Source organism: Litorivita sp. NS0012-18, assembly GCF_040371945.1.
Lineage (GTDB): Bacteria > Pseudomonadota > Alphaproteobacteria > Rhodobacterales > Rhodobacteraceae > Litorivita.
The window spans coordinates 57,291-107,148 of the sequence record NZ_BAABWS010000004.1; the positions used below are offsets into that span (position 1 = coordinate 57,291).

Here is a 49,858-nt window from a genome sequence, read left to right on the forward strand (position 1 = left end):
TTCTTGGCAGCATTGACGGTCAGGAAATTCACCCCCATGCCCAGATCGGTCAGCGCCTTGGAGGGGCCGCCGTTGCGGGTCCAATCGCCCTCAAGGGGTTTTTCGATCTTGATGACCTCGGCCCCCATGAGCGCCAGTTGATAGGTCGCAAAGGGCCCTGCCAGAACTTGGCTCAGGTCGATCACGCGCATCCCCTCCAAAGGGCGAAAGCCGCCGTGCTGCGGCGCATCGGCGCTCTGCGATTGCGCCGCAGCTTTGGTGTCGAAACTGCGCTTCATGGCGCTGCCCTCCCTGATCCGGCCAGCGCCGGAAATCTCTTCTCCCTCCTTGCAATAGAGTGCGCTTCGCAATAAAAAAAATTCAAAAATTCTGCAATGTGATAGGAATAATTTATGGCTCACTCCCCGCAGCATCTGGATCGTCTTCGTTTGCGCCACCTGCGCCTGATGGAGTTGATCGAGGCGCATGGATCGCTGCGCGCCGTCGCCGAACAGCTCAGCCTGACGCAGCCCGCCGTCTCGCAGATGGTCAAGGATCTGGAGTTTGCCTTTGGCTCGGTTCTGGTCGAACGCTCGGTGCGCGGGGTGACATTGACCGCGACGGGGCGGCTTGCCTTGCAGCGCGCGCGTTCGGGTCTGGCGACCTTTCAAACCCTTGCGCAGGAGCTGGACGAAGGGCTGCCGCCGGTTTTGCGCATCGGGACCAATCCGGCGATGATGTTCAACGTGATCCCTGCCGCCTTGCGGATGACGCGCGATGATGCGGCGCCTGTGCGCTATGCACTGCGCTCGGGGTTGGCGATGGATATGACCCGCGCGCTTTGGGACGGGGAAATCAACGCCTATGTCGGGCGCATCGATTGGGAGGTCGTGCCGAGCGAAATGAAAAAGAGCCTGCGCCACGCGCATCTGTTCGAAACCGATCTGGTGGTGGCCTGCGCCCAAGACCACCCTTTGGCGCAAAAGGGGAAGGTGACGCCTGCCGATCTGGAGGCGGCGACATGGGCCTTGCCCCCCGAGAATTCCAAAAACCGCATGGGGCTTGCCGCCGCGTTTCGCAACGCTGGCCTCTCGGAGCCGCAGATCGCCGTCGAAGTTGCGGCCGATCCGCATGGGTTGATGACGATCTTGCGCGAAATGCCTCTGCTGGCGGTGGTGCCGCGTCTGGTTCTGGACGCGCCCGATGCGGGGCGGCCTTTGGTGACGCTTGATGCGGATTTTTTGCGCCTGCCGCCGATCGAGGTCGGGTTCTTGACCTTGGTCGAGCATGAGCATGTGATCGGCCTTGCCGCCTTCCGCGCCGCGCTTTCGGCGGCCTCGCGCCAGATGTCGGGGGCCGTTTAGGCCGTCATTTGCGTTTGAAAATCACGGGGCAATCGCCGATGCGGTCCTCGACCAGATCGAGCCAGTTGCGCGCGCTGGAGCGGCGGGTGACATAGGCGTCCAGAAAGGCCGTGGTGACCAGAGCCAAGGCCTCGGCCTGATGGGGCACGGTGTTGCCCTCGGGGGTCATCCCGCCAAGGTAATGGCCCGCATCATCAAGCACGGCGAGGCATTTGTCGCCCGCAGGGGCCAATTCGTAAGGCTCGCATTTCCAATGCCAATCCTGCCCCTTTGCGCCGCCGTCCTGTTTGCCGGTCACGGTCAGCACCGGCCCCGTCATCGTGTCCCATGATCCCTCGCGCAGGCCCTGCTGCCCGCGCCCCTGACCGCTCAGGATCAGGGCGGCGGAAAAGCGGTCGTCGCGAAAATGGCGCTGCCCGCCGTAAAGCTCGATCTGCACCCCCGCCAGAAGCTGCGCGGTATAGGCGCCAAAGGAATGGCCCGCGATGGCCATGGGCAGGCTCGCGCCCTGCACGCCCGCCGCCTCCAGCACCACAGGCAGATGCTGCATCACTTGCTGCACGATCCGCACGCGGTCGAGCCAATGCGCAGGGTCATGCAGGATTTCGAGCATCTGCGGGCGGATTTGCGGATAGCGGCGCACCCAGAGCGGCAGGTCTTCGTCCTCGGGGTCGATGCCCAATTCGGGATGGGCGCGAACGACGGACTGGATGCTGTCGGCAAAGGTCGGGTGGATCACCAGATAACCTTGCTTGACCCAAGCCTCCGTCATGCTGCCATAGGCTTGCCCGCTGGAGCCGAGCCCGTGGCAGAACACCACGATGCCCTTGGCCTGCGCGCCAGCGGGAAAGCGGCACAGCAAAGGCATATTGCCGCCTTTGCCGTCCGGCACCGAAACGGCGCGTACCGCCATTCTATAGGTGTCGCATTTTGCGCTCCAAGGCATATTCATGTGAGGGCCGCCTCCTGTGCGGAATGATCCCCGACGGGGGGTGTATCGACAAGAAAACACTGCGCCGTGCCACCGCCGGACACGGGCAGGGCAGGCGGCGCTTCGTGATGACAGCGCTGCATCGCAACGGGGCAGCGGTGCCGATAGGGGCATCCGGCCTCGGCGCTGCGGGGCAGATCTGCGGCGGGCGCAGCACGGCGCGCGGCGCGGCGCGCCCTTTGCCGCGCGGGATCAAGCAAGGGCACGGCTTCGAGCAGGGCCTTGGTATAGGGATGCGCGGGCGCGTGATACACGCGGTCCGCCGGTCCTTCCTCGACGATATGGCCCAGATACATCACCGCAATCCGGTCGGAGATATGATGCACCAAGGCAAGGTCATGGGCAATGAGCAGATAGGACATACCAAGCGCATCGCGCCGCTCGTAGAGCAGGTTGATGATCTGGTTTTGCGTCGAGACGTCCAAGGCGCTGACCGGCTCGTCCAGAACGATCAGTTTGGGTTGCAAGGCCAAAGCCGCCGCGATGGCGATGCGCTGGCGTTGCCCGCCCGAAAACTCCGAGGGATAGCGCGGCAAATGAGTGGCGGGCAGTTTGACCAGTTCCAGCAACTGGGCGGCTTTTGCGCGGCGCTCGGCGGCGCTCATGTCGGTGTGAAGCTTCAACGGTTCGGTGATGATCTGTTCGACCGTCATCGACGGGTTGAGCGAGGAATAGGGGTCTTGGAACACGGCTTGGATCTTGCGGCGCAATGCGGGGGGATAGCCGCTGGGCAGCGCGGCCAGATCGGTGCCGTCAAACTCCATCCTGCCATCTGAGGCGGGCACCAATCCCAACAACGTGTTGGCGATCGAGGATTTTCCCGACCCGCTTTCTCCGACCAGACCCAAAGTCTCGCCCGTGCGAATGGTCAAGTTCGCGCCTTTGACGGCGTCAAACCCTTTGGTTTTCAACCCCAGAAGCGAGCGCCCGCCGTAGCGCACATGCAGGTCTTTGATCGTCAGTAGGGCATCGCTCATTGTGCCGCCTCCAAGTTCAGTTCGGCGGCGCGCGCGCAGCGCACCAAGGGGCCATCGCCGGTGAGGGGGATCGGGCGGGCGCAGCTGTCGGCGGCATAGGCGCAGCGGGCGGCGAAACGGCAGCCTTCGGGCCAATGCCCCGGTGTCGGGACAGAGCCGCGGATCACCGGCAGCGGCGGTTTGCCCGACACGCCATGCGGCATGGCGCTGAGCAGACCCGCAGTATAGGGGTGCTTGGGGCGGGCGAACAAGCGGTCCACCGGCGCGGTTTCGACGATCTCGCCGCAATACATCACCGAGATGCGGTCGCAAATATCCGCCGCCACCGCCAGATCATGGGTCACAAAGAGCATCGCCATGCCCAGATCGTCCTGCAGATCGCGGAACAGATCGAGGATTTCTTGCTGGACCGTGACATCCAATGCGGTGGTCGGCTCATCCGCAATCAGAAGTTTGGGCGCGCAGGACAAGGCGCGGGCGATGGCAATCCGTTGCGCCATCCCGCCCGACAATTCATGCGGATAGGCGCGGGCGCGCTCGGCGGCGCGCGGGATGCCCACACGGTCGATCAATTCGATCGTGCGGTCCCATGCGGCGCGGCGCGGCAGGCCCTGTTTGACGCGCAGAACCTCGGCGATCTGGCTGCCGACGGTATAGCTGGGGTTGAGGCTGGTGGTCGGGTCCTGAAACACCATGGCGACATCATTGCCGCGCGCGGCCTCCAGACCCGCAGGCGACAGCGTCAAAAGATCAGTGCCGTCCAGATGCACCGCGCCTTGGCTGATCCGCCCGCCCGCACCGATCAGCCCCATCAGCGCCAATCCGGTCACGGTCTTGCCCGATCCACTTTCGCCGACCAGACCCAAAGTCTCGCCTTTCTTGATGCGCAAGGACATATCGGTGACCACGGGCACTTCGGCCCCGCCCTTGGGAGAGACCATCACCTCCAGCCCCGTGACCAAGAGCGCATCGTCCTCTTGCGCCGTCCATGCGCGGCCCTCGGCGGTTTTGACCTGTGCGGCGCGGCGCGGCTGGTCTTTGGGGCGGCCACTGGCGGGCACGCGGATACCGCGCCCGATGGAATCGCGCAGCACATCGCCCAGCAGGTTCACCGCCAGAACCGTCGCCACAATCGCCAATCCCGGAGGCACGGCAAGAAAGGCGTTCAATTCCATATAGGCCGAGGCGGTGTTCAGCATCGTGCCCCAACTGGCTTGCGGCGGCTGCACGCCGATGCCGATAAAGCTCAGCCCCGCTTCGGCCAAAAGCACCGCGCCGATGGTCAGTGTCACCTGCACGATCAGCGGCGGCGCGATGTTGAGAAAGATATGGCGCATCAGGATGCGGCGCGGCGAGGCGCCCATCACGCGGGCGGATTTGACGTAGACCTCCTCGCGTTCGGCCAGAACGACCGAACGGGCCAGCCGCAAGAAGGCGGTCGAATAAAGGATGCCAAGCGCGAACATGGCGCGGTGCAATCCGGTGCCCAGAATCGCGATGATGACGATGGCCACCATGATACCGGGGATCGAGACGATGGCCTCGACCACGCGCATGGTGATCCAGTCCCACCAGCCGCCATGATAGCCGATGAACAGCCCGATCGGCACGCCGATCAGCACCGCCAGAGCCGTGGCTTCGGCGGCGGCGATCACCGCGATGCGGCTGCCGTAGATCATCCGCGACAGAACATCACGGCCCAAATCATCGGTGCCCAGCCAATGCGCCGCCGATGGCCCTTGCAGCGATCCGATCAGGTCTTGCGTGAGCGGATCATAGGGCGCGATCCACGGCGCAAAGAGCGCACAGACCACGAGCGTCACCAGCACCAGCGCCGAGGGGATCACCACCGCCAGCGTGGCGGGGCGCATCCATTCGGGCCGTGTGCGCGGCGGCGCCTGCTTGGCGGCAGGGGCCGAAGGGGAAGCGGGCGAGGAGGGGGCGGAAATATCGGTCATGCGGGGCGCGCCTTTGGATTGATAAGGCCGTAAAGGATGTCGGTCACCAGTTGGACCGCCATCACGATCAGCACCAGCACCAGAACGATGCCTTGGATCATGGGAATGTCTTGTTGGCGCACGGCGGCAATGGCCAGCGATCCGATGCCATTGATGGCAAAGACCTGCTCGACGATCAGCGCGCCGCCCAACAGGACGGTGATTTGGAAAGACAGGACCGTGATCACCGGCACCAGCGCGTTTTTGAGCGCATGGCGAAAGATCACGCGGCGCGGCGACAGACCTTGGGCGCGGGCGGCGCGCACATAGTCCTGTTGCAACACCCCGACCATGGCCGAGCGCACCTGCCGCGCGATGGCGGCGCTGGTCGACAGGCCAAGCGCGAGGGCGGGCAGGGTGATGGATTGCAGCCAGCCCAGCGGCGAGGCCGACAGCGGCACATAGCCCGTCGCGGGGAACCACCGCAAAGTGACCGCAAAGACCGAAGCCAAGATGAGCCCGAACCAGAAATTCGGGATCGCCTGACCGATGGTGGCGCCAAAGGTGGCGAGACGGTCGATCCACGAGCGCGGCCGCAATGCCGCCGCGATCCCCGCGCCCAGCCCGACGACCACCGAAATCAGCACCGCCGCCAGCGTCAGCGACAAAGTGGCGGGCATCCGCAGCAGCACCGCGTCAGAGACCCGCACCGAATTGAAAAACGACGTGCCCAGATCGCCCTGCACGGCCTTGCCCAGCCACGTCAGGTAGCGGGCGACGAAAGGCTCGTTCAGCCCGAGCCTTTCGCGCACCAACTGGTATTGTTCCTCCGATCCGCGATCCCCGATGATCAGATCGACGGGGTCGCTGGGCAAGAGCGCGGTGAAGGAAAATGTCAGGATCGACACGATCAGGAGAAGCGGCAGCATCGCCATGAGACGCTGCGAGATGAGTTTCACCATGAGTTTGCTCCCGCTGCCGCTGTTACTGGCCGACCCGCAGACCGCGGAAATAGGGCGTGTCTGTGCCAGGGCGGAATTTGACCGTCGGATTGTCCGCCACCGCGTCGGAGGCGCCGAAGAGGATCGGCGTGGTGGTGATGAAGATCATGTAGCTTTCGAGCGCCAGCTTATCGAACATCTTGAAATAGATCGGCGCGCGTTCGGCCTCGCTGGTTTTGGCAAGGCCCGCGTCGCTGAGCGTGACCAATTCGGGATCGGGCTTGATCTTGAACGGATTGAACACCGCATCCTCGCCCACATAGTAGGTGGTCATGAATTTCGGATCGATGGCGTTGTTCCAGACCAGATTGGTGGCGGGGAAATCCGTGGTGCGGCTGCGCCGTGCCAAGGTGCCCGGTTCGACGGTCTGGATATTCATGGTGATGTTGATCGCATTGAGAAAGCCCGCCACCGCTTCGAGCCGCGAGGCAAAGATCGGGATCGACGGGATGGTGAAGCTGAAGCCGTCCTCGTATCCGGCCTCTTTCATCAAGGCTTTGGCCTTTTCCAGATCATAGGCATAACGGCCCTCTTGCGCGGGGTCGTGCATCCACAAACCTGCGGTGTAGGGCTGCGAAGCTGGTGTCGACAGGCCAAATTCCACCGCTTTGGAAAAGGCGGCGCGGTTGATCGCGTAATTCATCGCCATGCGCACGCGCGGATCGGCAAAGGCGGGCACCTGCGTGCCCTCGCGATCAAGGATCGACAGATGGTAGGTCGTCCCGCCCGGTTGCTTGAGCAAACGCAGACCCGCGGTGCGCTCGATGATGGCCGCCTGGGGCGAGGACAGGAAAATCGCCAGATCGACCTGTCCGGTCTTGAGCGCATTGAGCCGCGCGGTGTTGTCGGGAATTTCGGAAATCTCGATCCGCGCCAGCCCCTGATCGTCCGGCGTGCGGTAGGCAGGGGCGGGGGTATAGACCCGCAATTCGCCCTCGCGCGATTGATCTGCCGCATAAAGATAGGGGCCGGTGCCGACGGGATTACGGTCCAGCGCGGGATCGTTGAGCGCTGCGGGGCTGACCATCATACCTGCGGTTCCGGTCAGGGCTTCGACAATCGACGGATCGGGGCTTTTGAGGGTGATGGTGATCTCGTTCTCGCCCGTCGCTTCGGCCTTTTCGGCCAGTTTCATCGCGGCATTCACGCCCAGATCGATCACGCGGTTGAGGTTTTGCGCGGCGATTTCGGCGGTGAAAGGCGTGCCGTCGGAAAAGCGGATGCCGGATTTTAGTGTCACAACGATGCTCTTGTCCTGCGCGCGATAGCTTTGGGCGAGGACCGGAATGATTTCGCCTTCCACGCCGCGGTCGAAGAGCGCCTCATAGACAGGGCGCAAATAGGACGACCCGCCGCCGGTATGTTGGTGCGGATCCATGGTGATCAGCTTGGCTTGCTCTGCGAAACGGAACGTGCCGGTCGGCTCTGCCGCTGCGGGAACCGCCGCAAAGCTCGCCCCGATCACGGCAGAAATTGCAAATGTTTTGAATGTGATGGTCATATCAGGCCCTCCCCGCCTTTATGGTTGTGGGTCAGGCTTATCGCGGCGGATGCCATTAGAAATAGTAAAAACTTTCTGCATCATGATAGGTTTTGCTGATGTCTTGTCCGCGGCGGAGGGGAAAACGGCATGGTCAATTTCCTCGGGCCTTGGGGCGTGGCGCGGAGGTGACGGGCGAAATACCGCCCTTCATGGTGCGCCAAAGCGGTGAGCGGCGATGCTGTGCTGTGGACGAAGGTCCATTTTGGCGGCAAGGCCCCGTTTCCAATCTTATGTCGGACGCGCCTTATGAGGACCTGATCGCAGCGCCATGCGCGTAATCAGGGTAATGTCTTTTTTACAACGGCCCGATGATCGTCCGTAGATGCAACGGGTCCTTCGCTTGCTGTGATCGAGCCCAACAGCTGCCCCGCGATTAAACCAGAATATCAGATGCACCAGCCACAGTGACAAACAGGGCAAAGCGACCAAGAGAACGACCCGCAAAATATCCAAAATCACGAATGGCACCACGCCGAGAAATGTCTCGCCCAATGTGATTTCGCGCGACATGGATTTGATGACGAAGAGGGGCATTGCCAACTTAACGGCACCGACCTTTAACGGCCCCTAGGGGTGATTTTCTCAGGCGGTCATTCCGAGCGCATAGTCGTGCCACAGGTCGAAGGCATCGGATCTTGCGTGGCGGTAGGAGGCGGTGGAGATGCGGTAGCGGCGGGGGCGAAAATTGTGTTGATCTGATGGTGGACGCGAGGAATCTTCGCGCTTGCCGGACCGACTTGAACCGGCATGACCTTCTCTCGCTTTCGGGTTGGTCGGCGTGACCCCTCGATGCGGTTATTGAGACCTTTGTGCGTCCGATGATCAGCTTCAGGCGCAAGAGCCGGATCGGCTTGATGTAACTGCGCGATTTGTCCATTGCCCAGCAGGGTATTGCGCAGCAATGTTCCGAGAGGGGGTCACGACGACACGCGGTTTGCCAAAGCGGGCGATCAACCGCGCAAGGAAACGCTTGGCAGCTTTGGCATTTCGGCGCGGCTGCACAAGGATATCGAGCACATCGCCGTTTGCATCCGCCGCCCGCCATAACCCAACTTTGACGCCGTTGAGCGGCACCACAACTTGATCAAGATGCCATTTATCTGCAGCGGCGGGACGGCCACGCTTGATTCAATCGGCAAAATTCTGGCCAAACCGGTTCACCCGTTTGCGCAGGGTTTCGCGGCTGACGGTTACACCGCGTTCAGCCAGCAGATCCTCGACGTCCGCCGTGCTGAGCGCGAAGCGATGATAGGCCCTTACGGTATAGGCCACGACTTCACGGGGGAAACGATAGCCCTTCAGGCGCGGCATCTTGGTTGGAATTTTCATGACAAAACGCTAGACGCACCAAGATGCCTCAGCAAGTTGGCAATGCCTATTGAGGTTTTTCTTCTGCCTGATGATAATCAGCTGCATATTACCTTGAAATTTGAGGATCACGTTCACCGCCTGAAGGCCCGCAAGTTTGGAGCCGCTTTTGTCAATGTTGACCCGACCAGGTGGCCATTTGTAGCGATCGCTTGTTTGAAGAAGCGCCGTGCAGCGGCGGTATCGCGACGCTCTGAGAGCATGAAATCAGGGGTTTTGCCACGCCGGTCGGTAGCGCTGTACCGGCACGTCCACTTGCCGCGAACCTTGATATAGGTCTCATCAACGCGCCAAGTCCCTACCAACTTGCGCTTTCGGCGCTGCACGTTGGCAGCAATCTCGGGTGCGTAGTTTACAACCCAGCGGTTAAGGCTCGTGTGGTCAACTTTAATCCCACGCTCGGCAAGAGTTTCCTCAAGATCTCGATACGAGATAGCTTAGCGGACGTAGAAAAAGACGGCGTGTAAGATCACGGATTTCCGATAATGCGCGCCCTTAAAATCAACCGTCACCGAAACACCTTGCTGCTTGCTTGTACTGCCCATCCGTCGCAAATTCGGGTGCGAAGCGAGAGGTGGTAAGAACTTGTAACAGAACCCGGCAACGCCCTTTTTCGCCTTTAGGCGGCAGGTCAGTCCGGCCAATAGGGCGCGCGCAGATCCTTTTTCAACACCTTGCCGATCTCGCTGCGCGGGAGCGCGTCGCGCAAGACCACCTGTGACAGGCGCTGTGTCTTGCCCAGCCGCGCGTTGGCGGCGGCGAGAATATCGGCGGCGCTGCTGGTTGCGCCTGCGCGCAGGACGACAAAGCCGAGCGGGGTTTCGCCCCAATCAGCGCTAGGGATGGCGATGACGGCGGTGTCGGCGACATCGGGGTTTTGGCGCAGGGCGGCTTCGAGGTCGGCAGCATAGATGTTGAACCCGCCGGAGATGATCATATCCTTTTTGCGGTCCATCAGATGCACAAAGCCGTCTTCGTCGATGCGGCCCATATCGCCGGAGCGGATGAAATCACGGCCCTGCGCGTCGCGCCAGATCATCTCGGCGGTGGCGGCGGGCAGGTTATGATAGGCGCGCATCATCGAAGGGGCGCGGCCGACCAGCTCGCCATAGTCGCCTTGGGGCAATTCGCGCCCTTCGGCGTCGATCACCCGCATGTCCACCCCCTCTCCGGGGCGGCCGACGGTGTCCCATTTGGCGGGGAAGGCCTCGCAGTTGAGCGCGGTGGAGATGCCCCCTTCTGTCATGCCGTAAACCTCGATCAGATTGCCGGGCCAGCGCGCCATGATCTGTGCGATCAAGGGGGCGGGCAGGGGGGCGGAGGTCGAGAATTTGCACCGGTAGCTGCTCAGGTCGAAGTCGTCAAAACGCGGCTCGGCCATCAGGCGCATATATTGCACGGGCACCAGAACCGCTTGGGTCGGGCGCAGCGCGGCGCTGAGCCTCAGAAACTCCAGCGTGTCGAATTTGCCCATGACGATCAGCGTCGCACCCAAGGTCAGCGCTGGCAGCATCCCGAACAGCGTGGTGTTGGAATAGATCGGCGTCGAAATCACCAAACGGTCGTCGGCGCCGAGGCCAAAGCGGGTGATGCGTTGCAATTGCCGCGAGCGGAACCGGTGATCGTGCAAGATGCCTTTGGGCAATCCGGTGGTGCCGGATGAATAGATGATGTTGAACAGATCGTCGGGGCGCACCTTTGCGGGGGCGGCGGGGGCGCTGCTTGCGGCCCATGCGGCCAGATCGGCCAGATCGAGAACCTGCGGCGCGCCCAAGGATTTGGCCACTTCGGCCTGCGCGGGCGAGGCAAAAAGCAGGCGCGCGCCGCTGTCTTGGACCATGCGCGTCAAGGCGTCGGGCGTGGCCGAGAAGGGCAGGGGCACGATACAGGCCCCCGCCGCCACCACGGCGCAATAGAGCACTACATGTTCGACCGAGTTCTCGGCCAAGGAGGCGACGCAATCGCCCCGCCCGATACCGTCGTCGCGCAGCCGCCCCGCAACCTGCGCCACCATGGCGCCGAATTCGGCCCAGCTCAGGCTTTGATCGCCCATAATAACGGCGGGTTTATCGGGCACGGCGCGCGCATGGGCGACAATCGCCGCGCCAAGGCTCAAAAGCTGTTCATTCTCGACAGCGGGAGGAGTGAAAACGCTCATCTTCGGTCCTCAATTCATTGTTGCAGGCAGGACAAGCGAGATCCACGGGATCGTCACCAATAGCAGCAAAACCACCAGATCAATGCCGAGGAAACGCCACAGGCCGGAGAAGATTTTGCCGATCTCGACCTTGTCTTCGAGCACCGCAGCCAGAACAAAAACATTCAGCCCCACCGGCGGTGTGATCAATCCGATTTCAAGCAGTTTGACGATCACCACCCCGAACCAGATCAGGTTCATGTCATAGCTTTCGACCATCGGGATCATCAAAGGCAGGGTCAAAACCATGATGCCCACCGGATCAAGGAACATCCCCAGCACCAGATAGATGACGCAAACGATGAGGATAAACACCCAAGGCCCGATATTGGCCTCGCCCAAGGAGGCAACCAGATCGTTCGACAGGCCCGACAGGGCGATGAAGGCGACAAAGATTTTGGCGCAGGCCGCGATAAAGAAAATCGCCCCCGTGGTGGACATGGTTTCGCGCAAAAGCGGGATGATATCGCCGGTTTTGATGAACCCGCGCGCCATGCCCAAGAGCGTCGCAAAGAGCAAGGAAATCGCCGCCGCTTCGGTCGCGGTGAAAATCCCGCCGTAGATGCCGCCGATCACCATCAAGAAGAGCACCACCGCAGGCCATGCACCAAGCGCGGCGCGCAGCTTTTGCGAAGCGGTGAATTTCTGGTCCGGCACAGGGGCGATTTCGGGCGAACGGCGCACCCAAAGCACGATCACCAAAGCATAGCCGAGAAGCGACAGCAAACCCGGCAGGAAACCGGCCATGAACAGTTGGCTGATCGAGGTTTCGGTGAAAATCCCGTAGATGATAAACAGCACCGAGGGCGGGATCAGCGAGCCAAGCGTGCCGCCCGCCGCGACCGAGGCCGTAGCAAGACGCGGGTCATAATTGAGCCGCAGCATCTCGGGCGTGCAAATCCGTCCCATCGTCGAGGCACAGGCAATCGAGGAGCCGGAGATCGCCGAAAACCCGCCGCAGCCCGCGACAGAGGCAATCGCCACACCGCCCGGGATCCGCACCAGCCACACGCGCGCGGCCTCGTAAATCTCGGTGGTGATGCCGGCTTTATAGGCGATATGCCCCAGCGCGATGAACAGCGGGATCATCGACAGATCATAGCTGTGCACCAGATCGAAGCTGGACGAGAACGACAGTTTCAAGGTGGTCCAAAGCGCGCGTTCGGGCATGAATGTGCCGGTGCGCGTGGCAAAGACGATGAAAATCGCCACGACCGCCACGCCGCCGATTGCATAGGCAATCGGCACGCGGATGGCCAAGAGAAAGATAACAACCGCGCAAGCGATATAGCCAAGTGTCGCCGGATCCATAGGTTCGGGCTCCTTTAAAGTTCGGCAGGTGCGGGGATGCCCGTCACCGCAGCTTTGAGGTCGATCCACAAAATCTGGATCAGGCGCAGCCAGAACATCGCGATGGCGATGACAAAGAGCGCGCGGCTAGGCCATTTGGGCAGTTGGAAATCTCCGCCGTAATGGGCGCCGCGCTCGAAGTTTTTGGCAAACTCGATCCATCCCGACACCAAAAGCGTCGTCACCACGATCAACCCGATCAGGGCCGACAGCACCGCGATCCAGCGGTTCAGCCCGTCGGGAAAATGGCTGGCGATGAATTCGATCGCCACATGGGCGCGTTTGGCGGTGGCGGCGCTGAGCGGAAAGAGGATCGCGGGCACCATGAGTTCGCGCACCAAAATGATGCTGTCGGGAATGCCGACTTGCAAAAATTCGCGCGTGACGATGTTGGCCGTGATCAGCAGGCACAAGAGCACAACAGCCACAGCGCCAAGCGTGTCGAGCACATACTCGATCCGTTTGAACATGGGGGATCTCCCGCAATTGTCGGTGGGTGGGATGGGCTGCGCCCTGCCGCTGGCGGAGGGGGTGCCCCTTGGCGCGGCAGGGCGCGGATCAATCGCGCGGGGCCCGCGCCCGCTGCCCTAGCCGCGTTTCCACGGCAGGCCTTCGGTCTCCATGACCTTGGTCCATTTGTCGATCAGCCCGTAAAGCTCATCCAGCAAGGCCTCGCCGTCGGTGCCCACGGCCTTGGCATCGGCGTTCCATTTCTCGAACATCGGCGCGCCGGCCTTGTCCATGGCCGCATAGTCCTCATCGCTGAGCTTGACGAAATCGACCGCATTCTCGCCCTCGCTGAGGACCTTCATCGCGTCGATATCGGCCTGTTCGAGGTTCTGGCCGTAGTAGTTGATGACATCCGGCCCGATGCCCAGAATGATCTGTTGGTGCTCGGGCGAGAGGCTTTCGAATGTGTCCTTGTTGATCACCGTGCCAAGGCTGGTCACCGTCGAATAGCGCAGCTCGGTCATCGTATCGATTTCTTCGTTCAACTTGGAGGCCACGGCGTAATAGGCATAGGTCACCGAGCAATCGATCAATCCGGTTTCCATGCCCTGATAGACGTCATAGATCGGCATGCTGACCATATTGCCGCCAAGCGCGGCCAGAACATCGCCCGACGATCCGGTGCGGGCGATTTTCGCGCCTTTGATATCGGCGACAGAGCGGATGCCTTCGCCGCGGCAGGCAAGGATCGCGGGCGAGAGAGAGAAGGGCGCCAGATAGACGAGGTTGAGCTCTTCGAGGCGCTCTTGCAGACGCTCATTGGTGGTGAACATCTCATAGACCGCCTGCATCATCACCCACGGATGCGCGGGTTTGTTGAGCAACAGCCCCGCCATTTGCAATTCGGGAAATTCGGAGGCCGCATAGGCCCCGATGATCACGCCCATATCGGCCACGCCGGTGGAAAAGGAATCCAGAGCGGCAGAGGTTTTGAACAGCGCGCCGCCCCAGTTCTGATCGACCGTGACCTCGCCATTGGTGCGCTCGGCGATCTGTTTGGCGATGTAATTCACCGCATCGGCGCGCACGCCGCGGTTGGGTCCGGGTTCATTGGCAATCAATGTGGTTTCGGCCTGCGCGGCAAAAGCCATGGCCGAGACCGTTGCCGCCAGAACGGCGCTTTTCATACGAAATTTCATTGTAGTTCCTCCCTTATGGTCAGGATTTCAATGCTCCTGACTCTCCTCTGATATTTGCATAGCATGATAATTATTATCTAGCAATCTAATTAAGCGCGACCCTCCCGTGCCGCGCCCTGCGCGCACGGGGTCAGCCGCGCGCGGTCAGTTTGGCCAAACGCGCCTGCGCCGCTTTGAATTCACGCTCCAGACGGTCCACCAGATCGGCGGTCGGCACCACGCCGTGGACCGCGCCGATGCCTTGGCCCGACCCCCAGATCTCTTTCCAGCTTTTTGGTTTCTCACGGTTTTCCGCGAAACTCATTTTCGACGGGTCCGAGCGTTCCAGATGGTCGGGGTCCATGCCTGCGGCGGCAATCGAGGGTTTGAGGTAATTGCCCCAAACGCCGGTAAACAGGTCGGAATAAACGATGTCCTCGGCGCTGCTTTGCGCGATCATGCCTTTGTAGCCCTCGGCGGCATTGGCCTCGGTCGTGGCGATAAAGGCCGATCCGGCATAGCCCCCGTCCGCCCCCATCGCCAGCGCCGCAAGAATCGAATCGCCCTTGGCAATGGCACCGGACAAAAACAGCGGCCCGTCGAACCAGTCGCGGATTTCCTGCACCAAGGCAAAGGGCGATTGCGCCCCCGCATGACCGCCTGCACCGGCGGCCACGGCGACCAATCCATCCGCGCCTTTTTCGATCGCCTTATGGGCAAAGCGGTTGTTGATGACGTCGTGCAAAACGATCCCGCCGCCGGAATGGGCGGCCTCGTTGACCTCGGCGCGCGCGCCCAAAGAGGTGATCCAGACCGGCACCTCGTGTTTGGCGCAAATCTCGATATCGCGCTCCAGCCGCGCGTTCGAGCGGTGCACGATCTGGTTGACCGCATAGGGGGCGGCGGGGCGGTCGGGGTTGGCTTGGTTGTGGCGGTCCAGCTCTTCGCGGATACGGGTCAGCCATTCCTCAAGGCTATGGCCGTCTTTCTCGCGCGCGTTCAGGGCGGGAAAGGAGCCGACAATGCCCGCCTTGCATTGGGCGATCACCAGATCGGGGGTCGAGATGATGAACAGCGGGCTGGCGATCAGCGGCAATCGCAGGTTTTGCAATCGTGCGGGCATGGTCATGGTCGTATCTCCTCAAGTGGTGGGGCCGTTGCGGCGGGGCAGGTGCGGCAGGGTAGGGTCTGCGGGTTGCCTGTGTGTTGCCTGTGGGTTGGCCGTGGGGGTGTCTTTGCGCGGTCAGGACACCGCGCCGCTGGCGAAAAACGCATCGATGACGCGGGCCTCCAACCCCATACTTTCAAGCACCTCGCGCGATTGCGCGCCCGGTTCGGGCGGGGGGCTGGGCAGCGGGGTTTTCGAGCGGGCAAAGCGCGGCGCGGGCATCGGCTGCGCCCCGTCGGCGGTGAAAATCGCGCGGGCGCGGTTGTGCGGGTGATCGGGGGCTTCGGCGGGGCTGAGCACGGGGGCGAAACAGGCATCGCTGTCTTGCAAAAGCGCGCTCCAATGGTCGCGCGGCTGCGACAAAAACAGCGCCGTCAGCCGCCGCCGCATGGCGGGCCACTGGCTGCGGTCGCTGCGATCGCCCATCTCCTCGGCGCGCAGCCCCAGCCGGTCCAGCAGCACCGCCCAGAATTGCGGCTCCAGCGATCCGATGGTGATCCATCCGCCGTCGGCGCATTCATAGACCCCATACCACGGCACCCCGCCGTCGAGCGCATTGGCGCCGCGCTCGTCGCGCCAAAGACCCATGGCGCGGCGGCTGTAGATCATCGTCATCAAGGCGCTGGTGCCATCGACAATGGCCGCATCCACCACATCGCCCGCGCCGCTGCGCGCGGCCTTGAGCAATCCGGTGACCATGCCAAAGGCCAAGAACATGCCGCCGCCGCCGAAATCGCCCAGAAGGTTGAGCGGGAAACTGGGCGCGCGGCCGGCTTCGCCGCTGGCCCAAAGCGCGCCGGTCAGGGCGATATAATTGAGGTCATGCCCTGCGGTTTTCGCCACCGGCCCGTCCTGTCCCCATCCGGTCATGCGCCCGTAGACAAGGCGCGGGTTGCGCGCGAGGCAGACTTCGGGGCCAAGGCCGAGGCGCTCCATCACACCGGGGCGAAAGCCCTCGATCACCCCGTCGGCGCTCTCGATCATCTTGAGCGCCAGTTCCACCGCGCCTGCGGCTTTCATATCCAGCGCAATCGATTTGCGCCCGCGCGCCATGAAGTCGAGCGCATAATCGCCCTGACCCGTGGGAGAGGCGGCATTGGGCCGCTCGATGCGGATGATCTCGGCGCCCATATCGGCCAGCATCATACCGGCAAAGGGGCCAGGTCCGATGCCGGCGAATTCAATGATGCGCAGCCCCGCAAGCGGGGGGGAGGATGCATGTGTCGGCATCTTCGTTGTCCTTATGAGGGAAGATCTGCGCGGGCGGGCGTGCCGCGGCGCGCAGATTATCTGTTGCTTAACGCGCCGCGCAGATTGGTGCGCATCTTGTGCAGCACCTTGAGCGTGGTGGCCAGTTCCTCGGCGCTGACGCCTTGGTTTGCGATGGCATCGACCTCGGCAATGGTCTGGGTCATGATCTTCACAAGGGCTTTGGCCTGCGCCGTGGCATAGACACGGTTCGATCTGCGGTCCTCGGGATCGGCGCGGCGCTCGACATAGCCGCGCGCCTCCAGCCGGTCGATGAGCTTGGAGGTGGTCACCGTGGCGACCTCCAACCGGTCGGCAAGTTCGGATTGCTTCAACCCGTTCTCGCGCAGCAGATGCACCAGAACCCAGCCTTGCGACATGGTCATGTCATGGGGCTTGAGAATGGCATCGAACAAGATGGCCCGAAACCGCGCAATGTCTTGGTAGATCGGATTGTTGTCCTCGCCCAGCGAGGCGCGCTCTTGCACGGTTGCTACACCCTGTTGCATGTCATCATGCCTTTCGTCGATCGATAACCCGGAACCATAGGCCAAAATTGTCCCGCGGGACAGCCCTGCACTTACCGCTAGACCGGATCCCAAGTAAAGACATCTGCCGAACGATCCAGATCGTAAAAATCGGCCTTCATCGCGGGCAGGGCATGGTCGCGCACGGTTTGCGGGGTCCAGCCTTCGGAGCGATGCACCGACCGGATCGGGCGCGGTTGGCTCATCAGGAAAATCTCGTTGTTGCGCACGCAAAAGATTTGCCCCGTGGTGTCACAGGCCGGATCGGCCAGAGCGACGCAGAGCGGGGCGATCTTGGCGGGGGTCATCTCCTTGATCCGCTCGACGCGGGCTTTTTCGGCCTCGGTCTTGGCGGGGATCGTCCCGATCAGCCGCGACCACGCGAAGGGCGCGATGCAGTTGGAGCGCACGTTGAACCGCGCCATATCCAGCGCCAGAGATTTCGACAGGCCGACAATGCCCATTTTGGCCGCCGAATAATTCGCCTGCCCGAAATTGCCGATCAGCCCCGAGGTCGAGGTGAAATTCACAAAACAGCCCGAGGCCTGCATCTTGAATTGCGGCGCCACGGCTTGGGCCATGTTAAAGCTGCCCTTGAGGTGCACGGCAATCACGCTGTCCCAATCGGCCTCGCTCATTTTGTGAAAGATCACATCGCGCAAGATGCCCGCATTGTTGACGATCACGTCGATGGTGCCAAAGGCGTCCATCGATTGTTCGACCATGGCTTTGGCATCGGCGGGATTGGCAACATTGCCGAAATTGGCCACGGCCTCGCCGCCTGCGGCTTGGATTTCATTTACGACCTCTTGCGCGGGGGCCGCGTCTGCGCCGTCGCCGTCCGCAGCGCCGCCCAGATCATTGACCACGACTTTTGCCCCATGGGATGCCATCATCAAAGCGATATCGCGACCGATTCCGCGCCCCGCTCCGGTGACGATGACTGCTTTACCTTCCAGCATGTGGTTTCTCCTCTCGTTCAGCTTTCCCCTGCTTTGTAATTAGCTTGATAAATGTTTGCAAGCTAATTATATAGGGGCCAAGCTGCGGGCCGATAGGCCAGCGCCGGATCGGGCCAGCGCAGCATCAGGGAGGAGCTACCATGTTCAAACGGACCGTATTCAACCAAGACCACGAGATGTTTCGCGACCAAGTGCGCCGCTATGTGGCCGAAGAAATCACCCCCCATCACGCGCAATGGGAAAAGGACGGGCGGGTGTCGCGCGAGGCATGGAAAAAGGCGGGCGAGAACGGATTGCTCTGCGCCGCCATGCCCGAAGAATACGGCGGGGCAGGGGCGGATTTTCTCTTCTCCATGGTGGTGATGGAGGAGCTTTCCGCAGCAGGGGCCATGGGTCCGGGGTTCTCGCTGCATTCCGATATCGTCGCGCCCTATGTGCTCCATTACGGCTCCGAGGCGTTGAAACAAGAATGGTTGCCGAAAATGGCGGCGGGCGAGGCCATCGGCGCGATTGCCATGACCGAACCTGCGGCGGGATCGGATGTGCAGGGCATCAAAACCACCGCCATCCGCGACGGCGATGATTTCGTCATCAACGGGCAAAAGGTCTTTATCACCAATGGCGGCAATTGCGATATTCTGGTGCTGGCCTGCAAGACCGACCCGTCCTTGGGGGCCAAGGGCACCTCTTTGATCCTCGTGCCTGCCGATACGCCAGGATTTCGCAAGGGCAACCAGCTTTTGGAGAAAGTCGGATGGAAGGCGCAGGACACGGCCGAATTGTTCTTTGACGATATGCGCGTGCCTGTGGCCAATCTGCTCGGCTCCGAAGGGCGGGGGTTTTACCAGTTGATGGAGCAACTGCCGCAAGAGCGGTTGTTGCAATGCGTGCGCGCCACCTCGGCGCTTGAGGCGGCTTTGCAATGGACGGTGGATCATGTCACCGAGCGCAAGGCCTTTGGCCAGACCATCGCCGAATTCCAGAACACCCGTTTCAAGCTGGCCGAGATCAAGGCCAATGCGGTGTTGCTGCGCGTTTTCACCGACAAATGTCTCGAAATGCATATGGCGGGCGAATTGGATGCGGTCGATGCGGCGATGGGCAAAATGCTGACCTCGGAAACCCTGTGCCGCGGGCTGGATGACCTGCTGCAACTCTTTGGCGGCTACGGCTATATGTGGGAATATCCGATTGCGCGCGCATGGGCCGATGCCCGCGTCGGGCGCATCGCGGGCGGCACCGGCGAGGTCATGCGCGAGATCATCGGGCGCGCGCTTTTGGGGGCGCGCAAATGATCCGCTTTGCTGACTATATCCGCAAATATGCCTATGCCCGCCCCGATTGGCGCGCCACCCATTTCGAGGGGCGCGATTTCAGCTGGGCCGAGCTCAGCCGCCGCACCCATGCCATCGCGTGGCAATTGCAGCAATTGGGGGTCAAAGCGGGGGACCGCGTTGCCTATCTGGGGCTCAATTCGCATTGGATCGTCGAAACCTATGTGGTGCCCTCGATGATCGGCGCGATCTCGGTGCCGATCAATCACCGCCTGTCGGTCGAGGAAATGCAAGGCGTCATCGGCGATGCCACGCCTGAGGTCTTGATCGTGGATCGCCATTTCAAACCGCATGCCGCGCAGTTGATGCAAGAGTGCCCCTCTTTGAAAACCCTGATCTACGCCGATTGGGAGGCGCCCGATGCGGCGCTGCCCGCAGGCACATTGCATTACGACGCCCTCATCGAGGCCGCGCCCGAAGTGCCCGAAACCGCCTTTGACGATGTGGCCAGCCGCTCGGACGAGACGATGATCCTCTTCTATACCTCCGGCACCACGGGCCAGCCCAAAGGCGTGATGCTCTCGCATTCCAATTTCTTGGTGAATGCCACGGGATCGGGGCATCTATACGGCTATCGCCAAGACGACATTTTGCTGCTCTCCGGCCCGCTGTTCCATCTGGGCACCGGCAGCCGCGTGTTCACCGCGCTGGCTTATGGCACGACCATGGTCGTGCAGCCGAAATTCGAAGTGGTCGACACGTTGCGGATGATCCAAGAGCAAAAGATCACCACCATGACCATGGTGCCGACGATGCTCGATATGGTGATGAACCATCCGCAATTTGGCGCGTTCGATTTCTCCTCGATCCGCGTGCTGACATATGGCGCCTCGCCGATGCCGCTGCAATTGATGGAGCGCGCCATCGAGGCGATTCCGGGCATCACCTTTTGTCAAGGCTACGGGTTGACCGAAACCTCGCCGGTTCTGTCGGTTCTGGTGCCTGCCGATCACGTCCCCGGAAATCCGCGACAGGACAAGCTGGGCACCGTTGGCCAGCCGGCCCTTTATTGCGATCTGCGTATTTTCGACGCCGATGACAATCCTGTCCCCAACGGCACGGCGGGCGAAATCGTCGTGCGCGGCCCGCAGGTGATGAACGGCTATTGGAACCGCCCCGAAGAGACCGCCCATGTCATGCGCGGCGGGTTTTTCCACACGGGCGATGCGGGGGTGATGGATGACGACGGCTATCTGACCATCGCGGGGCGCACCAAAGAGATGATCATTTCGGGCGGCGAAAACGTCTATCCGATCGAAACCGAAAACGCCCTGTGCAAACATCCCGCCGTGGCCCAAGCCGCCGTCATCGGCCTGCCCCATAGCAAATGGGGCGAGATGGTGTTCGCCGCCGTCTCCTTGCGCGCAGGCCAAAGCGCCACCGAGGAGGAATTGACCGAATTTTGCCGCGCGCGCATCGCCCATTACAAAGCCCCGCGCGGGGTCAAGATCTGGCACGGGCCCCTGCCGCTCTCGGCCACCAACAAGATCGACAAACTGAAGATCAAATCCATTGTCCTCAAGGAGACCGCCCCATGAACGGCGCGTTGACCCTCACCCGTGAGGGCGGCGTTGTCACCCTCACCATGACCGAGCCTGCCTCGCGCAATGCGCTCTCGGAGGCCATGCGTGCGGGATTTGCCGAGGCGCTTTCTGCCCTGTCGCAAGACGCGGATATGCGCGCCTTGATTGTGACCGGATCGGGCGGAGTGTTTTGCGCGGGGGGCGATTTGAAACGGATGCTCGCCAATCACAAGGCGGGGCTGGTCAGCGGCTCCGAAGACATCCTGCCGCGGATGAACCACCTGCATGGGTGGCTCAAACAATTGCGCGATTTGCCGGTGCCGGTGATCGTGGCGGTGGATGGTCCGGCCTATGGCGCGGGGCTGGGGCTGGCGCTGACCGGCGATATTATTCTCGCCTCGGATCGGGCCAGCTTTAACGCCTCCTTTTGCAAGGTGGGCGCGGTGCCGGACGGCAATCTGTTCCATACATTGCCGCGGATGGTCGGGCTGCAACGCGCGCGCGAGATGTTCTATACCGGCCGCACCGTCGCCGCCGAAGAAGCGCAGCGCATCGGCATTTGCATGGAGGTGACCACGCCCGAGGCGCTGTTGCCGCGTGCGCGCGATTTGGCGCGGATGATGTGCGATGCCTCGCCCGTGGCCTTTGCCTTGACCAAATCCATATCCGGCCGCGCGCTTGATCTTGATAGCGATGCCTTGCTGCAACTGGAGGCGCAGGCGCAGGCGGTTTGCCTCACCAGCGCCTATCACAAGGACGCCATAGGCCGCTTCACCCGCAAAGAGGCGCCGCGGTTCAATTTTTCCTAAAGCCCCTTCGGGCGCAATCCATCGGGAGGACAGGGCAGGGCAGGGGGCGGCGGCGCGCCCCCCCGGCCTGCGCTAATCCAGAACGCCTTGCGCGGCCAGCTGCGCGATCTCATGCGCCTGCATCCCCAGCATCTCGAGCAGCACCTGACGGGTGTCGCGGCCATAATCGGGCGCGGCGCGGCCCACCGTTGCGGGGGTGAGGCTCATCTGGAAGCGGCAGGCTTCGTGATGGGCGGGGGTGCCATCGGCGCGCGGGCGCGATTGGAAATGATCCCATGCCGCCAGTTGCGGATCGGCGGCCAGATCTTTGGGCGAGGCGGCCACATGGGCCGCAATGCCCCGCGCTTGCAATTGCGCCTCGATCCGGTGGGCGTCCTTGTCTTGGCACCACTGCGCGAGGGCGGTCTCGATGGCGTCTTCATGGCGTTTGCGCCCCGCCAGATCGGCCATCTGTGGATCGGCCAGATCGGCGCGCCCCGTTATGGCGGCCAGCGCGGCCCATGCGCCGTCATCGGGCACCGAAATCGCGATCCATGCGGTTTCGCCCTCGGGCGCGGCACAGGCAAAGACCCCGTTCGGCACGATCAGCGCGTCGCGGTTGCCCTGCGCCTGCGGCGCGCGGCCCGTGGCGCTATATTGGGCAAAGCTTTCGGCGATAAATTGCATCCCCGCTTCGGCTTGGCTGACGTCGAGGTGACGCCCGCGCCCTGTGCGCCGCCGCTCTTCCAGCGCCGCCAGAAGCACCGGCAAAGCCAGACGCGGCGCGACGAAATCGGTATAGGGGCCGTAGGGGCCGACCGGATCGGCCCCGACCCGTCCGGCCAAGGCCTGTATCCCCGACATGGCGGCGCCGATATTGCCAAAACCGGCCAAGGCCGACCAAGGCCCCGATTGCCCCATCAAGGAGGTGGAGAGCATCACCAGAGCGGGATTATCGGCGCAAAGCGCCTCATAGCCCAGCCCCCATTTGTCCATCTGCCCCGGTGCAAAGCTTTCGACCAGAACATCGACCTTGGCCGCCAGTTTGCGCAAGCTGTCGCGCGCCGCCGGATGGGCCAGATCAAGGGTCACGCCGTCTTTGCCCGCGTTGCAATTCTCATAAAGGCCGGAGCGGTTGAGATCGCGCAGCCCTTGCGGAAACGGACCGGTCAGCCGCGCCACTTCGGGTTTTTTAGCGCTTTCGACGCGGATCACCCGCGCGCCGAAATCGGCCATGTTGCGGCCAATCATCGGACCGGCGACAACCCACGACAGGTCCAGAACCGTCAGATGCTCCAACGGTTTTGCGGGCGGTGTTGTCGCATATGCGGCGGGTGAAGCGGGCGCAAAGGCTCGGGCTTGCTTGCGCGGGCCTTGCCAGTCGCGCTCGGCCTGCGCGCCGCCCTCGCCCAATTGCGGCGCCGCGCGCAGCGGGGCAAATCCTTCGTCAAATCCCAGCGCCAGCTTGCCCGGCAAATCGAGCGCCCCGACGCGCTGCATGAAGCCGCGCGCGGCGGCATGGGGGCTGGCGGCCAGATCGGCGGCGGTCATGATCGGGGCAAGCATCAAGCGGTGCTCCAGCGCGAGGGCGACCGCCTCGGCTTTGGTCAGACCGGCCAGAAACGCCGCGACCTGAGCGCGCGCCTCTTCCATCTCGTCGTCCGATATTTCGTCATTCTCGATGCGCGGGGGCAGGGTGATCCAATCCCACTGCGCGAATTTTTCGGCGCAGGCGCCGCGCCGCGCCATCAGCGCAAACAGGTTGTTGGTAAACCGTCCCGCCGCAGGGCCGAGCGCGAGATGCATTTCGACCAGCCCGTCCTTGACCGGCCATTTCGAACGCTGCGTGCGCGAGCCGGAGCCCGACAGGTCCAGCTCTTTTTTCTTCTTCGATTTCACCTCGGCGCGAAAGACGTAATTGGGGTGTCCGATCACGGCGGCCATCGACAGGCTGAGGGTGGATTGCGTGGCCGAGGCCTGCGCGCTGGTCACCACCCGTTGCCCGCGCCCGCCGCTGTGCCGCGCCTCCAGCGCGACCATGATGCCGCAAAGCGCATCCGCCGCCGCATGGTGATAGGCCTGCGGCAGCGAAATGCGGGTGGGAATGCCCGCCTGTGCCTCGGTCGGTTTCAACGCGCCGCCTGCCGCCCAGAGGGTCAGATCGCTCGCCGCATAGCCCGCTTTGGGGCCGTCCATCCCGTAGGGCGTCACGATCGAATGGATCAGCGCCGGATTGACGCGCAGCAACGCCTGCGTGTCGCAAAACGCCGCGTCCTGCCCCGCGCCGCTTTCGAGCACGATATCGGCCTGCGCGGCCAAAGCCATCAGCCGCGCGGATTGCGTCTCGCGCTCCAGCACCAAAGACCGCCGCCCCGCGCCATAGGCCGCCCAAAACAGCGATGCGCCTTCCGCGTCGAACGGCGCCATGCGGCGCGCGCGGCTGCCTTCGGGTGGTTCGATCTGGAGCACATCGGCCCCCATGATCGCCAACATCCGTCCGGTGAAAATCCCGCGCTCGTCGGTCAGATCAAGCACGCGCAGCCCTGCCAAAGCGCCCTCAGCCATGACGCGATACCTCCGCTGCGGCGGCTCTTGGGGTCATCGCGGCGCTGGGGCAAAGCGCGGCGGCGGCAAGGCCTACCATTGGTCTTGGTTGGTGAGAACGGCGGTCGAGGCCGCCGAGAACATGCCGCCCACCCCTTGCACGACCGAAAGCTTCGCGCCCTCGACCTGCGCCGGAGAGAGGCCGCGCATCTGCCGCACGCTTTCTTGCAAGGCAAACATCCCATACATGCCCGAATGCATATAGCTCAGCCCGCCGCCATTGGTGTTGAGCGGCAGCTTGCCGCCAGGGCGGGTGTGACCTTCGGCGATAAAGGCGCCGCCTTCGCCGCGTTCGACAAAGCCCAGATCCTCCAACCCGTAGATCGGCAAATGCGCAAAGGCGTCATAGACCATCAGGTGATCGACATCGGCATGGGTGATACCGGCGCTGTCAAAGGCCATTTTGCCCGAGACGCGAAAGGCTTTGGACGAGCTGAAGCTCTCCATTTGCGAGATCATCGGCCCTTCGATGCTCTCGCCGCCCAGCCCGCGCAAATAGACGGGTTTGGTGGGGAAATCGCGGGCGCGTTCGGCGCTGGTCAAGATCAGCGCGCCGCCGCCGTCCGAGACCAGACAGCACATGAGCTTGCGGAAGGGATAGGCGATCATTTTCGAGGAGAGCACATCCTCGACCGTGATCGGATCATGCGCCGTGGCGCGCGGATGATGGGAGGCCCATTCGCGTTGAACCACGGCGACCATGGCCAATTGTTCGATCGTCAATCCGTCGTCTTTCATTTTGCGCATCACCGGTAGGGTGAACCGCGACGGCGGGAACAAAGGGCCATATATGGATTCGAATTCCTGTTGCTGCATCGAGGGGAAAATCGGGCGGTGGCCGCGGTTTTGCGAGCGCCCGCTTTCGCCGTGGGTGATCAGAACGGTCTTGCACAGGCCGGTGGCAATCGCCGCCGCCGCGTGGCGCACCAATGTGATGAAAGAGCAGCCCCCCACCGAGGTGCCGTCATACCATGTCGGCGTGATGCCGAGGTATTGGATGATCTCGGCCACGTCATGTCCGGCGGTCGCCACCCCGTCGATATCGGCAGGGGACAGGCCGCAATCGGCCATGGCATTGAGCGCCGCATCGGCATGCAGGCCGGTTTGCGACAATTCGGGCACTTTGCCCATACGGGTGGTTTCGGCGGCGCCGACAATGGCGATTTCAGCGCGGCTCATGCGGCACCTCCGGCGGGTTTGAATTGCGGAATGGCGATGTCGCCGCGCTGCTCGAAGGTGACCTCGAGCGGCATATCAAGCACCAGCGCCTCGGGATCGGCGGGGCAATCCATCAGGTTGGAGACCATCTTCACCCCCTCGTCGAGCATGACCACCGCGACCGTAAAGGGCGGCGTATATCCGGGGGCGGGCATTTCGTTGATGATATAGGAATAAAGGCGGCCCTTGCCGCTGGCCTCGATGACGGACACATCGCGCGAGCCGCAGCGCGGGCAAAAGGGGCGCGGCGGGAAATAGGCTTTGTCGCCGCATGGACCGCAGGCATTGAGCAAGAGTTTTCCCGCTTTGGCGCCGTCCCAATAGAACTGCGTTTCGGGGTAGATTGTCGGCAGGGGCCGGTCGCTCATTCTTTCGTCTCCTCAATCGAAACGGGGGCCGCGCAGGTGGGCCAACCCGTTGTTCAAAACCACGACATCGCGTTCGAGAACGCGGGCGCGAAAGCTGATGTCAGCGCCGTCGCGCCACATCTCGGTGCGGATCGTCTCGCCCGGATAGACCGGCGCGGAAAACCGCAGTTGCAAATGGGTGAGGGCGGTGAAATCGCCGCCCGCCAAGGCCTCGGTGATCGACCATGACGCCACGCCAAGGCTGCACAGCCCGTGCAGGATCGGCCGCTCGAAGCCCGCGCCGCGCGCCACCTCGGGATCGGCATGCAGCGGATTCATATCGCCCGACAAACGGTAGATCAGCGCCGCGCCGACGGGGGTCTTGAACTCGAAGGCCGTATCGGGGTCGCCCTCGGGCATTGTGTGCACGGGGCGCACCGCGTCATCGGACCCGCCAAATCCGCCATCGCCGCGCGCGAATGTGGTGCTGGCCACGGTGGCGATCCGCTTGCCCGTCGCCTTGTCGTGCATGTCGCGTTCGGAATAGATCAACGCGCCTTTCTCGGCGCCCTTATCGACAATGCCCGTGATACGGACCTTGCCGACCAAAGTGCCGCGCGCGGGCAGCGGCGCGTGCAAGGTCAGGCTTTGCTCGCCGTGCAGGATTTTTTGCCACTCCAGCCCCGTATCCGGCTCCATCGCCCAAAACCCTGGATAGGCCAGAACATTGACCATCGCGGGCAGAGCGCCGAAGCCCTCGGCGCGCTCATAGGTCGCGCGCAGATGCGAGGGCGACAAGGGGTCGGTCCCCAGCCCCAGCCCCAGCGCATAAAGGATCGTATCCTTTTCGCTATAGTGATGCTCGACGACGGGAAACTCCCGCGCCATCAGGGCCTCATAGTCAATCATGGCAACGCTCCTCCTTTCCGCAGTTTATATAGCTAGATAATGATATGCAAGCTAATTAAATTTCCTACCCGCCGCTTTCCTCCATGCCCTCGCGATCCTGACATTTGTCCGCCGCCTCGGCTCGTGCATTGGTGCAGGTCTTTGGCCGCCGCGCAATGACAATCTTTTGCGCCGTCGCGTCTTGCCGCGCGCGCGCCTTTGCGCGGTGCAGGGGGAAAGGCGTTGACTCACTTGCCGTGGGGGCATCATGGTTAACGCGATTAAGAAAAACCGAATATTTCGAGAGAGCCATGTCCGATACGACCCACGCCCGCGCCGTTTCGCGGCAGATCGAAGCCATCGCCGAGCGGCTGCGCCGCGGCGGGGCGAACGGGCCGCAAGAGGCGATCCATCCTTCGGCGTGGTTCTTGGGACCGAATGCGGAAAACGAGGCGGCGCTGCATGATCTGGCGCAAACGGCGATTGGCGCCCATGCGCAGCTGCGCCGCGATTTCCACCGCGAGGACCCCGATTTCGTCAGCGCCAAAGTGCTTCGCTCGCGTGAACATAAGGCCGCCTTGGCACAGGTGAAAACCGCGCTCGAACAGATCACCCGCGAATTGCGCAATTCGATCCCTCTGGCCAGCTATCGCAACCAGTCGCATATGTATTGGGACCAGACGCTTCCGGCGGTGACGGGCTATCTGGCGGGGCTGCTCTATAATCAAAACAACGTCGCGCCCGAGGCCTCGCCGGTGACCACGGCGCTGGAGATGATCGTCGGCGAAGACCTGTGCGAGATGCTCGGATATGATCTTGGCACGCGCGGCGAGGCGCGCCCTTGGGGGCATATCACCTGCGGCGGATCGGTGGCCAATTTCGAAAGCCTATGGGCCGCGCGCAACCTCAAATGCCATGCGCTGCCCATGGCCGCCGCGATCCGCGAGGCCGTGGCGGCGGGCGCGCCATTGGCCAAGGCGCGCGGCGTGACGGTGCAAACCCTGCGCCGCGGGCGGCAACGCTTGCTCGAGCTTGGCCCGTGGGAGCTTTTGAACCTGCCCAATGGCGAGAATTTCGACCTGCTGACGCGCACGGCCAAGACCGCCGGATTGGCGCAAGCCGATGTCGCCGCCGCATGGACTGCGCAGAGCCTGCAACACCTCGGGATGGTCGAATTTTTCCGCCGCCACCTTGGGCCGGAGCGCCCCGCGCCGGTGGTGATCGTGCCCGCCACGGCGCATTACTCATGGCTCAAGGGCGCGTCGCTTTTGGGATTGGGGGCAGGGGCCTTGCGCGCCGTGCCGGTGGATTTGGACGGGCGCATGGATATGCCCGCCCTGCGCCGCATTCTGGACGACTGCCTTGCCCGCCAGATCCCCGTGGCGCAGGTGGTCGCGGTGATGGGATCGACCGAAGAAAGCGCGGTGGACCCTTTGGCCGAAATCTGCGCCATCCGCGCCGAATACCGGCAGATGGGGATGGAATTCGCGCTGCATTGCGATGCGGCATGGGGCGGCTATTTCGCCGCGCTCTTGCGCGCGCCCAAATCGGGCAAGAACGCCCTGCCCGACGATATGACCGGCGGGTTCGACACCTGCCCCGAAGAGGCGATGAGCCCCTATGTCGCGGCGCAATTCGCGCAAATGGCGCAGGCCGACAGCATCACCATCGATCCGCATAAATCGGGCTTTATCCCCTATCCGGCGGGGGCCCTGTGCTATCGCGACGGGCGGATGCCGCGGCTGGTGCAATTCTCGGCGCCGGTGATCGATCATGACGTCTCGGTTCCCACGGTCGGCACCTTCGGCATCGAAGGCAGCAAACCGGGCGCGGCGGCGGTGGGCGTGGCCCTGTCGCACCGCGTGATCCCCACCGACCAAAGCGGCTACGGACGGCTTTTGGGCCGCTGCTTGTGGGGGGCCAAACGGTTTTATGCGGCGGCGGTGACCTGCGCCGCGCCGGACGATCCCTTTGCCATCACCCCGTTCCAACGCCTGCCGATGGAGGCCAAGGGCGGCACCAAGGCGCAGATCGAGGCCGAGCGCGCCCGCATCGCCCGCCATCTTGTGAGCGGCAGCAATGCGCAGATCACCGCGCGGCTTGACGCCGATGCGGATTTGCGCGTGCTCTTTCGCGCCCTTGGCCCCGATCTGTCGGTCTTTGCCTATGCGTTCAATTTGCGCCTGCGTGACGGGGTGAACCGCGATGCGGAGGTGATGAATGCCTATAACCGGCTGCTGTTCGAAAAAATGTCCTTGCAGCGCGACGAGCAGCGCGAAACCCCCGAGCGCGCGCTTTTCGTCACCGCCTCCGCCTTTACCCGCGATCTTTACGGGGCCGATTTTGTCGCGACTTTCGCCGCCCGCGCGGGGCTGTCCGGCGCGGTGCCTGCGCGGTTGGATTTCCTGATCTCGACGATGCAGAACCCGTGGATCACCGCCACGGCGGGCAAAAGGGACGGCGGCAACATCATCCCCGATCTGATCGAGGCGCTGCGGCGCAGCGCGCGCGAGGCAGCAACCGAGATCGCCGATATCTACGGGCTGGCGCTACATGCGCCCGCGCGCAAGAACTGACCAAGAAAGAGGCGCCAGATGGTCCATATGAATATCGCCCCCAGCGGGCCGGATGTGTCAAACCACCCGCATCAACATGCCTTTGTGCTCACGGGCGGACATCTGCCGGAGCATCCGGTTTTCGGCGTGCATATGACGCAATACCACTGCGAGATTCACAAATATCAAATCGTCTTGCGCATTGAACTGGAGGCTGATGTCTTGGCGCGGCTCAATGAGATGCGCGCCGTGGCGCCGCGCGATTGTTTTGTGCTGTGCAATGCGGGGACAGAGGACGATCCGAGCCTGACGGAAATGACGGTGCCGGATCTGGCGTCGGGCGCGACGGAGGACTTTACCGGCAATATCTTCCAAGGCATGCGCCCCTTTCCCGCCGAGCCGGACGAGCATTTCTTCCCTTGGGCGCGCAAATATTGCCGCCCTGCCTTGGCCATGGTGAAGGTGCGCATCTCGCGGGTGATCTTGTGGCGCCCCTTTGCCCATCACGAACCGCAGCCGGATCATCCGAGCTATTTCATCTGGGGCCATGCGCGGATGCGCGAGGGGCGCGTCGTCGGCGAGGCCCATGCGACGAACCTGCAAACGGCGGCATTGGCGACGGGGCGGTTCGAAGCGCCCGCTTGGGGCCCCGATTATGATCACATCATGACGCTGGCCGAGCCGCCGCAATGGCTCGATCCGGCGCTATTGGCGGCGGGGGTCGTGGTTTCGGTTCCTGCGATCGACCTGAAGGCCGACCCTGCGGGCGGCGGCGGTATCCCCTTCGGTGCGCCCTTCAAGGAAGGCGCGGCGGTCACCACCTTGTATCGCGGCATGGCACCTGCGCGCGCCATCACGGCGGGGCCGACCTATTTCAACTCCACCGCCGTGTGCAACAGCCCCGAGATCGACCCCTATGCGGGCCGCAACCTTTTTATCAGCGAAATGCCAAGGGAGTTTTGGACATGAGCGAGCAAGACGCGCCGTTGGAGCGCGAGGATGGCAATCGCGAGCTTTGGGCGACGATCTTTGGCCCGGGCGGGCATCCGGTGCTGAGCAAGCAACATTGGCTGCATCGCAAATTGCCGCGCGATCCGCGTTGCCGGCTGTGCCTTGTGCCGTTTTCGGGGCTGGGCGGGTGGATCATGGGCAAGCGCGGCAAAGCACCCTCAAGCCGCAATCCGCATTACTGCGCCGCTTGCGACGGATTTCTGGAGACCTTCCCCGGCGGTGCGGAGGTCGAGATGAGCGTGCTTTTCGTTGATGTGCGCGGCTCGGTCGGGGCCGCCGAGACCATGCCGCCCGCCGATGTCTCGGCCCGTATCAACGGATTTTTGGAGCGCGGCACCGCGCTGATCACGGCCCATGACGGGTTCATCATGGCCTTTTACGGCGATTGTATTGTCGCGGTTTTCCCGCCCGGATTTTGCGGCGAAGGTCATGCGCAAAAGGCGATTGCGGCGGCCAAGGCCCTGTGCCGGATCGAGGGCGATGATCCTGTGCCCTTGGGCGTGGGGGTGCATACGGGGCCGGTTTATATCGGCACGGTGCAAGCGGCGCGCGGGCTGTTTCGCGATGTGTCGATCTTTGGCCATGCGGTCAATATCTGCGCCCGTCTGGCCGCCAATGCCCCGCCCCATAGCGCGGTGATCAGCGCCGATTGCTTTATCGCGGCGGGCCAGCAGGTGCCTGAGGAGGCGGAAAATTACACCCTCAAAGGGGCCAGCGAGGGCGTGCGCGCCGCCGTGGTCACCGCCGCACCGCACGGCCGGTTGGCTTAGGGGCGGCTGGGTTTGGCAAGGCGGGCGCCGCGGCGCGCCTGTCACGCATCAAGAGTCGGCAATCTCTTCAAGCCCTTCGAGATCGAGAAGGGTCAATTGCCCCTCGTCAAAGCGCAACAGCCCCGCCTTTGCGAGGCTCTTCATATGGCGGCTGACGTTTTCGCGCGCCAATCCACACAGCGCGCCCAGATCGCCATGCGAGAAGCTTTGCGCCACTTTGATATGCCCGCGCGCATCCGCCGCGCCCCATTTCGCCCCGATCCGCAGTAGCGCCCGCGCCAGCCGTGCCTGCGCCGAGATTTGCGATTGCAGCGTGAACATCTCCGAGGCGTTGCGCACCCGCGCGCAAAGCTCGGCCAAAAGCGCCCCCATGGCGGCGGGATGCTCGGCCAGAAATGCCATCAGATCGGCGCGGTATAGCACGCGCAGCTCGACATCCGTGGCGGCGCGGGCATCGGCGCTGCGCGCCCCGCGATCCAGAACCGCGATCTCGCCCAAAATCTCGCCCGCGCCCATATGGTTGAGCACGGCGCGACGGCCATTGGCGGCGGTGGTGGAAATCTCGACACGGCCCGCGTCGATCACAAACAGGAAATCCCCCGCGTCGCCTTGATGGAATATCGCCTCGGAGGCGGCAAAGCGGCGCGGCTGCGCGCGGGCGAAAAGCGCGGCGCGTGCCTCATCGTCCAGCGCGGCGAGCAGGGCGCTTTGCAACGGATCGGTGGCGGGCAGGTCGGGTGTCATAGGGCGGCACTATGGGGCGCGGCGCCCGCGCCGTCCATATTCATTAAAAAACCTTTACGCCTGTGACGCGCGTCACTGCGCGGGGGGGCGCGGCGGGGCATTTTGAGGTTAACCGGCGCAATCGGGGACAATTACCCCAAAGAGCGCCGCATTGTTTCGTTTGAGTGAACAATTGGCAATTGCCGTTTTTGCCGCTTTGGTCCGGCTCATAGGTTTGGCGCGATGCGCCGTATCTTGCCGCGCCCGATTAGGAGACCCCTTATGATTTCAACGCTATCGCATATTTTTGACCCGTTGCGCCGCCGCCGCGCAGGGCGCGTGCCGCTCTTGGCGCTTGCGCTCCTCGCGGCGCCGCTTGCGGGCCTTGCCCCGACGCGCGCCGAGGCCGTCACCGCCATCCCCGTCTATGATCCGACCGAGATCACCGGTGAAGCGATCCGCGGCGGTTTTGCCCTTGGTCCGCTGGTCGCGGATCGCGGCATCGGCACCGCTTTTGACGTCAAACAGCACATCACCGATATCTCCTTGGAAACCATGGTGCGCTGTTATTCCGATCTGTGCAGCGGCCAAGCGGTGCTTTGGGGCAATGCGCCCGGACCGGACGGGCTTTATGGCCATTACGTGAGCGTCGAGGAATTTTCCATCGGATCGGGCCGCACGGTTTTGGAGTTTTTTGCGGGTCATGAATTGCTCGCAGGGCTGACCTACGGCTTTACCTTTGCGGTGAACGAGGGCGGCATTCTGGCGGGCGGCGTGTTCAATCCGGTCTATGACAACCGCTATATCGATCTGGTCAGCACCGGCACGATTGTCGATCTCAATCCGGTTGTGGCCTCGTTTTCGACCTTCGAATTGGGCGATCAACATCACCTGTTCAAAATCACCGGCACGCCTGCGCCGGTGCCCGTGCCGGCGGGAGGCGTTTTGCTGCTCTCGGCGCTCGGGGCCATCGCCGCCGCGCGGCGCAAATCACGCGCATAACGCGCCGCCATCGGGCGCGCCGATGCGCCGCGCCCGATGAGACCTAACCCTCAAGAAAATCGGAGAAAACCATGCTGGACCAGCAAGCAACGCCCTTGGGCGAATCCTCAACCATGGCCTCGACGCGGGGCTGGGACACCGTCTATGCCGTCACATTCGACAAGGTGAACAGCGCGATTGCGCAGGCCCAAAGCTCGCCCGATGATTTCGACGAACCGGGGGAGGATGGCGAGAGCCTGACCGGCATATTCGGCGATTGGGCGCTGACCTCGGGGGCGGGGCATTTGCTGGGCATGAGCCTGCCGGTGCCGGAATTGACGCTCAAGCTGCGCGATCTGGCGGGTGATTTGCAAACCTATGTGCGCCAAGGCGTGACCATCGACATCTCGCTGCAGCTTGATTGTGTGCCGCAACCCGATACGGATGATCGCGCGAACAAGACCGACAAAAGCGGGTTGATCACCGGCGGGCAGATGCATGAATTTCGCGTGCGCCTGCCGCAACGCGCGCCTTTGGCCAACCGCCTTGGCGCGGTCTCGGCGGTGGCGGTGTTGAATGTCACCTATCCGGCGATGAGCGGCGCCCATACACAGCCCGCATCAACCGATCCGGCCGAGCAGGAAAATGTCGCCGCGATCAATTTGATGTTCACCAGCTGGATCAACGATCCGCTCAATCTGGGCGAGTTCAACCATGCCTTTGCGGCGGTGAACCTCAATGGCCGGATCAGCGAAAAGACCCGCGAGGAGCAGGGCGATTTCACATGGCTCTTGCCGGTGCATACCACCTATTCGGTGATTTCCGAGGGTAGCGCGACGGGGATTTTTGCGGTGCTGTGCATGTGCGACGATCCCGAAGACGGCGCAGAGCCGCGCCCCGTGCCCACCACCACCGACATCTCGCCCACCGCGATCCCCGAAGGCCAAAGCGCCGCTTTCCTGATCTCCAAAGAGCGGTTCTTGAGCAAACTCATCTTGCCCGGTGCGGCGACGAGTTTTGCCAAACCCGAAGGCGACGACAGCGGCGCGCAATGGCCCGCCGATTATTTCGAAGTGGTCGCCAGCGGCAATATGATCCGCAACACCCGCCCCTTGGAGATGCCCGATTTCAAGGGCCGCGAGAAGGACAAGCCCAGCACGGCGAGCCTGCCTGCCAACGGGTTCAACCTCACCTTCGAGGATCACTATCTCGAAATCCGCTATCAGGACTTCAAACATCCCTTTTGGTGGTTCTGGTATGAGGCCAACCATACGTTCAGCACCAAGCTCGACGTCGCGCTGGACCCGCAAAGCCGCTTTTCGCTGATCCCTCTGGCCGATGATGACACCGCCTTCCACAGCGCGACCTTGACCAAAACCTCGACGGGGCAGGTCGTCGATACGGTGCTTTTGGTGGTGGATATCTTGACCATTCTGGCGCCATTCGCGGCGGCGGGATGGGGGGTGATGGCCAAAACCGCGCCCAAAGTCGCCGCCGAAACCACCGAGGCCAGCGTCAAGATCGCAAGCAAAACCGCCAAAGGCAGCGCCGAGGCGGGCGGCAAGATCATCGCCGCAGGGGCCAAGGAATTGACCAAGAAAGGCGGCTCTGGCCTGTCCGCCTTGATGAGCACCAAGGTTGCGGCGCTTTGGGGCGGGGCGACGGCGGTGATGTCGGGGGTTTTGATCGTCGATCAGATCTACCAATTGGCCGCCGACGGCAGCGACGCCGCCAAGAACCGCCTGCCTGATTTTCGCGAGTTTGCGGCCAAGGTCATGGCGCCGGTGGAATGGCCCGCGAGCGATGCGCTCGATGTGCAAACCATTGCCCTCAACGGCGCATTCCAAGTCGCGGGCGAGCCGGTGAACGAGGGCCCCAGCGGCGCAGACACCTGAGTCGCGCGCCGCCGAAGAGGGCATCCGCGCCGCCCTTCCCGTTTCTTTGACATATTTTGAAAGGACCAGACATGCTTGATATTTCATCCGTAAGCGCCCCTCCGCAGGTCGAGATCACACAGCCCCTGCGCGGCGCGCGCCCTGCCGAGACCAACGGCTGGGACCTCGTTTCGGTGGTCAAGATCGCCGATATGAACGAAGCCATCGCCGCAGCGGGCACCACGCCCGATGGCTTTGACCAAGAGATAACCGGCGGCACCCGCATCGCCGCGCGCTTTGATCCGTGGCGCGTGGGCACGGGGGGCGACGGGCATTTGATCAACCTCGAAGTGCCGCTGCGCGATCTGACGCTGGAGCATGGCGAGATGCGGGTGCATATCGCCGCCGCCACCGCCGCCGTGCGGGTCGAGCTTGAGATGATCCCCTCGGGCTTGATGCGGGCGGGGCCTGATGGCACCGCCGAGGAAACACAGCTTTTGGTGATCCGCACGCGGCCCAGCCGGATGCTCATGGCCGCCGATCATGCGGCGCGTCCGGCCAAGCTTTTGGAGATCGACAATATGGACGGGCTGCGCATCGCGCAGCGTGCGGCGATCAAATTGGGGCTTGAAGGCTGGCTCAACGAAAATCTGACGGCCTTTGCCCATGTCTTTGCCACCGTCAATATCGTGCGCACAACGCAGGAGGATGCCAAGGGCAAGGCGTTTTCATGGATGAAGCCGACCGAGGTGTCCTATGCCTTCGGGCGCAATGCGGCCAATCCCGAAGACAGCGTTCTGGCGATTTTGTGCCAGACCGGCGGGCGCTCGGCCAAGGGGCTGATCCATCAGGCACAGGCCGATATGATCCCCGCAGGGGCCAATGCCGCCTTTACCGTCTCCAAAAGCCGCGTGCTGCGCGACATGATCGCGCCGGGGCTGGAGATGGCCTATGACGGGCTCAAGCAAAAACACCTCGCCTTTGCGCCCCATGATACCGGTCTCAAGCTGAGCAAACCGGTGCAGTTGCGCGGGGTGAAAAGCGAGGATGGCAAGACCTATGATCCGGTTCTGGAGGTCTTGCGCATCGGGCTGCGTGATACCGAACTGGTGGTCGACAGCCGCACCGCGACCCGCGTCGCACCAGGGGTGCATTCGGTCTCGACCGCGGCGGCGCATTACAATTTCGGCCTGACCAAAAACTCCAAAGGCGAGAAAACCCTCGGCTTCAGCGGCCCGCCCGTCAAACCGGTCAACGAGACGCGCAAGGATCGGGCGGTGGATATCATCGACGCCATCCTCACCGCGATCCAAGTGGTGGCGGTCGTCGTCGGCGCGGTGATGACCGGCGGCGCGATCTTGATCGGCGCGGGGGTCGCGGCGGCGGCCTTGGCGGGGCAATTGACCATCAAGGCCGTCTCGGACTCGACCCGCAATGACGGCCCGCCGATCGATCTGTTGGTCGCCAATGCCACCTCGGCGGTCACATGGTCGAGCGGCGCGCGTTTCGACCCGACCTTTGCCGCCCTCAACGGCGGGCTGCAAGTGGGCGGCTTTTTGGGCCAAGGCGTGAAACAGGGCCTGCTGGGCGCGGACGGTTTCGCGCAACGCTTCCAACGCCCCTTCAAAGGCCTGATGGCCAAGCGGGTGATGTGATGAACCTCTCCGGATGGGATTTTTTCAGCGCCGTGAGCGTGCCGATGCTCAACGCCGCTTTGGCCGAAAACGCCGCCCGATTGGTGAGCGATTTCAAATTCAAACAAGACGGGATCGAGATCGAGGGCCGTTTTGGCCCTTGGCGGATCGTGCGCGGCGGCTCTGTGCAAAAACTCTATGTCGCCTTGCCCGTCGTCTCGGGCAGCATCCGCGGCGTGGTGCGGCGCAAACGCACCGATCTGGCGGGCATGGAGCTGTTGGTCGAAATCGGCCTGCGCATGTTGCCGGAGGCGGGCGGGGCCGAGGGCCACAAGCTGGTCTTTGACATCGGCCAAGAGGATGGCGCAAACGGCGGTTTGGCCCATGCGATCGATCTGACCGTGCCGCAGGGGCGATTGACCCATATGCAAATAGCCGTGGTCAAAGAGGCGCTGACCGATTGCCTCAACGCCCATGCCGAACAGGTGGCCTTTGTCTTTGCCCATATCAAGACCCGCGGCGCGCCGGAGGCGGCGTGGCTGCATCTGCCGCATCACGATTGGGCCAACCTCGAAACCCAAGACGGCCCGCATTTCCTTGCGCTTTTCGGATCGCGCGCCAAACCGAGCGCCGCCATGGCCCCGACCCGTGTCGATCCGGCGTTGGTCAAGGGCGATGCCTCGGCCTATTTCGCCGTCTCGAACGATCTTTATATGGCGGCGCAAGTGCTGCCGTGGCTGAACGCGAATTTCCGGCCCAAGGCGCCCTTCGCGAAAAAAGGCGCGGTGGTGCATCTGGCCAAAAAGGTCAAACTGGCCAAGGCGGGCGGCTATCAGCCGGTGCTCGAAGGGCTGAGTTTCAAGATCGCCAAGGGCGGATTGGCGATTTCGGCGCAGGCGCGGATTGATCTGAACTTTCTGGGCACCGACCTCATGGTCACCACCGATCTGCTCATGCCGTTTTTCCTTGATGCGAAAACGGGGCGCGTCGGTCTGCGCCGTGATCCCAAGCCGCGGCAAAAACATTGGGTCGAAGGCAGCGGCCTCGTCGGCAAAATCGTGGCCGCCTTTATTTCGCTCTTCTTGCCGCTGTTTCGCGGGTTGATCGAGAATACGGTCAACGGCTTCGCCCATGCCATGCAGGGGGCGAACAACCCGATGGCGCAACCGATTGCATGGACCGCCACGCGCGATTTCAAACCCTCGCGCGCCGAGGTGCGCGATTGCCTGTGGATGGCCGATGACCGGCCTGCACCCGTCACTGTTTCACCGCAAACCATTCAAAAGGAGCCTGATCATGTCGGCCTTTGACACCTATCTTGCCTTGCTGCGCGCCTATAGCCGCCTCGATTATCCGGTCTGGCCCTTGGGGGCGCCGGTGCGGGTGGGCGATTACGGCACCTTCACCAAACGCGCGGCGGCGGCGAACCGTTTTGTGTTCGAGCGGATCGGCAACCTGTCCGAGATGCTCGACGAGCGGCTCTTGGTCACCGAAAGCTTCGAGAGCGACGAGAGCCTTGAGGATACGCGCGGCGCCAGTTTCCACATGGACGCGGGCGCGGGCGCTCAGGCGGCGGGGGCCTCGGCGCGCGGCAGTTTGACCTTTTCGGGTGAAGGCTCGGCCTTGGTCCAGCTTGAACCGCGCATCATCACCCGCGCCGCTCGTTTGCGCGACCTGATGAAGGCGGCGCAGGGGCTGGATGTGATTGCCTCCGAAGGCATGGTGTTTATCGCCGAGGTTTCCAGCGCGGATCGCGGTGTTGTGGCGCTTTCGGATCGCTCGGAATGGGGGCTGAACCTGTCGGGCAAGGCCGCCGCGCTCAAATTGCTCAACCTCGCGGATGCCTCCGTGAGCGTCGAGAAACAGCAAAACGACACGATCTTGCGCCGCTTCAAAAGCCGCACGCCGGTGATGATCCGGCTCTATGGGCGCAAGAATTTCTTTTCCGGCAAAGTGGTGTTGCAAATGGGGACAGGGGGCCCCGAAATCGAGCCTATCTTTGCCCAAGAGCATGAAAACGCCTAAGGCCCCTGCGCGGGTGCGGCGGCGAGGCGGCGGCTATTTGTCCGCCGCTTTTCCTTTGGCGAGCCGTTCGGCCCCGCTGCGCGCGCAGTCGGCTAGGGCTTCGTAAAATTGCTCGAAATCAGCGATCCGCGCGCGCCGCGCCGGATCATCCGCGCCAATCCGTTCGAGGGTGGCGCGAATGGTTTGGGCATTTTGCCCTGCGCGGGTGACGAGGCGGGTGAATATGTCTTCATAGGGCCGCTCGCCGATCTGGAAATAATCCTGCCGGTCACCGGGTTTGGCGGTTTTGCGGATGATGCCGCGGTCAATCAACATGCGCACATTGACGCTGATGCTGCCGCGGCTGACCTGAAGCTCGTCGGCCAGATCGCTAAAGGACGCGCTGGTGCCGTCAAAGATCAACAACCCCAAAATCCGACCTGCGATCCGCGCCATACCGTCGCCTTGGGCCATCAGCCCCATGTCTTCGATGAACTGTGTGCGGATTTCGTCTTGGGTCTGGGTCATCTGTGGCCTGCTTTGGTCCCGCTTGGGGTGTTTTGCGGGTCTCACACATTCATTATGTTCAGTCAAGACTAAACAAACTGATTGACCTCGATGCCGCGCGCTCCTAGGTAGCAAAGATGCCGCGCTGCGGCGCTCCATGACCGAGGCCTTGCTATGCTTGATCTACTCCGCCCCTTTTCCACCGGTTTGCGCCGCGCGACCGCTTTGGCGCTTAGCGCGGCGCTGGCCTTTTCCACAGCGGCGCAGGCCGACAGCGCAGGCGCGGGCAGCGCGCAGGCCGAAGCGGCGCAGCTGCCCGATTTGCCCGTGGTGACCGTCACCGATGCTGCGCGCGCCGAAGTGGTCGGGCGGGTGGCTATTTCAGGCACATTGGTGGCAAGCGAAGAGGTCCTGATCTATCCGCAACTGGGCGGCTACCCCATCGAGGCGTTGATGGTCGACACCGGAGATCGCGTCGAGGCGGGCGATGTTTTGGCCCATCTCAATGACCGCACGCTCAAGGCGCAACTGGCACAGGCCGAGGCCGAACTGGCCCGCGCCAAGGCCGCCATCGGCCAAGCCGAAAGCCAGATCCGGTCGGCCAAGGCCAGCGCCGAACAGGCCAGCGCCGCCTTTACCCGCGCCAAGGCGCTGTTCGATCGCGGCGCAAGCACGCAAGCCAGCCTCGATCAGGCCGCCGCCAGCGCCCAAACCGCCGATGCCAATCTGGCCTCGGCGCAAGACGGGTTGATCGTCGCGCAGGCGCAAGAGCAAACCGCCCGAGCCGCCTTGGAAATCGCCGCGCTCAACCTTGATCACGCCACGCTCAAAGCCCCCGTAAGCGGCACTATTTCCGCCAGAAACGGCCAGATCGGCGCCATCGCCTCGACCTCGGGAGAGCCGATTTTCCGCTTGATCAAGGACGGCAGCGTCGAGCTTGAGGCCGAGGTGATCGAAACCGCCTTGAGCGAGATTTCCAAGGGCAATAGCGCCGAATTGCAAATCGCAGGCAGCGGCGCGGCCAACGGAACGGTGCGCCGTTTGCCCGCCACGGTGGACCCGACCAGCCGCCTTGGCGTTTTGCGCGTCACCATCGCGGGGCAAGAGGGCCTGCGCCCTGGCGTCTTTGCCAGCGGCTGGATCATCACCGCGCGGCGCGGGGCGATCACCGTGCCGACACAGGCGGTGATGTCGCAAGCGGGCGGCACCACGGTTTTCGTGGTCACCGACGGCATTTTGGAGCGGCGCGCGGTGACGGCGGGGCTGATCTGGCAAGGACGGCGTGAGATTGTCCAAGGCTTGGCCGAGGGCGAGGTCGTGGTGGCCAAGGCGGGCGCATTCTTTGGCGAGGGAGACGCCATTACTCCCGCGCCCGCCGGTGACGGTGAAGGGGCCGCGAAATGAACCTCTCCACTTGGGCCATTCGCAAGCCCGTTCCCTCGCTCGCGCTGTTCTTGATGTTGATGATTGTCGGCATGGTCGGGTTTTTCCGCCTGCCGGTGACGCAATTCCCCAATATCGACGTGCCGATCATCACCGTGGCCATCGGCCAATCGGGCGCGGCCCCCTCCGAGATCAGCAACCAGATCATCAAACCGGTCGAGGGCGCGGTGTCTGATATCACCGGCGTGAAACATGTGACCGCGACGGCGGCCGATTCTGCCGCAACGCTGACCATTGAATTTGCACTAGAGACCGACACCGACCGCGCGCTCAACGATGTCAAAGACGCCATCGCCTCGGTGCGCGGCGAGCTGCCCGAAGCGATCACCGAACCGGTGATCCAGCGCCTTGATGTGACCGGCATGCCGATCCTGACCTATGCGGTTTTCGATCCGACCCGCTCGATCGAGGAGCTGTCCTATTTCGTCGATGAGGTTGTCGCGCGCGATCTGACCTCGGTCAAAGGCGTCGGCAAGGTTAGCCGTGTCGGCGGCGCGGATGCGGCGGTGCAGGTAGAGCTTGACCCCGACCGGCTTTTGGCGCTTGGCCTCACCGCGAGCAGCGTCAACGACCAGTTGCGCAATTCCAATATCGACCTTGGCGGCGGCAGCGGTGATCTGGGCGGGCAGAAATATTCGATCCGCGCCTTGGGCAGCGCCGCCACGCTCGATGATCTGGCCGCGACGCCGATCACCTTGCCTGCGGGCGGGTTGGTGCGTCTTGATGCGCTCGGCACGGTGCGGATGGGATCGACCGAGCCCGAAAGCTTTGCCATGTTCAACGGGCAACCTGTGGTTTCTTTCGGCATCTTCCGCGCCACGGGCGAAAGCGATCTGCAGGCCGCCGAGGGCGCAAAAGAGCACATTGATCACCTGCGCGCCGCCTATCCCAATGCGACGTTTTCCTTGATCGACGATGCGACGATCTACACCGAGGGCAATTACCATTCGGCGATGGAAACGCTTTATGAAGGCGCGGCATTGGCGATCATCGTGGTGTTTTTGTTCCTCAAGAACTGGCGCGCGACGATCATCACGGCGGTGGCTTTGCCGCTGTCGATCATCCCGACCTTTATCGTGATGCAGATGCTGGGCTTTTCGCTCAATACGGTCAGCCTTTTGGGCATCACCTTGGTGACGGGGATTTTGGTCGATGACGCGATTGTCGAGATCGAAAACATCGTCCGGCATATCCAGATGGGCAAACCGGCCTATGAAGCCTCCGAAGAGGCGGCCTCCGAGATCGGCACGACCGTCATCGCCATCAGCTTCACCATCGTTGCGGTTTTTGCACCGGTCAGCTTCATGTCCGGCATCGCGGGGCAGTATTTCAAACAATTCGGCATCACCGTCGCCGTGGCGGTGTTGTTCTCGCTCTTGGTGGCGCGGCTGATCACGCCGATGATGGCCGCCTATTTCCTGCGCGACGGGGCGGGGCATGATGAGCCCGAAGACGGAGTTGTGATGCGCGCCTATATGCGGGTGCTGAAATGGACCCTGCGCAATCGCGGCGCCACCTTGATTTTGGGCGTGGTGATTTTTGCCGTTTCGATTTTCTCGGCGACGCTGTTGCCGACGGAATTCGTGCCGCCCTCCGACACCGGCCGCGCCAGCGCCTCGGTTGAATTGCCGCCCGGATCCTTGATGTCGGACACCCGCGCGGCGGCGCGCGATGTGACGGCGCGGATCACTGCCGTGCCAGAGGTCGAGACGGTTTTCGTCGATGGCCGCGATACAGAGGCCACCTTCACCATCGGCTTCGGGCAAAAACAGACCCGCGAGCGTTCGTCCTTCGAGATTATCGACGACATCGCGGCGCGTCTGGCCGACTATCCGGATGTGCGCCTGTTCATGCTCAACGAAAACGGCAGCCGCGATATTTCGATCAACGTGCTGGGTGATAGCGTGGCCGCCACGGCGCAGGCTGCGCGGGCCTTGGCCAAGGAAATGAACGCCTTGCCCGAGGTGACCGGCGCCTCCAGCGCGGCGGCGCTTTTGCGTCCCGAGATCCAGATCACCCCGCGCCCCGAACTTGCGGCCGAGCTGGGCGTGAGCGCGGCGGCTTTGGCCACGACCATCCGCATTGCCACATTGGGCGACACCGATGCCAATAGCGCCAAATTCAACAGCGGCGAGCGGCAAATCCCGATTTTGGTGCGGATGGAAGAGGACGTGCGCAGCGATCTGTTCCGCATGGCCGGATTGCGCATCCCCTCGACCACGGGCGGGGCGGTGCCTTTGGGCGTGGTGGCCGATGTGGCGCTGGCGGCGGGGCCAAGCTCGATCGAGCGTTATGACCGCAAATACCGCACCACCATCGAGGCCGATCTAGAGGGCGATGCGCTTTTGGGGCCTGCGACGGCGGCGGTGACGGGGCTGACCGCCAAAATCGCTCTGCCCGAAGGCACCTCGATCCAAGCAGGGGGCGACGCCGAGGTCATGGGCGAGATTTTCACCCAATTCGGCCTTGCGATGGGGGCGGGGATTTTGCTCGTCTATGTCGTGTTGGTATTGCTCTTCTCCAGCTTCCTTACCCCTGTGACGATCTTGATGTCGCTGCCCTTGGCCATCGGCGGGGCGATTTTCGCGCTTTATATCTACGGTGCGGGGATCGGGCTTTCGGTGGTGATCGGCTTTTTGATGTTGATGGGGATCGTGACCAAAAACGCCATCATGCTGGTGGAATTCGCGCTGGAGGCCATGCAGGACGGATTGGACCATTCGGCGGCGATGATCGAAGCGGGGCACAAACGCGCGCGGCCCATCGTGATGACCACCATCGCGATGACGGCGGGCATGGTGCCAAGCGCGATCGGCAGCGCCACGGGCGGCGAGTTCCGCGCGCCCATGGCGATTGCGGTGATTGGCGGGCTGCTGCTGTCGACGCTTTTGTCGCTGCTCTTCGTGCCCTCGCTGTTCAGCGTGATCGACGGGGCCAAATTGCGCGCGCGCAATATGCTTGTCTCGGTCTTGGGCGCGAACCAGCCGCGCGACGCTTAGGCAAAAGGCACGCTATTTCTTGAGGCTCGCCATAAGCTGTTGGAACCGCTCTCCCTGAACGGTGACGTGACCGCGCAGGACCTGCGCCGCACCCTGCGCATCGCCCGCGCGCAGGGCCGCCACGATCGCCTCATGCTCGGCCAAAGATTGCGCCATCCGGCCGCGAAACCGCAATTGCACACGGCGGTAGGGCTTGAGCCGGTTTTGCAATCGCAACGCCTCGTTTTGCAGAAACGAATTGCCCGCGCCGCGATAGATCTCTTGGTGAAAGGCTTCGTTTTCAAGGTAATAGCCCGCCGCATCCTCGCGCGCGACCGCATCCTTGCAACCTTGGTTGGCCTGCGCCAGCCGCTCCAACCCTTCGTCGGGCATCCGCGCCGCCGCCAGCCGCCCGCAGGCGGCCTCAAGCTCGGCCATGGTTTCGAACATCTCAAGCAATTCCACCGGACCAGGTTGACGGACAAAAACCCCGCGCCGCGGGATTTGCACCGCCATGCCGGACATCACCAACCGCTGCAACGCCTCGCGCACCGGGGTTCTCGACACGCCGTAATGGGCCGCCAGTTTGATCTCGTCAAGGCGCTGTCCGTCCTCGTATTCCCCTTTGAATACAAGCTGTTCCAACGATTCAGCGATTTGATCGGCATGGTTCGATTTCATAGCTTTGATATATTACACAATCTCTGAGAGGTGCAATAGTCATATTCTTGTATACAAGATGGTTGACCAAGGATGCACAATCAGAGATCATGCACCATCGTCGACACGGAGGAGAGTCGGCTTACCCTAGGGAGGAAATCATGAAACACACATTTCTAACGGCTGCGGCGATGGCCGCGGCGATGGGGGCCGCGTCGCTGGCGCAGGCCACCGAATTGCGCCTGTCGCACCAATGGTCGAACAAAGACGTGCGCCACCAAGTGGCCCAGATGGTCGCCGATGATGTGGCCGCCGCGAAGGTCGATCTGGAGATCAAGATTTTCGGATCCAAATCCTTGTTCAAGCCGCGCGAGCAATACCGTCCGCTGAGCCGAGGGCAATTGGATATGACGGTTCTGCCGCTGAGCTATGCGGGCGGGCAGCAGCCAGCGTTCAACCTCACCTTGATGCCCGGTCTGGTGAAGAACCACGATCACGCCGCACGGCTCAGCGCCTCGCCCTTCATGAAGGCGCTCGAAGAAAAAATGGCCGAAGACGATGTGATGGTTCTGGTGCATGGTTATCTTGCGGGCGGTTTTGTCGGCAAAGACAAATGCATCACCAAACCCGAAGACGTGGCCGGATTGCAAACCCGCGCGGCGGGCAAAGCCTTTGAACAAATGCTCGCAGGGGCAGGGGCCTCGATCGCGTCGATGGCCTCGTCGGAAATCTACAACGCCATGCAAACGGGGATTTTGAGCGCGGCGAATACGTCCTCCTCCTCCTTCGTGTCCTACCGCATTTACGAACAGGCGGCATGCTATACGCCTGCGGGGGATGTGGCGCTTTGGTTCATGTATCAACCGCTCTTGATGAACAAATCGACCTTTGAGGGGCTGAGTGAAGCGCAGCAAACCGCGCTGTTGGAGGCGTCGAAGAAAGCGCAGGCCTTCTACTTGGCCGAGGCCAAAAAGCAAGATGCCGCATCGGTCGAAGTCTTTGAAAAGGCGGGCGTCGAGATCGCCAATATGTCGGCCGAGGATTTCGCCGCATGGCGCGCCATCGCGCAAGAGACCTCCTATAAATCCTTCGTTGAGGAAGTCCCCGACGGGCAGGCCTTGCTGGATATGGCGCTCGCCGTCGAGTGATGCAAAACCGGCGGTGGCCCTGATCGGCCGCCGCCCACCCCACAGGCAAATTCTCTAATCTTTGGAAGGAAAGCTGTCATGGCTGGCCAAAGCTCTGCTGCTGCGTCGCGCACCGGCAACAACCTCTTTTTGCGCGGCGTCGCGGCGCTTTCGACTGTCGCGGGCTGGTGCTCTGCGGCGATGATTGTCGCCGCGGTTGCGATCACCTGCCAGATGATTTTCGTGCGCTTCGTGCTCAACACCTCGACCATCTGGCAAACCGAAGCGGTGATCTATCTCGCCATCGGCGCCACTTTGGTTGGCCTGCCCTATGTGCAGCGCTTGCGCGGGCATGTGAATGTGGATCTGATCCCGCTGATGTTGCCGCAAAAGATGCGCTACTACATGTGTCTGGCGACGCTGTCGCTGTCGATCGTGATGGTGGCGATCTTGCTCTTTTACGGCTACGAGCATTGGCATCTGACCTTCGAGCGCAATTGGAAATCGGACACGGTTTGGGGCGTGCGGCTCTGGATCCCCTATCTGGCGCTGCCCGTGGGATTTGGGCTTTTCTTGCTGCAACTGATTGCTGATCTGGTCGCTGTGATCCTCAAGATCGACGCGCCCTTCGGTTTGGAGGGGCAATAATGGATCCTCTCTTCCTCGGCGCGGTTGTCGCCCTTTCAACCATCTTTATCCTGTTCTCCGGCGTCTCGGTGGCCATCGGGCTGTTGATCGTCTCGACCGGCTTTTTGCTGATCTTCGACGGGCTGCGCTCGCTGGAGCTTTTGCCCGAAATCCTCTTTGGCAAGCTGGACAACTTCGCGCTGCTTTCGATCCCGATGTTCATCATCATGGGATCGTCGATCTCTTCGACTCGCGCGGGGGCGGATCTTTATGAGGCGCTTGAACGCTGGCTCACCCGTGTGCCGGGAGGGTTGGTGATCTCCAATCTGGGAGCTTGCGCGCTCTTTGCGGCCATGTCGGGATCAAGCCCCGCAACCTGTGCGGCAATCGGCAAAATGGGCATCCCCGAGATGCGCAAACGCGGCTATCCCGACGGGGTGGCGGCAGGCTCGATTGCGGCGGGCGGTACGCTTGGTATCTTGATCCCGCCCTCGGTGACGATGATCGTTTACGGCATCGCCACAGAGACCTCTATCGGGCGGCTCTTTCTCGCAGGGGTCATTCCCGGATTGCTTTTGGTGCTCTTGTTCATGATCTGGTCGCTCTATTCGACATGGCGGTCGGGCGACAAACAATTGCTCAGCTCCGGCACCTATAGCTGGCGCGAGAAATTCGAGATTTTGCCGCGGGTCCTGCCGTTCTTGGCGATCATCGTCGGGGTGCTTTACGCCATGTATGGCGGCATCGCGACGCCGTCCGAAACCGCGGCGGTGGGCGCGCTTTTGTGCCTGGCCATTGCGATGGTGATCTACAAATTATGGAATCCGCGCGATTTGTGGGTCATCTTGCGCGACAGCACCAAAGAAAGCGTGATGATCCTCTTTATCATCGCGGCGGCGGGCGTGTTTTCCTATATGTTGTCGAGCCTGTTCATCACGCAATCCATCGCCGAATGGATCGGCACTTTGGATGTGAACCGCTGGGTCCTGATGGGGTTTGTGATGTTGTTCTTGCTCGTGGCGGGGTTCTTTTTGCCGCCCGTTGCGGTGATCTTGATGGCCGCGCCGATCCTTTTGCCGATCATTACAACGGCGGGGTTTGACCCGATCTGGTTTGCCGTGGTTTTGACCATCAATATGGAGATCGGCTTGATCTCGCCGCCGGTGGGGTTGAATCTTTATGTGATCAACGGAATCGCGCCGGATATCTCGCTTAAGACGATCTTGCTCGGCTCCTTGCCCTTTGTCGCCTGTATGGTGCTTGCCATCATTTTGCTGTGCTTCTTTCCCGGCCTTGCGACGTGGTTGCCCGACGCGGTGATGGGAGGCGCGATATGAGCTATTTCAGCGGGTTGATCTCGACGGTTTTCGAGCGGCGCTATCGCAAGGCGCGGTCAAGCGAGGTGGACGGGCGCACCACCACGGAACTCTGCGCCGCCCTGCTGGGCAGTCATGGCGAGATTTCCGGCGTTGCTTTGGCGCGCAACATTCTGGATCGTTACGCGGGCATGAACCTTGAAGAGAAAGCCGCGTTTTTCGACTTCATGATCCATGAGATGGAGATCGTCCCTGAGGATGTGACCGCCGCCCTTCATGCCTATCAAGAGGCGCCGAGCAAAAAGACCTATCTCGCCTTTGCCGATGCCTGCGAGCCGCGCAGGCAAGAACTCGCGCGCCGTCTCAACCAAGTGCCGGGCGCGACGGGGCAGCTTGTCTCGATGCGGATGGATTTGTTGGGCCTGATGAAAGAGCACCCGCATCTTGGCCCGCTCGATGTCGATTTCAAACATCTGTTTTCGTCATGGTTCAATCGCGGGTTTTTGGTTCTGCGCCCGATCAATTGGGACAGCCCCGCCAATATCTTGGAGAAAATCATCGCCTATGAGGCGGTGCATTCGATCGACAGCTGGGATGATCTGCGCCTGCGGCTCAAACCCAGTGACCGGCGCTGTTTCGGGTTTTTTCACCCCGCGATGGGCGACGAGCCGTTGATTTTTGTCGAAGTGGCCCTGACCAAGGGCATACCCAATTCGGTCCAAGGGTTGCTTGCGGAGGATCGCAGCGCGATTGACGCCGAAGAGGCCAATACTGCGGTCTTCTATTCGATCTCCAACTGCCAATCGGGACTGGCCGGCATCTCGTTTGGCAATTCCTTGATCAAGCAGGTGGTGGCCGACCTGTCCAAAGAACTGCCGTCCCTGACAACATTTGTGACGCTCTCGCCCATTCCTTCGCTCAACCGATGGATCGCGCAAGCGGGCCACGGCGCGCCAAAGACCGAGGACGACGCAGCCTTGGCGGCTTATTATCTGACGCAGGCCAAACGCGCCGATGGCATGCCCTATGATCCGGTCGCGCGGTTTCATCTTGGCAATGGTGCGATGGTTCATGCGGTGCATGCCGAGGCCGACACCTCCGACAACGGGCGCGCGCAATCCAATGGCACGATGGTCAACTACCTCTACGACCTGAACCAGATTTCCCAAAACCACGAGCAGTTTGTGGGCGAAAAAACCGTGGTGGCCTCGGAGGGTGTAAGAACCCTGAGCGCCTCGGTGGCCCCTCAAAGCCAAGGAGTTTGATGATGACAAACCCTCTTTATGACCGGCTATTCGGCCAGCATCTCGGCAAGGACACGGCGTTTTTGCAAATGACCGATGGCGCGGTGATGACCCATGACGCCTTCTTGCAGCTGGCCGCGCAATATGCCCATGTGCTCATCGATCTGGGCGTGACATCGGGCGAGCGGGTCGCGGTGCAAATTGCCAAATCATCGCAGGCCTTGGCGATCTATGCCGCCTGTGTGCAGGCCGGCATCGTGTTCTTGCCGCTCAATACTGCCTATACCGCTGATGAGGTCGCCTATTTCGTCAAGGACAGCGGCGCGCGCGTTTTGCTTTGCGACGAGAGCCGCCGTGGCGCGCTTGACCCCGTCGCGCAAGACTGCGGTGCGGCGCTGGAGACGATGAATGCCGATGGCAGTGGCAGTTTCGCACAGCGCGCCGAACCGATGCCCGTCCGTTTCGACACGGCGGCGCGCGGCGCCGATGATCTGGCGGCGTTTTTGTACACCTCCGGCACCACGGGGCGCTCGAAAGGCGCGATGCTGACGCAGGGCAATCTGCTCTCCAATTGCGAGACACTGACCGCCGAATGGCGCTTTACGTCCGAGGATGTATTGCTGCATGCTTTGCCAATTTTCCACACTCATGGCCTGTTTGTGGCGACGAACATCAGCTTGCTGGCGGGGGGCAAGATCCTGTTCTTGCCCAAGTTTGATGTTGATACGGTTCTTGATCTGATGCCGCAGGCCAGCGCCATGATGGGCGTGCCGACCTTTTACACGCGTCTGTTGGACGATCCGCGCTTCACCCGCGAAATGGCGCAGCATATGCGCCTGTTCATCTCCGGCAGCGCACCGCTTTTGGCCGAAACCCACCTTGAATTCGAGGCCCGCACCGGTCACCGGATATTGGAACGCTATGGCATGACCGAAACCAATATGAATACCTCAAACCCCTATGACGGCGCGCGGCGCGCGGGCACGGTGGGCTTCCCCTTGCCGGGTGTGGAGGTGAAAATCACCGATGCCGCCACTGGCCGAACCCTGCCGCAAGGCGAGATCGGAGCCATCGAAGTGCGCGGGCCGAATGTCTTTAAAGGCTATTGGCAGATGCCCGAGAAAACCGCCGAGGAATTGCGCGAGGACGGGTTTTTCATCACCGGCGATCTGGGCCAGATTGACGAAGACGGCTATCTTCATATCGTCGGGCGGAGCAAGGATTTGATCATTTCGGGGGGCTATAACATCTACCCCAAAGAGATCGAAATGCTGCTTGATGAACAAGACGGTGTTTTGGAAAGCGCAGTGATCGGCGTGCCCCATCCCGATTTCGGTGAAACCGTGGTGGGTATTTTGGTGGCGCGCGGGCAGGGGGTTTTGGACCTTGAGCGCATCAAGGCAGGTATCACCGGATCACTGGCGCGGTTCAAACATCCGCAACAATTGATCGTGGTGCCGCA

40 protein-coding genes and 2 pseudogenes (1 of these 42 running past the window's edge) are annotated in these 49,858 nt (G+C 62.4%); 19 read left to right on the forward strand and 23 right to left on the reverse strand.

Going from position 1 to position 49,858, the window contains the following annotated elements:
- Window positions 1-278 carry the 5' portion of a CaiB/BaiF CoA transferase family protein gene (locus tag ABWV64_RS14475; RefSeq protein WP_353346517.1) on the reverse strand. Its footprint begins 1,009 nt before the window's first position, so the window shows 278 of its 1,287 coding nt (coding positions 1-278); the start codon lies at window positions 276-278; the stop codon falls past the left edge of the window.
- Window positions 279-392: 114 nt separating this feature from the next.
- Here ABWV64_RS14475 and ABWV64_RS14480 point away from each other — a divergent pair, with 114 nt between their 5' ends.
- Window positions 393-1,343, forward strand: a complete 951-nt coding sequence (locus tag ABWV64_RS14480; protein ID WP_353346519.1) for a LysR family transcriptional regulator — start codon at window positions 393-395, stop codon at window positions 1,341-1,343.
- A gap of 4 nt (window positions 1,344-1,347) precedes the next feature.
- On the opposite strand, the gene ABWV64_RS14485 is transcribed toward ABWV64_RS14480, so the two are convergent.
- The 15 genes and pseudogenes from ABWV64_RS14485 to ABWV64_RS14555 form a co-directional block, all read right to left on the reverse strand.
- A complete protein-coding gene (locus ABWV64_RS14485) occupies window positions 1,348-2,256 on the reverse strand; it encodes an alpha/beta hydrolase family protein (RefSeq protein WP_353346521.1) in 909 nt (302 codons plus the stop codon).
- Between the two features lie 35 nt (window positions 2,257-2,291).
- The gene (locus ABWV64_RS14490) at window positions 2,292-3,311 is read right to left on the reverse strand and encodes an oligopeptide/dipeptide ABC transporter ATP-binding protein (protein ID WP_353346523.1); all 1,020 of its coding nucleotides are present in this window, start codon (window positions 3,309-3,311) and stop codon (window positions 2,292-2,294) included.
- Window positions 3,308-5,269, reverse strand: coding sequence for a dipeptide/oligopeptide/nickel ABC transporter permease/ATP-binding protein (locus tag ABWV64_RS14495; RefSeq protein ID WP_353346525.1), 1,962 nt, complete (start codon window positions 5,267-5,269; stop codon window positions 3,308-3,310). The genes ABWV64_RS14490 and ABWV64_RS14495 overlap by 4 nt, the downstream gene beginning before the upstream one ends.
- Window positions 5,266-6,210, reverse strand: coding sequence for an ABC transporter permease (locus tag ABWV64_RS14500; RefSeq protein ID WP_353346527.1), 945 nt, complete (start codon window positions 6,208-6,210; stop codon window positions 5,266-5,268). The genes ABWV64_RS14495 and ABWV64_RS14500 overlap by 4 nt, the downstream gene beginning before the upstream one ends.
- Window positions 6,211-6,232: 22 nt before the next feature.
- Window positions 6,233-7,750 carry an ABC transporter substrate-binding protein gene (locus ABWV64_RS14505; RefSeq protein WP_353346529.1) on the reverse strand — a complete coding sequence of 506 codons (1,518 nt, stop codon included), beginning with the start codon at window positions 7,748-7,750 and terminating at the stop codon, window positions 6,233-6,235.
- A gap of 624 nt (window positions 7,751-8,374) precedes the next feature.
- A pseudogene (locus ABWV64_RS14510) lies at window positions 8,375-9,121 on the reverse strand (IS6 family transposase).
- Between the two features lie 48 nt (window positions 9,122-9,169).
- A pseudogene (locus tag ABWV64_RS14515) lies at window positions 9,170-9,705 on the reverse strand (IS6 family transposase); the annotation flags it as partial.
- 86 nt (window positions 9,706-9,791) lie between these two features.
- Window positions 9,792-11,318: a class I adenylate-forming enzyme family protein gene (locus ABWV64_RS14520; protein WP_353346531.1), complete on the reverse strand. Its 1,527-nt coding sequence runs from the start codon at window positions 11,316-11,318 to the stop codon at window positions 9,792-9,794.
- Window positions 11,319-11,327: 9 nt separating this feature from the next.
- Window positions 11,328-12,668 (reverse strand): TRAP transporter large permease, encoded by a 1,341-nt coding sequence (locus ABWV64_RS14525; protein WP_353346533.1) that lies wholly within the window; start codon window positions 12,666-12,668, stop codon window positions 11,328-11,330.
- 14 nt (window positions 12,669-12,682) lie between these two features.
- Window positions 12,683-13,177, reverse strand: coding sequence for a TRAP transporter small permease (locus ABWV64_RS14530; protein WP_353346535.1), 495 nt, complete (start codon window positions 13,175-13,177; stop codon window positions 12,683-12,685).
- A 117-nt stretch (window positions 13,178-13,294) separates the two neighbouring features.
- A complete protein-coding gene (locus ABWV64_RS14535; protein WP_353346537.1) occupies window positions 13,295-14,356 on the reverse strand; it encodes a C4-dicarboxylate TRAP transporter substrate-binding protein in 1,062 nt (353 codons plus the stop codon).
- A 130-nt stretch (window positions 14,357-14,486) separates the two neighbouring features.
- Window positions 14,487-15,464, reverse strand: coding sequence for an NAD(P)H-dependent flavin oxidoreductase (locus ABWV64_RS14540; RefSeq protein WP_353346539.1), 978 nt, complete (start codon window positions 15,462-15,464; stop codon window positions 14,487-14,489).
- Between the two features lie 114 nt (window positions 15,465-15,578).
- Window positions 15,579-16,733, reverse strand: a complete 1,155-nt coding sequence (locus ABWV64_RS14545; protein ID WP_353346541.1) for a CaiB/BaiF CoA transferase family protein — start codon at window positions 16,731-16,733, stop codon at window positions 15,579-15,581.
- Window positions 16,734-16,789: 56 nt separating this feature from the next.
- The gene (locus ABWV64_RS14550; RefSeq protein WP_353346543.1) at window positions 16,790-17,260 is read right to left on the reverse strand and encodes a MarR family winged helix-turn-helix transcriptional regulator; all 471 of its coding nucleotides are present in this window, start codon (window positions 17,258-17,260) and stop codon (window positions 16,790-16,792) included.
- 77 nt (window positions 17,261-17,337) lie between these two features.
- Window positions 17,338-18,240 (reverse strand): SDR family NAD(P)-dependent oxidoreductase, encoded by a 903-nt coding sequence (locus tag ABWV64_RS14555; protein ID WP_353346545.1) that lies wholly within the window; start codon window positions 18,238-18,240, stop codon window positions 17,338-17,340.
- A 140-nt stretch (window positions 18,241-18,380) separates the two neighbouring features.
- Here ABWV64_RS14555 and ABWV64_RS14560 point away from each other — a divergent pair, with 140 nt between their 5' ends.
- Genes ABWV64_RS14560 through ABWV64_RS14570 form a run of 3 tightly spaced genes read left to right on the forward strand, consistent with a single transcriptional unit; the run spans window position 18,381 to window position 21,906 of the window.
- Window positions 18,381-19,535, forward strand: coding sequence for an acyl-CoA dehydrogenase family protein (locus tag ABWV64_RS14560; RefSeq protein WP_353346547.1), 1,155 nt, complete (start codon window positions 18,381-18,383; stop codon window positions 19,533-19,535).
- Complete coding sequence (locus ABWV64_RS14565; RefSeq protein WP_353346549.1) at window positions 19,532-21,112, forward strand: long-chain-fatty-acid--CoA ligase; 1,581 nt, start codon at window positions 19,532-19,534, stop codon at window positions 21,110-21,112. The genes ABWV64_RS14560 and ABWV64_RS14565 overlap by 4 nt, the downstream gene beginning before the upstream one ends.
- Window positions 21,109-21,906, forward strand: coding sequence for an enoyl-CoA hydratase/isomerase family protein (locus ABWV64_RS14570; RefSeq protein WP_353346551.1), 798 nt, complete (start codon window positions 21,109-21,111; stop codon window positions 21,904-21,906). Before ABWV64_RS14565 ends, ABWV64_RS14570 begins: the two co-directional genes overlap by 4 nt.
- 72 nt (window positions 21,907-21,978) lie before the next feature.
- On the opposite strand, the gene ABWV64_RS14575 is transcribed toward ABWV64_RS14570, so the two are convergent.
- The 4 genes from ABWV64_RS14575 to ABWV64_RS14590 form a co-directional block, all read right to left on the reverse strand.
- On the reverse strand, window positions 21,979-24,450 hold the full coding sequence (locus ABWV64_RS14575) for a CaiB/BaiF CoA-transferase family protein (protein WP_353346553.1): 2,472 nt from the start codon (window positions 24,448-24,450) through the stop codon (window positions 21,979-21,981).
- Between the two features lie 72 nt (window positions 24,451-24,522).
- The gene (locus ABWV64_RS14580) at window positions 24,523-25,668 is read right to left on the reverse strand and encodes a thiolase C-terminal domain-containing protein (RefSeq protein ID WP_353346555.1); all 1,146 of its coding nucleotides are present in this window, start codon (window positions 25,666-25,668) and stop codon (window positions 24,523-24,525) included.
- On the reverse strand, window positions 25,665-26,075 hold the full coding sequence (locus ABWV64_RS14585) for a Zn-ribbon domain-containing OB-fold protein (RefSeq protein ID WP_353346557.1): 411 nt from the start codon (window positions 26,073-26,075) through the stop codon (window positions 25,665-25,667). The genes ABWV64_RS14580 and ABWV64_RS14585 overlap by 4 nt, the downstream gene beginning before the upstream one ends.
- Before the next feature lie 12 nt (window positions 26,076-26,087).
- Entirely contained in the window at window positions 26,088-26,963 is an 876-nt protein-coding gene (locus ABWV64_RS14590) for a MaoC/PaaZ C-terminal domain-containing protein (RefSeq protein ID WP_353346559.1), read from the reverse strand.
- 290 nt (window positions 26,964-27,253) lie between these two features.
- On the opposite strand from ABWV64_RS14590, the gene ABWV64_RS14595 reads away from it, so the two are divergent.
- The 3 genes from ABWV64_RS14595 to ABWV64_RS14605 are packed head-to-tail and all read left to right on the forward strand — an operon-like array spanning window position 27,254 to window position 31,278.
- Window positions 27,254-29,518, forward strand: coding sequence for a pyridoxal phosphate-dependent decarboxylase family protein (locus ABWV64_RS14595; protein ID WP_353346561.1), 2,265 nt, complete (start codon window positions 27,254-27,256; stop codon window positions 29,516-29,518).
- An 18-nt stretch (window positions 29,519-29,536) separates the two neighbouring features.
- Window positions 29,537-30,466 carry a hypothetical protein gene (locus tag ABWV64_RS14600; protein ID WP_353346563.1) on the forward strand — a complete coding sequence of 310 codons (930 nt, stop codon included), beginning with the start codon at window positions 29,537-29,539 and terminating at the stop codon, window positions 30,464-30,466.
- Window positions 30,463-31,278: an adenylate/guanylate cyclase domain-containing protein gene (locus ABWV64_RS14605; protein WP_353346565.1), complete on the forward strand. Its 816-nt coding sequence runs from the start codon at window positions 30,463-30,465 to the stop codon at window positions 31,276-31,278. The genes ABWV64_RS14600 and ABWV64_RS14605 overlap by 4 nt, the downstream gene beginning before the upstream one ends.
- Before the next feature lie 48 nt (window positions 31,279-31,326).
- On the opposite strand, the gene ABWV64_RS14610 is transcribed toward ABWV64_RS14605, so the two are convergent.
- Complete coding sequence (locus tag ABWV64_RS14610; RefSeq protein ID WP_353346567.1) at window positions 31,327-32,022, reverse strand: Crp/Fnr family transcriptional regulator; 696 nt, start codon at window positions 32,020-32,022, stop codon at window positions 31,327-31,329.
- Between the two features lie 261 nt (window positions 32,023-32,283).
- On the opposite strand from ABWV64_RS14610, the gene ABWV64_RS14615 reads away from it, so the two are divergent.
- The 5 genes from ABWV64_RS14615 (at window position 32,284) to ABWV64_RS14635 (ending at window position 38,515) form a co-directional block, all read left to right on the forward strand.
- Entirely contained in the window at window positions 32,284-33,003 is a 720-nt protein-coding gene (locus ABWV64_RS14615; protein ID WP_353346569.1) for a VPLPA-CTERM sorting domain-containing protein, read from the forward strand.
- A 71-nt stretch (window positions 33,004-33,074) separates the two neighbouring features.
- Window positions 33,075-34,877: a TULIP family P47-like protein gene (locus ABWV64_RS14620; protein ID WP_353346571.1), complete on the forward strand. Its 1,803-nt coding sequence runs from the start codon at window positions 33,075-33,077 to the stop codon at window positions 34,875-34,877.
- Window positions 34,878-34,948: 71 nt separating this feature from the next.
- Window positions 34,949-36,511 (forward strand): TULIP family P47-like protein, encoded by a 1,563-nt coding sequence (locus ABWV64_RS14625; protein ID WP_353346573.1) that lies wholly within the window; start codon window positions 34,949-34,951, stop codon window positions 36,509-36,511.
- Complete coding sequence (locus ABWV64_RS14630) at window positions 36,511-37,800, forward strand: TULIP family P47-like protein (RefSeq protein WP_353346575.1); 1,290 nt, start codon at window positions 36,511-36,513, stop codon at window positions 37,798-37,800. The genes ABWV64_RS14625 and ABWV64_RS14630 overlap by 1 nt, the downstream gene beginning before the upstream one ends.
- Window positions 37,787-38,515: a hypothetical protein gene (locus tag ABWV64_RS14635; RefSeq protein WP_353346577.1), complete on the forward strand. Its 729-nt coding sequence runs from the start codon at window positions 37,787-37,789 to the stop codon at window positions 38,513-38,515. The genes ABWV64_RS14630 and ABWV64_RS14635 overlap by 14 nt, the downstream gene beginning before the upstream one ends.
- A gap of 33 nt (window positions 38,516-38,548) precedes the next feature.
- Here the strand turns inward: ABWV64_RS14635 and ABWV64_RS14640 are convergent, their stop codons facing one another.
- Complete coding sequence (locus ABWV64_RS14640; protein ID WP_353346579.1) at window positions 38,549-39,022, reverse strand: GbsR/MarR family transcriptional regulator; 474 nt, start codon at window positions 39,020-39,022, stop codon at window positions 38,549-38,551.
- Window positions 39,023-39,175: 153 nt separating this feature from the next.
- On the opposite strand from ABWV64_RS14640, the gene ABWV64_RS14645 reads away from it, so the two are divergent.
- Window positions 39,176-40,405: an efflux RND transporter periplasmic adaptor subunit gene (locus ABWV64_RS14645; protein ID WP_353346581.1), complete on the forward strand. Its 1,230-nt coding sequence runs from the start codon at window positions 39,176-39,178 to the stop codon at window positions 40,403-40,405.
- The gene (locus ABWV64_RS14650; protein WP_353346583.1) at window positions 40,402-43,443 is read left to right on the forward strand and encodes an efflux RND transporter permease subunit; all 3,042 of its coding nucleotides are present in this window, start codon (window positions 40,402-40,404) and stop codon (window positions 43,441-43,443) included. Before ABWV64_RS14645 ends, ABWV64_RS14650 begins: the two co-directional genes overlap by 4 nt.
- 12 nt (window positions 43,444-43,455) lie before the next feature.
- Here the strand turns inward: ABWV64_RS14650 and ABWV64_RS14655 are convergent, their stop codons facing one another.
- Window positions 43,456-44,103 carry a GntR family transcriptional regulator gene (locus ABWV64_RS14655; protein ID WP_353346585.1) on the reverse strand — a complete coding sequence of 216 codons (648 nt, stop codon included), beginning with the start codon at window positions 44,101-44,103 and terminating at the stop codon, window positions 43,456-43,458.
- 140 nt (window positions 44,104-44,243) lie between these two features.
- Between ABWV64_RS14655 and dctP the strand changes: the two genes are divergently transcribed.
- The 5 genes from dctP to ABWV64_RS14680 all read left to right on the forward strand — a co-directional run.
- On the forward strand, window positions 44,244-45,230 hold the full coding sequence (dctP, locus tag ABWV64_RS14660) for a TRAP transporter substrate-binding protein DctP (protein WP_353346587.1): 987 nt from the start codon (window positions 44,244-44,246) through the stop codon (window positions 45,228-45,230).
- Between the two features lie 78 nt (window positions 45,231-45,308).
- Complete coding sequence (locus ABWV64_RS14665; RefSeq protein ID WP_353346589.1) at window positions 45,309-45,857, forward strand: TRAP transporter small permease; 549 nt, start codon at window positions 45,309-45,311, stop codon at window positions 45,855-45,857.
- Window positions 45,857-47,173 (forward strand): TRAP transporter large permease, encoded by a 1,317-nt coding sequence (locus tag ABWV64_RS14670; protein ID WP_353346591.1) that lies wholly within the window; start codon window positions 45,857-45,859, stop codon window positions 47,171-47,173. Before ABWV64_RS14665 ends, ABWV64_RS14670 begins: the two co-directional genes overlap by 1 nt.
- Window positions 47,170-48,417, forward strand: coding sequence for a malonyl-CoA decarboxylase (locus ABWV64_RS14675; protein ID WP_353346593.1), 1,248 nt, complete (start codon window positions 47,170-47,172; stop codon window positions 48,415-48,417). Before ABWV64_RS14670 ends, ABWV64_RS14675 begins: the two co-directional genes overlap by 4 nt.
- A 2-nt stretch (window positions 48,418-48,419) precedes the next feature.
- On the forward strand, window positions 48,420-49,858 hold a 1,439-nt coding region (locus ABWV64_RS14680; RefSeq protein ID WP_353346595.1), incomplete at its 3' end, for a malonate--CoA ligase.

Bases quoted from the DNA above. Each gene is read 5' to 3' on its own strand.
- ABWV64_RS14480 (WP_353346519.1), top strand. From the start codon at position 393: ATGGCTCACTCCCCGCAGCATCTGGATCGTCTTCGTTTGCGCCACCTG.
- ABWV64_RS14485 (WP_353346521.1), bottom strand. From the start codon at position 2,256: ATGGCGGTACGCGCCGTTTCGGTGCCGGACGGCAAAGGCGGCAATATG.
- ABWV64_RS14490 (WP_353346523.1), bottom strand. From the start codon at position 3,311: ATGAGCGATGCCCTACTGACGATCAAAGACCTGCATGTGCGCTACGGC.
- ABWV64_RS14495 (WP_353346525.1), bottom strand. From the start codon at position 5,269: ATGACCGATATTTCCGCCCCCTCCTCGCCCGCTTCCCCTTCGGCCCCT.
- ABWV64_RS14500 (WP_353346527.1), bottom strand. From the start codon at position 6,210: ATGGTGAAACTCATCTCGCAGCGTCTCATGGCGATGCTGCCGCTTCTC.
- ABWV64_RS14505 (WP_353346529.1), bottom strand. From the start codon at position 7,750: ATGACCATCACATTCAAAACATTTGCAATTTCTGCCGTGATCGGGGCG.
- ABWV64_RS14520 (WP_353346531.1), bottom strand. From the start codon at position 11,318: ATGAGCGTTTTCACTCCTCCCGCTGTCGAGAATGAACAGCTTTTGAGC.
- ABWV64_RS14525 (WP_353346533.1), bottom strand. From the start codon at position 12,668: ATGGATCCGGCGACACTTGGCTATATCGCTTGCGCGGTTGTTATCTTT.
- ABWV64_RS14530 (WP_353346535.1), bottom strand. From the start codon at position 13,177: ATGTTCAAACGGATCGAGTATGTGCTCGACACGCTTGGCGCTGTGGCT.
- ABWV64_RS14535 (WP_353346537.1), bottom strand. From the start codon at position 14,356: ATGAAATTTCGTATGAAAAGCGCCGTTCTGGCGGCAACGGTCTCGGCC.
- ABWV64_RS14540 (WP_353346539.1), bottom strand. From the start codon at position 15,464: ATGACCATGCCCGCACGATTGCAAAACCTGCGATTGCCGCTGATCGCC.
- ABWV64_RS14545 (WP_353346541.1), bottom strand. From the start codon at position 16,733: ATGCCGACACATGCATCCTCCCCCCCGCTTGCGGGGCTGCGCATCATT.
- ABWV64_RS14550 (WP_353346543.1), bottom strand. From the start codon at position 17,260: ATGCAACAGGGTGTAGCAACCGTGCAAGAGCGCGCCTCGCTGGGCGAG.
- ABWV64_RS14555 (WP_353346545.1), bottom strand. From the start codon at position 18,240: ATGCTGGAAGGTAAAGCAGTCATCGTCACCGGAGCGGGGCGCGGAATC.
- ABWV64_RS14560 (WP_353346547.1), top strand. From the start codon at position 18,381: ATGTTCAAACGGACCGTATTCAACCAAGACCACGAGATGTTTCGCGAC.
- ABWV64_RS14565 (WP_353346549.1), top strand. From the start codon at position 19,532: ATGATCCGCTTTGCTGACTATATCCGCAAATATGCCTATGCCCGCCCC.
- ABWV64_RS14570 (WP_353346551.1), top strand. From the start codon at position 21,109: ATGAACGGCGCGTTGACCCTCACCCGTGAGGGCGGCGTTGTCACCCTC.
- ABWV64_RS14575 (WP_353346553.1), bottom strand. From the start codon at position 24,450: ATGGCTGAGGGCGCTTTGGCAGGGCTGCGCGTGCTTGATCTGACCGAC.
- ABWV64_RS14580 (WP_353346555.1), bottom strand. From the start codon at position 25,668: ATGAGCCGCGCTGAAATCGCCATTGTCGGCGCCGCCGAAACCACCCGT.
- ABWV64_RS14585 (WP_353346557.1), bottom strand. From the start codon at position 26,075: ATGAGCGACCGGCCCCTGCCGACAATCTACCCCGAAACGCAGTTCTAT.
- ABWV64_RS14590 (WP_353346559.1), bottom strand. From the start codon at position 26,963: ATGATTGACTATGAGGCCCTGATGGCGCGGGAGTTTCCCGTCGTCGAG.
- ABWV64_RS14595 (WP_353346561.1), top strand. From the start codon at position 27,254: ATGTCCGATACGACCCACGCCCGCGCCGTTTCGCGGCAGATCGAAGCC.
- ABWV64_RS14600 (WP_353346563.1), top strand. From the start codon at position 29,537: ATGGTCCATATGAATATCGCCCCCAGCGGGCCGGATGTGTCAAACCAC.
- ABWV64_RS14605 (WP_353346565.1), top strand. From the start codon at position 30,463: ATGAGCGAGCAAGACGCGCCGTTGGAGCGCGAGGATGGCAATCGCGAG.
- ABWV64_RS14610 (WP_353346567.1), bottom strand. From the start codon at position 32,022: ATGACACCCGACCTGCCCGCCACCGATCCGTTGCAAAGCGCCCTGCTC.
- ABWV64_RS14615 (WP_353346569.1), top strand. From the start codon at position 32,284: ATGATTTCAACGCTATCGCATATTTTTGACCCGTTGCGCCGCCGCCGC.
- ABWV64_RS14620 (WP_353346571.1), top strand. From the start codon at position 33,075: ATGCTGGACCAGCAAGCAACGCCCTTGGGCGAATCCTCAACCATGGCC.
- ABWV64_RS14625 (WP_353346573.1), top strand. From the start codon at position 34,949: ATGCTTGATATTTCATCCGTAAGCGCCCCTCCGCAGGTCGAGATCACA.
- ABWV64_RS14630 (WP_353346575.1), top strand. From the start codon at position 36,511: ATGAACCTCTCCGGATGGGATTTTTTCAGCGCCGTGAGCGTGCCGATG.
- ABWV64_RS14635 (WP_353346577.1), top strand. From the start codon at position 37,787: ATGTCGGCCTTTGACACCTATCTTGCCTTGCTGCGCGCCTATAGCCGC.
- ABWV64_RS14640 (WP_353346579.1), bottom strand. From the start codon at position 39,022: ATGACCCAGACCCAAGACGAAATCCGCACACAGTTCATCGAAGACATG.
- ABWV64_RS14645 (WP_353346581.1), top strand. From the start codon at position 39,176: ATGCTTGATCTACTCCGCCCCTTTTCCACCGGTTTGCGCCGCGCGACC.
- ABWV64_RS14650 (WP_353346583.1), top strand. From the start codon at position 40,402: ATGAACCTCTCCACTTGGGCCATTCGCAAGCCCGTTCCCTCGCTCGCG.
- ABWV64_RS14655 (WP_353346585.1), bottom strand. From the start codon at position 44,103: ATGAAATCGAACCATGCCGATCAAATCGCTGAATCGTTGGAACAGCTT.
- dctP (WP_353346587.1), top strand. From the start codon at position 44,244: ATGAAACACACATTTCTAACGGCTGCGGCGATGGCCGCGGCGATGGGG.
- ABWV64_RS14665 (WP_353346589.1), top strand. From the start codon at position 45,309: ATGGCTGGCCAAAGCTCTGCTGCTGCGTCGCGCACCGGCAACAACCTC.
- ABWV64_RS14670 (WP_353346591.1), top strand. From the start codon at position 45,857: ATGGATCCTCTCTTCCTCGGCGCGGTTGTCGCCCTTTCAACCATCTTT.
- ABWV64_RS14675 (WP_353346593.1), top strand. From the start codon at position 47,170: ATGAGCTATTTCAGCGGGTTGATCTCGACGGTTTTCGAGCGGCGCTAT.